Consider the following 57,316-nt stretch of genomic DNA (forward strand, 5'->3'; position numbering starts at 1 on the left):
GGGGTGCTGTCCCGTGCCGGGCGGGGGATGGTGGTGGCGCCGCGGCGGTCGCCGAGGCGGCGCTGTACGCCGCGCAGCAGCCGCGCCGCGGTGAAGGCCGCCCCGTACACGAAGCGCATCGACGGGCCGAACGACGGCGCGGACAGCAGCCCCGCGAAGAACAGTCCGGGCCAGGACGATTCGAAGCCGGCGCTCAGTTCGGGCGCCCGGCTGCCGCCCACCGTCCGCAGGGTGGTGCGCACCCGGGGGTGGAGCAGCCGCAGCCGCCCGAGGTCCGGGGTGAAGCCGGTGGCCGCCACCACGTGGTCGGTGTCGACGGTCTCGGAACCGCCGTCCGTATGGGTCAGATGGAGCCGCACCCCGTCCTCATGGGGCGTCGCCGCCCGGAGCCGGTGGCCCAACAGGACCGGCACCACCGGCTCGAAGCGCTCCCGCAGCCACCACGCGCCCGCCGGGCCCGGTACGTGCGCGGCGAGATGCACCCGGGTCGCCGGGGGCAGCCTGTGCACCGCCCCGGGCAGCTCCGACCACAGCCAGCTCGGCCAGCCGGTGCCGAGCCCGGAGTGCGGTGCGCGCAGCGCCCGCAGCCGGCCGCGCTCCAGTGGCGGTGGCGGGGACTGCCAGTGCAGCTGGTCGGCGCGGGCCACGAGGCGGGGCCGGGCGCCCTGTTCGGCCAGCAGGGTCGCGGTCTCCAGCGCGGACTGCCCGGAGCCGATCACGGTGACGTCCTGGCCGCCGAAGCGGCGTAGATCGCGGTGGTCGCTGCTGTGCGAGGCGAGTTCCGGGGGCAGTTCGAGCAGTGGCCAGGGGCGGTTGGCGAACGGCAGCACACCGACGGCGAGCACCACGGTCCGGGCCGCGATCTGCTCGCCGGTGTCCGTCTCGACGTGGAAGCCGTCGCCGTCCGGGCGTACGGCGGTGACGGTGACCTCCTCGACCTGCGGCACCGCCCGTTCGCCGAACCAGCTGCCGTACGCGGCGAAGGTGCCGAGGGGCAGCGGGACGCCGTGCTCGGCGGTCAACTCGTGGGCGGCGCAGTAGTCGGCCAGGGTGTGGCCGCCGGCCGGGTCGGAGAGGTCGGTCGACCAGGGCGCGGACGTGAGGAGCATGCCGTCGGGCATGTGATCGCGCCACGAGGCCATCGGCCGGCCCAGGACCCGCAGCCGCAGTCCGGCCGCCGCCGCGTGCGCGGCGATCGAGAGTCCGTAGGGGCCGGCGCCCACCACGACGAGGTCGTACATGGAAGTTCCCTGCGCTTTCTCTTTGTGTGGTGAGGTGCTCCCCCCACCCCCGAACCCACCCCCCACCCCCGAACCCACCCCCCGCCCCCTCCCCCGAAGGGGGAGAGGGGGAGGGGGCGGGGGAGCGCCGGAACCGCGGCCTCCGGCCCCGGTCTTGGGCCCCGGTCTTGGGCCCGGGGCTTGGGCCTCGGGCCGCCTACCGATTCGACAGCGGCGACGGATCCGGCGAAGGATCCGGCGACCGTGCCGGATCCGGCAGTGACACGCTCACCGGGGGGAGCGCGGCCGCCCGCCCCTGGCGTGGCGGTACCGCCGTCGGGCTGCCGCGCCGGGCCGGGGTGTCGGCCAGGGCCTGCTCGTACACGGACATCAGGGCCTCGGCACTGCGGGTGATGTCGTAGCGCCGCACCACGGGCGGGACCGGCAGCCGGCCCGGGCCTTGGCGTCGCAGTTCCCTCAGTGCGGTGCCCAGTTCATGGACGTTGAGGCCGAAGTGGCGGGCGCCGGGGGCCTGGTCGGCGGGGAGTTCGTCGACGGCGGGGCAGCTGCCGTAGAGGACGTGCAGGCCGGACGCGAGCGCCTCCAGGACGGCCAGGCCGAACGCCTCGTCCGGGGAGGGTGAGACGAAGACGTCGATGGCCGAGAGCAGCCCGGGGATATCGGGCCCGGCGGCCCCTCGGCCGTCGGGCGTCCCACCGGCCGCCCCACCGGCCGCCCCACCGGCCGCCCCATCGACCGCCCCATCGCGCTCGCCCAGCAGATGGATCCGGTCGCCCGAGCCGAACTGCTGCGCCATCCGCCGCAGCATGTCCCGCTCCGGTCCCGCGCCCGCCAACAGCAGGTGTACACCGGGCAGTTGGGTCACCGCCCGGACCAGTACGTCGAACCGTTTGCCGGGCACCAGCCGCCCGGCGCCACCGACCACGAAGGCGTCCAGCGGCAGCCCCAGCCGGGTCCGTACCAGCGCCCGCGCCGACGGATCGAAGCCGAATCGGTGTGCCTCGATGCCGTTGGGCACCACATGGATCCGCTGCTCCGGTACGCCCCAGCGGCGCAGCCGGGCGGCGACGGTGTCCGAGACGGCGACGGTGGCCGTCCCCAGCCGTTCGGTGGCCCGGTAGAGCGTGCGGACGCCACGGGTCAGCCGGCGGCCCTCGATGACCGCGTCGCCCAGGGAGTGTTCGGTGGCCACCACGGCCCGTACGCCGGCCAGCCGGGCGGCGACCCGGCCGTAGACGCAGGCCCGGTAGAGGTGGGTGTGCACCAGGTCGTAGCCGCCGTCGCGGATCAGCCGGGTGAGACGGGGGAGCGCGGTCAGGTCCCGGTTGCCGGTCATCCCGAGGTGGGTGACGGGGGTGCCGTCGGCCTCGATGCCCTCGGCGACCGGGCCCGGACTGGTCAGGGTGAGGACCTCGCAGGGCACGGGGAGCCGGCGCAGCAGCAGCCGCAGCTGCTGTTCGGCGCCGCCCACGTCGAGGTCTGTGATCACATGCAGAACCTTCACCGGATGCCTCCAGAGGTAGCGGCCGGGGTCGTGGTCCGGTCGGGGGGCAGGGCACGGCGCCGCAGCGGATGCCGGGCGCGGTCACGGGGGCCCGGCCGGTCCCAGGCGTGGCCGCCCCCGGGTCTGCCGGGCAGGGTGGGCACCGCGGTGGTGCGGCCGGGGCGGGGCGGCGGCGCGCCCGCGCTCATCTGCCCTCCAGCCGCACCACCGAGGCCAGGGTGCGCAGCAGGATCAGCAGGTCCAGCCGCAGCGACCAGCTGTCGATGTAGAGGTTGTCGAAGCGGGCCCGGTCCTCGATGGAGGTGTCGCCGCGCAGTCTGTGCACCTGCGCCAGGCCGGTCATGCCCACCGGCATCCGGTGCCGGGCGCCGTAGTCCGGGCAGGTGCCAAGGAACTGCTCGACGAAGAAGGGGCGTTCCGGCCGCGGCCCGACCAGGCTCATCTCGCCGCGAAGTACGTTCCACAGCTGCGGCAGCTCGTCCAGCGAGGTGCGCCGCAGCAGCCGGCCGGTCCGGCTCATCCGGTGCTCGTCCGCCAGGCTCCAGCGGGTCGCCGCCTCGTGTGCGTCGCCCGGGTGCCAGGTACGGAACTTCAGCAGGGTGAAGGTGCGGCCCCCGCGGCCGATACGTTCCTGCCGGAAGAGCACGCCGGGCCCGTCGGCGAGCCGTACCGCGAGGGCGCAGCCCAGCAGCAGGGGCGCCGTGAGCACCAGCGCGGACGCGGCCAGCGTGAGGTCCAGCAGCCGCTTGCCCCCACTCCCGTGCCGGGGCGGGGCGGTCTCCAGACGCCGGCAGGGGAAGCCCCACAGATGGTCGGTGCCGGCCTGCGGGGTCCGGCCCTCGCGGGCGGCCGCGGCGCCGGCCAGCCAGACGGCCGAGCCCTGGTCGATGAAGCGGCGCAGCAGCGCGGCGGTGTGCGGATCTGCGTACGGCGGCAGGGTGAACACCACGTCCCGCACGGTGTGCTGGATGACGGCCCGGGTGATGTCGGGCGCGGAGCCGATCCGTGGCAGCGGCGGGCCGGCGGGGGACGGGAGCGCGTCCGCGGGCCCGCCGGGCGGCAGGGACGGCGGGGTGACCACCCCCACCGGGCGCAGCCCGGACTCGGGGCGGGCGTGCAGTACGGCGGCGAGCTGACCGGCCGCCGGGTCGGTGCCGACGATCAGCGTGGCGCGCGGCCGGCGGCGGGCGGCCCGGCGGCGGGCCCGGTGGACCGCGGCCCGGCCGCCGCAGACCAGCGCGGTGTGCCCGGCCACCGCACCGGCCAGCAGGACCGGCGACAGCGCCTGTCCGGGGCGTACGGCGGCGAGCACCGCGGCCGCCGCGCACCAGCAGACGGCGGACCGGCCCAGCAGCGTCGGCAGTTCGGCCAGCGCCCGCGGGGCGGGGCCGGGGCGGTAGAGGCCGGCGTGGGTGTGGAGCAGCAGCAGGCCCGCCAGCAGGAGGCCGAGGGCGGCGGGTGGCGTCGTGGCGCCGAGGACGAGCAGCGCGGTGGCGGCGGTGGCCAGCGTGTCGGCGGCCAGCAGCGGGGCGACGGTCCGCCGCCGTACGCCGCGGCCGGGCCGGGGCGGGGGCAGGGTTCCCCGCCCCGGCCCGCGGGGCGGACGGACCGCGGCCGCCGGGCGGGGGACCGCCGGCGGGGGCGGGACCCGGGCGGCGCGGTGCGCGTCCGCGCTCTCCGTCGTCATCGGCTGATCCGCTCTCTGCTCTCCGGGCACGGCGGGAATGTCCGGGGCTCAGCGCCGGGAATCGGTCTGGACGAAGAGCGCGCCGAGCAGATATCCGGGATCGCGGGTGGTGAAGCGGAAGGTGAGCCGATCGCCGCCGAACCGCAGCGCGGGGGTGATGTCGAATACGTCGGAATCAAATCCGAGGGTGTTCCGGTAAGCGGGCCACCGCACCGTCGGCCGGCCGAAATCGGTGACCGTCGAATTCATCACGTCGGTCGCCGGATTGGCGGCATCGCGCACCGTCTGCGCGGTGTGCCGGCCGGCCCGGACGGAGAGCGCGTCATTTCCGCGGCCGCGGTCGCCGTCGTATGCCACCACACCGGCCCGGCCCGGTGAATTCGCCGGGATACGCGGTCCGGGCAGCCGCAGCGAAAGCTCCCGGCGGTCCGCGCCCAGCGCCTGGAAACCGTCCCACAGCGCGATGCTGCGCAGCGGCTGCTTTTTGTTCTCGTATGCGGCCACCAAAGTCCAGCCGCCCCAGACGCCGGTGGGGGAATGGCTCGTCGCCATATTGATCTGCGCCACGGTATAGGCGCCGGCGCCGCTGCTCCGCACCAGTCGGGTGACATCCGCGGACGCCTGGAATCCCTCGGCCGCGGAATGCGGGCGGTGCCCGCTCAGGGTGTCGGCGACCACCTGCCGGTACCGGCCGCCGGGCTCGGCGATCAGCACCCGGCCGTTGTTCCCGGCGGTCTGCTGGGTGCCGCCCCGCCGGCTGCCGCCCCAGTACAGCCGGGCGTAGCTCACCCGGGAGCCGGCCGGGAGGTGCAGCGTGGCGCTGCTGGAGTTGGCGGTACGGGCGTCGGAGTCGACGTCGATGGCGGCCATCCGGTAGAGGCCGTTCCGGCCGGCGCCGCCCTGCTGGGCCACCGCACACGGGGTCGCGGTGCGGCCGGCCGCCGTTTTGCAGGTGACCGAGGAGTTGGCGGCGCGGGCGATACCGCCGTGCTGAGTGGCGTGATAGCGCTCGGTGAAAGGAATTCGTGCGGATTCCCCGGGGGCCGGTGCGGCCACTGCCGAAGACAGTGCGGCCGACAATGCCAAGGACGCCAGCGCGCATACGACGCCGCGCCCGGTGCGGTCCATCGACTTCCGCATGTCTTCCTCTCCGACTTCAATCAGTCAAACAGGAGAGCACTCTGACAGAAATCATGTTGGAAACCGCGGCAGGCGCGCCGGACCCCGGCCGGCGGCGGCCATTCAGGGGAATGCCGGAGTACGCCTCGTCCGGCTGTTGCTGCCAGAAGGGCTAAGGATTTCCCGGAAGAGGGAACGCCCGCATCCCTGCCTCTTTTCGCTCGTTGTGACCGGTTGCCCCATTCGCGAACTGAAAGGAGAATGGGATGAAGCGGTTTGTTACGACCGCCGCGATGACTGCGGCCAGCTGTGCCATGGTTCTGGGTGGCGCAGGCATCGCATCCGCAAGCGGGGACCACGGCCGTCACCACCGTGGCGACCACTTCAACCGTCACGACCACCGCGGGCTGTACAACCACCGCAGTGGTGCCAACGCGGCGGGTTTTGCGGCGGGTTCCCCGGGCATTCTCAGCGGCAACAATGTCCAGGTCCCGATCAACATCCCGATCAACATCTGCGGCAACAGCCTGAATGCTGCCGCGCTGCTGAACCCGGCATTCGGAAACGTCTGCCTCAATAGGTGACCCGCCCGCCGGTCCGGATGGACATCGGACCGGCACGGGTCGTGATGTGCAGTTGGCGGATCGCCCCTGACCTCGGTCGTGGGTGGTCCGCCACTCTGCTCCCTGCCCCCGGGCCCCGGGCCTCCCGAGCACCGCTATCGCGCTGACCAGCGGATACGGCATTCCGGGCACCGGCCATACTGGAGGGCATGGCGAAGAGCAGACGCGGGCGCGGCGGCCCGGAACCCGTCACCGGAACGGTGGACGGCGGCCTTGCCGAGCTACGGCCCGACCGTGACCGGCCACGCGGCTGGACGCTGCTGATCGACGGTGCTCCGCAGTCCCATGTGGACCTCGACGACCCGGCCTATCTGGACTTCCCCTATCAGCGGCGGCTCGGGCATGTCGCCGATCTGGCCGGACCGGCCGGCAAACCGCTGCGCGTCGTGCATCTCGGCGGCGGCGCCCTGACCCTGGCCCGCTACGTCGCCGCGACCCGCCCGCGGTCCACCCAGCAGGTCGTGGAGATCGACACCGCCCTGGTCCAGCTCGTCCGCCGGCAGCTGCCGCTGGATGGCGGCTGGCGGATACGGGTGCGCGGCGGCGACGCCCGCGCCGGTCTCGCGAAGGTCCCGGACGGCTGGGCGGATCTGATCATCGCCGATGTCTTCGCCGGCGCCCGTACGCCCGCGCATCTGACCAGCACCGAATTCGTGACGGAGGTCCACCGGGCGCTGCGGCCCGGCGGGTTCTACGCGGCGAATCTCGCCGACGGGCCGCCGCTGCGGTTTCTGCGCGGCCAGCTCGCCACCGTCCGTACGGTCTTCCCCGAGCTGTGTCTGACCGCCGACCCGGCCGTCCTGCGCGGCAAGCGCTTCGGCAACGCCGTGCTGCTGGCCGCCGAAGCGGAGCTGCCCATCGCCGAACTGACCCGGCGGGCGGCGACCGATCCCCAGTCCGGCCGGGTCGAACACGGCCGCGCGCTGCTGGACTTCACCGCCGGCGCGGCCCCGGTCACCGACGCCACCGCCACCGCCTCGCCCGCCCCGCCGGCCGACGTCTTCGACTGACGGCTGACGGCGGACGGCTGACGGGCGCGCCTTCGCGCCTAGGTTGCCTGGTTGCTGGTCGTCACGGTCGGCGGATGGTCGTTCCAGGTGCAGATCACGGACGTATGGCCGCCGTCGCCGCTGGTGAAGTCGACCCGCAGCCACCCCACTTGCTTCCACACCTGCATCTCCCAGCCGGGGTTCGGCGTCGCCGACACCAGCTGGGCGTACCGGCTGTCCATGTCGAGGACCACCCGACCGCCCGATGTGGCATAGCTCTTGACCTGGCCGTCGGCGGCCGGGGTGGCGCCGCCCGGCGGGTCGCTCGGAGGCCGCGGCCGGGTGGAGCCGGTGGGTGACGGCATGGCCGGGTGTGACGGCGTGGGGTCGTCGGGTGCCGTGCTGCGGGTGGGGGAGGGGGTCGGCTTGGGGCGGTGGGTGGAGGAGACCCGTGGGGTGGCGCCGTCCAACTGCTGTTCCGAAGAGCCCACTTGGCTGGTCAGCGGCAGGGCGCGCGGGGCGTCGTACGCCGTGCCGGACAGCACGGTGTGCACGCCGAACCACGACAGGGCGACCGCCGCCCCGGTCGCCAGCGTCCAGGCCGCCACGTGAACCAGTCCTCGTTGCATTGGGCTCATACTGCACCACCGGCCCGCCGGGTGGCAGCCCGGGCCGGGCGCAGCGGACCGCACCGCCCCGCTGTCAACTCCGGTCCGGAGGTGTCACTCGCATGGCGTACGGTGCCGCCCATGGCAAGTGTGCTCGTGGTCGAGGACGACCAGTTCGTACGCTCGGCCCTCATCCGGCATCTGACCGAGGCCGCCCATACGGTACGCAGTGTCGGTACCGCTCTGGAGGCGCTGCGCGAGGTGGCTCACGTCGGCTTCGACGTCGTCATTCTCGACCTCGGTCTGCCCGACCTGGACGGGGGCGAGGCGCTCAAGATGCTGCGCGGAATCACCGATGTCCCAGTGATCATCGCCACAGCCCGGGACAACGAAGCCGACATCGTGCGGCTGCTGAACGACGGCGCCGACGACTACCTCACCAAGCCGTTCTCCGTCGAGCATCTCTCGGCCCGGATGGCGGCCGTACTGCGCCGCTCCCGGGCCGCCGCGGCCGGTGCGGAACCGCCCTCACGAGTGATCCGGGTCGGCGGCCTGTCCATCGACCCGCTGCGCCGGCAGGCCGAACTGGACGGCTTCGCCCTCGACTTGACCCGCCGGGAATTCGATCTGCTGGCATTCCTCGCCGGCCGGCCGGGCGTCGTCGTCGCCCGCCGGGAACTCCTCGCCGAGGTCTGGCAGCAGTCCTACGGCGATGACCAGACCATCGACGTCCATCTGTCCTGGCTGCGCCGCAAGCTGGGCGAGACCGCGGCGAAGCCACGTTATTTGCACACCCTGAGGGGTGTCGGAGTGAAGCTGGAGCCGCCTCGGTGAGCGTCGGACGCGAGGCGGCCGGGCCGCGGACGGCGGAGCGCCGCACCTCTGCGCCTCGTAGGCGGAACAGTGAAGGATGAACATCAGTGAGATGGGCCCTGGTCAAGGTGGCGCTGGCGGTCACCGCGATGGTCGTGGTCGCCTTCGCCGTCCCCCTCGGACTGGTCGTCAAGGAGCTGGCCCGCGACCGCGCCTACTCCAATGCCGAGCGGCAGGCCGCCACCATCGGCCCGGTCCTCGCCATCACCACCGACCGCGGCCAGCTCGAACGCGCCGTCGCCAGCGCCGAGACCGGCTCCGGCGGCCGGATCGGCGTCCACGTCCCGGCCGGCGGCAAGAGCGACAGCCCCGCCGAGATCGGCACCCGGCGCGCTCCGCAGGCCGACGTGGCGGCCGCCGTCAAGCTGGGCCGGGCCTCCATCTCGCCGGTCGCCGGCGGCACCTCGCTCCTCCAGCCGACCGCGGTCGCGTCCGGTATCGCCGTCGTCGAGGTGTTCGTCCCCGATGAGGCGCTCACCCGGGGCGTCGCCACCTCCTGGCTGCTGCTGGCCGGCGTCGGTCTGGCGCTGATCATCGGCTCGGTCGCGGTCGCCGACCGGCTCGGCACCCGTATGGTGCGGCCCGCCGAGCGGCTGGCCGGTGCCGCCCACGACCTCGGCAAGGGCAAGCTCGGCGTCCGCGTCCAGGAGGACGGCCCCAAGGAACTGCGGTCCGCGGCCAGCGCGTTCAACGCGATGGCCGACCAGGTCGTGCAGCTGCTCGCCAACGAGCGGGAGCTGGCCGCCGACCTCTCGCACCGGCTGCGCACCCCGCTGACCGTGCTCCGCCTCAACACCGCCTCGCTCGGGGACAGCCCCGCCGCCGAGCAGACCCGGTCCGCCGTCGAGCAGCTGGAGCGCGAGGTCGACCAGATCATCCGCACCGCCCGGGAGCAGAAGGCCCAGACCCGGCAGGCGGCCGCCGCGGCGGGCTGTGACGCCGCCGAGGTGATCCGCGAGCGGATGGCGTTCTGGTCGGCGCTCGCCGAGGACGAGGGCCGCACGGTACGCGTCGCCGGCGCGGACCGCCCCGTACGCGTCCCCGTCGCCCGCCCCGACCTCGCTGCCGCCCTGGACGCGATGCTCGGCAACGTCTTCCGGCACACGTCCGAGGGCACCGCGTTCGCGGTCGATGTCCACAACGCCGAGGAGGCGGTGATCGTGCTGGTCTCGGACGCCGGGCCGGGCATCGACGACCCGGACGCCGCGCTGCGCCGGGGCCACAGCGGCGGCGGGGACGGCTCCACCGGCCTGGGGCTGGACATCGTGCGCCGGCTGGCCGAGTCCACCGGCGGTGACGTCCGCATCGGCCGCTCGGTGTACGGCGGGACCGAGGTGCGCGTCTGGCTGGCGCTGGACGGCGGGGGCGCCCCGCACGGCGGACGGCGCGGCCGCCGGCTGCGCCGCACGCTCTGTTCCCGGGGGCGGCGGGCGCTGCGCATCGGCACCTGAGCGGGCTGCCGGCCGGGCGGCACGGCGGGCAGGTGCCAGGGGCTCTTAACCACCCCCTTCCGCTGCCTTAAGGCCGCCATAATTCCGCCAACTGCCGCTCCATTCCCGGCATTTGTCCGTTTCGCTGTCGCTAGCGTGCGGGACGCACCACGGTGCACTCCCACCCCCCCATGCGACGACAGGCAGGCACGAGATGAGCCCCTCGGTACACCGCCGGCGCAGCAGCCGCACCACCAAGCTGATCGTGACCGGTGCGGCCGCCGCGGTCGCGGCCGGCGGAGCCTTCGCCGTCGCCGGCTCCGCCCTGGCCGCCAAGGCACCGCGGACCGCGAGCCCCACCGCGAAGGCGGCGGCCGGCTTCGCCCCGTACGTCGACACCTCGCTCAGCCCCGCCTACGACCTGGTCGGCACCGCCAAGAAGACCGGGGTGAAGACCTTCCACCTCGCCTTCGTCACCTCCGGCGGCGGCTGCGAGCCCAAGTGGGGCGGCTCCGGCGAGCTGGGCGACGACGCGGTGGCCAAGCAGATACCGGCGCTGCGCGCGGCCGGCGGCGACGTCCGGGTCTCCTTCGGCGGTGCCAACGGCTCCGAGCTCGGCGTGGCCTGCGGCTCCACGGGGGAACTGGCCGCCGCCTACGGCAAGGTCATCGACCGGTTCAAGCTCACCAAGGCCGACTTCGACATCGAGGGCGGCGCACTGCCGAACACCGCCGCCAACACCCGCCGTGCCCAGGCCATCAACCGGCTCCAGAAGAAGCACCCCGGCCTCGACGTCTCCTTCACCCTGCCGGTCATGCCCGCGGGCCTGACCCAGGACGGGGTGAACCTGCTCGCCGACGCCAGGAAGAACGGCGTGAAGATCTCCGCCGTCAACATCATGGCGATGGACTACGGCCCCGCCTACAGCGGCGACATGGGCACCTACGCCACCCAGGCCGCCACCGCCACCCAGGGCCAGCTCAAGAAGGCCCTCGGCCTCAGCGACGCGGCCGCCTGGAAGACCGTGGCCGTGACCCCGATGATCGGCGTCAACGACGTCCAGAACGAGGTCTTCCGCCGCGCTGACGCCACCGAGCTGGTGAAGTTCGCCCGGACCAAGCACCTGGCCTGGCTGTCGATGTGGTCCTCGACCCGCGACCGGGCCTGCCCCGGCGGCGCCGGCAACTCCGCGCAGCCGACCTGTAGTTCCATCGAGCAGCAGCCGCTGGACTTCACCAGGGCCTTCGGCGCCTACAAGGGCTGACTCCCCACCGGCGGTCCGCCCCCACGGACCGCCCGTCCCCCAGACCGGGGCGCAGCGGGCTCCCCCCACCCGCTGCGCCCCGCCGTCGTCTCCCCACGGCACGCCCTCACGGCGCCTCGCAGTCACCTGCCCTCTTCACGGTCACTCTTTGTGCGGATAGCGGCACCCTCGGCAGCGTCGGTTGGGCCACCAACCGGACGCCCACAAACGCCAAGGCCCCCGACCTGAGGTCGGGGGCCTTGAAGTGGGGTGAGTAACGGGACTTGAACCCGCGACATCCTGGACCACAACCAGGTGCTCTACCAGCTGAGCTATACCCACCATGACCGGTGCTGTGTGGTTCTTTTTCCCCACCGGCTGAGAAAAAGTGTACAGGGTCCGGAGGGGTGCTCGCGCCCAGGTTTTGTGTCCCGGGCCCGAGGGCGTGTCGTGCGGGTCACGGTGGCCCCGTGGACACCCGCACGACACGCGCCCTGTGGCTTGCTACGGCGTGGACTGCGGCTCAGCGGGAAGGACGTGCTTGGCGGCGATGGCCTTCGCGGTGTCCGAGTCGGGGCCGGGCTGCGGCACGAAGACCGCCTCCCGGTAGTAGCGCAGTTCCGCGATGGATTCACGGATGTCCGCCAGCGCCCGGTGGTTGCCGTTTTTGTCCGGACTGTTGAAGTAGGCCCGCGGGAACCAGCGCCGGGCCAGTTCCTTCACGGAGGAGACATCGACGATCCGGTAGTGGAGGTAGCTCTCCAGCGTCGGCATGTCGCGCAGCAGGAAGCCGCGGTCGGTGCCGACGGAATTGCCGCACAGCGGCGCCTTCCCCGGCTCCGGCACATGCTGCTTGATGTACGCAAGCACCTGTGCCTCCGCCGCCTCCAGCGTCGTACCGCCGTCGAGCTCCTCCAGCAGCCCGGAGGCGGTGTGCATCTGGCGCACCACCTCCGGCATGGTGCCGAGCGCCTCGGCCGGAGGGCGGATCACCACATCCACCCCGTCGCCCAGCACATTCAGCTCCGAGTCGGTGACCAGGGCGGCCACCTCGATGAGCGCGTCATTCGCCAGCGAGAGTCCGGTCATCTCGCAGTCGATCCACACCATGCGATCGTTCATACATCTCACCCTACGGGGCGCTCCCGCTGTCCGGGCAGCACGGGGCGGCCCGGACCCCGGCCGACCGGGGATTCCGGCAGCCGGGAGGCGTAGGCGTCCGACTGCGGTTTGCCCGCTTCGGCCGCTTCCGCGGTCGCCAGCCCGTGGCCGGCCAGCGCGGCGGCGGCGTACCGCTCCCCGCTGCCCGCGCCGAGCATCGCCCGCTCGCGCTCCGGCCGCTCGGCACGCTCCGGTCTGAGCGCGGGCTCGGGTCCCCCGTTCTGCGGCCGGCGCGCGCGGTACGCCGCACGGTAGGCCGCGGGCGAGGCGCCCAGCTGTCGCCGGAAGTGGCCGCGCAGGGCGACCGGCGAGCGGAAGCCGCAGCGCCCGGCGACCTCGTCCACCGAATAGTCGGAGGTCTCCAGCAGCCGCTGGGCCTGGAGCACCCGCTGGGTGATCAGCCACTGGAGCGGGGCGCTGCCGGTCAGCGAGCGGAAGCGCCGGTCGAAGGTGCGCCGGCTCATATACGCACGCGCGGCCAGCGTCTCCACGTCGAACTGCTCGTGGAGATGTTCCAGCGCCCAGGCGACGACCTCGGCGAGCGGGTCGGCGCCGATCTCTTCAGGTAATGACCTGTCCAGGTAGCGCTGGTGTCCCATGTCGGACGCGGTCCGGCGGGGCGGCACGACGAGCCGGCGGGCCAGCGCGTTCGCGGCGTCCGCGCCGTGGTCGGTGCGCACGATGTGCAGACACAGGTCGATACCGGCCGCTGTTCCCGCGGACGTGAGCACATCGCCGTCGTCGACGAAGAGCTCGCGGGGGTCCACATGGACGGACGGGTAACGCTTGGCGAGCGTCGGTGCGTACATCCAGTGGGTGGTGGCCGGGCGGCCGTCGAGCAGTCCGGCCGCGGCGAGGACGAACGCCCCCGTGCACAGCCCGACGATTCTGGCGCCTTCTTCATGCGCGCGGCGCAGCGCGTCGAGCGCCGCAGGCGGCGGCGCCTGGGTGATGGATCGCCAGGCCGGCACGACGACCGTCCCGGCACGGGAGATCGCCTCCAGCCCGTAGGGGGCGGAAAGTTCCAGCCCCCCGGTCGTGCGCAAAGGCGCATCTTCGCCCGCGCACACAAGCAGCCGATACCGCGGAACGCCTGCGTCCTGTCGGTCGATGCCGAAGACCGAGAGCGGAATGGAGCTCTCGAAAATGGGGCCGCCGCTGAAGAGGAGCACCGCGACTATTTCGCGGCGTCGTCGGGCGGCGAGCTTGCGTGCGGCATCTGGTACGGCAGCGGAGTCCTGGCTCATGGCACTTAAGCCCCCCTCGGTCGTCTCGCCCTCTCGGTCCTGCACAGTTCCCCCGCCATTGCTACCAAGATCGAATCTACTGTGTTCCGTGAGGATGGAGTGCCAAGTTCACCACCCGCTGGTATGTCGATATGGCAACTTGGCGCGAAGCATTCGATCACGAAGCGTTCCACTCGTCGGGCCTACATGGGAAGTACGCGTCTCGGCTCTGCCCGTTCGCAGTAGGGCACAACCATGCCCAGCGGTCCTTTCCTCCCTGCTCACACCAGGGTTGAGGGGTGCCACGGGCAAGGTGTGGACCTCGGCCGGAAGTTGGCTGAAAACGGTCGCGCGCAGACTTGCAGGCGCCTCAATCGACCGGCGTACGCCTTTCGATGTGCCGGCCGCCCCCGTGCGCTGTCGTCCCTGAACGTCCGCTTCTGTCCCGGTGTCGTCCGACCTCACGCACGCGGACCCGTGCGGCGGTCCGTTCGGAATGCCGCAACAGCGCGCGACAGGCGCCGGTCACCGCGGCCAGACCGGCGGCGGCGCCGGCCGCACCGGCCCAGGAGCCGCCGCTGAAGATCAGTACGAGGGGCACCAGGGCACAGCTGAACGCGCCCCAGCGCACCACATCGCTCACTGGGTCGGGTGATCTGTCGGACGGCAACGGCACCGCGCACTCCCCTCGGACGGGCTGCTACTACAACGCGGCCGACGATCATGGGTCACCGCGAGGGGTACGTACGGGGGCAGGCCGGGGCATTGCTATCCGCGCCACGCTCCGGCATGCTCCCGGGGAACGTTCGAGGCCCCACCCACCTCGCACGGGCGCTCCGCGTCCGTGGCGGGCTCTGGGCAGCGGGGGAGTGGCGCCGTACTCTTGGGGTATCGGGTTGGGAAGATGATTCCCAGTCGTATCGTTCCTCTTTGAACTATGGCTCCCGCACTTCGGACGAGTCAGCTCAGTCAACTGCCGGATCAAGTCAATCGCCGTTCCCCGTTCGCCCCTCCGCAAGAGGACGTCCTCGCCGAGACACCAATGGCCGGTCATGAAATCCCCGAACCCGCGGACCGCAAGCAGGTCGCCGATCCCATGGCGGACCTCGAAGCGGCGGAAAAGACGCGCCACTCCTGCGACCCCGCCTTCCGGCACGGCGTCGTGGTCGGCTTCGACGGCTCCATGTCGAGCGAGCGCGCATTGGCGTATGCAATCGGTATGGCCCGGCGCCTGGGCTCCGGTTTGATCATCGTCCATGTGGCCAACCGGCTGCCGACGACCGTCTGGGCGGGCTGTGAGCCCCCCGTCTTCGTGGACGTACCGGATCACCGCACCGAAGTGCTCGGCCTGGAGCTGGCCTGTGCGGATCATCTCACCGAGGTGCCCTGGATCCTCGTCGAGCGCGGCGGGGACATCTGCCATGAGCTGGAGGAGGTCGGCCGGGAGTACGAGGCCGACGCGATCGTGGTCGGCTCCACGCACGGCATCGTCGGCCGGATCTTCGGCTCGGTGGCCGGCCGGCTGGCCCGCCGGGCGCAGCGCCCGGTGATAGTGATTCCCTGACGGGCCCTCGGGGCGGCCCGCGCCCTTCGGCGTCCGCTCAACTCCCCGTGCCGCACCGCCTCTTCAGGCGATCTTTCTCCCCGTCATCAACACAGGTGCGGGGGCGTCATGAGGATTGTGCGCAGCCGCATTTCCGCCGACGCGGCAAGGTGCATCGGGCGTCCGCGAGGGGTAGAAAACCGTCACGTGGGGCGCGCCGCGTCACGGGCCCGGCGGCCGCGCGCACGGCAACTTCGTGCTGCCGGCCGGGAGGTGACGGCTCCCGGGGCGGCGGCATCCCGCCGGCGTATGGGCGACGCCGGTACAGGGGAGGCGGCGGCTCCGCGCGCGTATGGTGGCACGCCCGCGGAGCCGCGGCCCCTTCTCGGGGTTACTCCACCGTGACGGACTTGGCCAGGTTGCGGGGCTTGTCGATGTCGCGGCCGAGGGCCAGGGCCGTGTGGTAGGCGAGGAGTTGCAGCGGGATGCCCATGAGGATCGGGTCCAGCTCGGGCTCGTTCTTCGGGACGACGATGGTGTGGTCGGCCTTCTCCTGCTCCTGGTGGGCGACGGCCAGGATGCGGCCGCTGCGGGCCTTGATCTCCTCCAGCGCGGCGCGGTTCTTCTCCAGCAGGTCGTCGTCGGGGACGATCGCGACGGTCGGCATGGCGGGCTCGATGAGGGCCAGCGGGCCGTGCTTGAGCTCCGACGCCGGGTAGGCCTCGGCGTGGATGTAGGAGACCTCCTTGAGCTTCAGAGAGGCCTCACGGGCCACCGGGTAGCCGCGCACCCGGCCGATGAACATCATCGACTTGGCGTCCGCGTAGGCGGCCGACAGCTTCTTGATGTCCTCCTCGCCCTTGAGGATCTCGTCGATCTGCGCGGGCAGCTTGCGCAGGCCGTCGATGATCCGCTTGCCGTCCGCGACCGACAGGTCACGGATCCGGCCCAGGTGCAGGGCGAGCAGCGCGAAGGACACCACCATGTTGGTGAAGCACTTGGTGGAGACCACGCAGACCTCGGGTCCGGCGTGCACGTAGATGCCGCCGTCGGTCTCCCGGGCGATCGCCGAGCCGACCACGTTCACCAGGCCCAGGACCCGGGCGCCCTTGCGCTTGAGCTCCTGGACGGCCGCCAGGACGTCGTAGGTCTCGCCGGACTGGGAGACCGCGACGTAGAGGGTGTCGGGGTCGACGACCGGGTTGCGGTAGCGGAACTCGGAGGCCGGCTCGGCGTCCGAGGGGATACGGGCCAGCTCCTCGATCATCTGCGCGCCGATCTGGCCCGCGTGGTACGAGGTGCCGCAGCCCAGGATCTTCACCCGGCGCACCCCGCGCGCCTCGCGGGCGTCGAGGTTCAGGCCGCCGAGGTGCACGGTGGAGAAGCGGTCGTCGATCCGGCCGCGCAGCGCGCGGTCCACCGCGTCCGCCTGCTCGGAGATCTCCTTGTGCATGTAGGTGTCGTGGCCGCCCAGGTCGTACGACTCGGCCGCGTACTCGACGGTCTCCGGAGCGGACGTGGTCCGCGAGCCCTCGGTGGTGTACGTGCGGTAGTCGTCGGCCTTGAGCGTGGCCATCTCGCCGTCGTCGAGGGTGACGACCTGGCGGGTGTGCGAGACCAGCGCGGCGACGTCGGAGGAGACGAACATCTCGTGCTCGCCGATGCCGAGGACGACCGGGGAGCCGTTGCGGGCCACCACGATGCGGTCGGGGAAGTCGGCGTGCAGGACGGCGATGCCGTAGGTGCCCTCGATGTGCCGCAGCGCCTCGCGGACCTTCTCCTCCAGCTTCTCGGCGGTGGAGCGGCCGATGAGGTGGGCCAGCACCTCGGTGTCGGTCTCGGAGGCGAAGACGACGCCCTCGGCGGTCAGGCGGGCGCGCAGGTCGGAGGCGTTGTCGATGATGCCGTTGTGGACGACCGCGACCTTGCCCTCGGTGTCCCGGTGCGGGTGGGCGTTCTCGTCGGTCGGCGCGCCGTGGGTGGCCCAGCGGGTGTGCGCGATGCCGGTGGAGCCCGCGAAGCGCTTGGGCAGCCGGGACTCCAGCTCGCGGACCCGGCCCTTGGCCTTGGCGGTCTTCAGGCCGCCGGTGGCCTTGCCGGTGCCCTTGGCGTGGATGGCGATGCCCGCGGAGTCGTAACCCCGGTACTCCAGGCGCTGAAGGCCCTCGAGGAGCAGCGGGGCGACATCACGTTTGCCGATGTATCCAACGATCCCGCACATACAGTGACCCTCCCAGTAAAGCGTTGTGGCAATGGTGCGTGCTGCCCGGCGTCCCGGGCGTGGCCGTCAGCCGTAGACGATGCGGCGCAGCTGGCGGGGCGAGAGACCGGGCGGGGCCACGGCGCGGTGCGGCATCTCGTGGCCGATCCGTTCGAAGATCGCCTCGTTGCGCAGTCCCTGGGACTGGAGCTCCCGATGGCGGCGGCGGACGAATTCCTCCGTGGTCTCGTCGAAGTACGCGAGCACGTCCAGCACCACCCGGGCGGCCTCACCGCGCTGAAGCGGTGTGCTGCGCACCAGGTGGTCCACCAGGTCTTCGTGCGGCGCTTCAGCGCTGCGGTGACGGCGTTCGAGCACCCGTAGATACTGCGGGGCGGCGCGAGGAATCGCAAGAAATCTGCCCGCTATCGGGCACGTCCCCGATTTGGCGGCCGGAAACTGGTCTGAACCTTGACCGGAATCGAGGCTCACGGTACGCATGGTCACCGTTCGGTCGCTCCATGCCATGCACCATGCCATGCACGAGGTTCGCCGAAGGGACCGTCGATGAGACGACGCAGACTGCTGTTCTCGCTGCTGCTGGTCGCGGCGGCGGGGCTGGGGACCGCCGCCGTACCACCGCAGGGCGCCGCCGGGGCCGCTCCCCGGGCCGCCACCCCACTGGACCGGGTGATCCCCGCGCCCGCGTCCGTACGCGGCGGCGGGGAGGCCTACACCCTCGGTGACCGCACCCGCATCCGGGTCCCCGGCGGCTCCGGGGAGGCCAAGCGGATCGCCGGCTATCTGGCGGCGCTGCTGCGGCCCGCCACCGGCCTCGCCCTCCCCGTCACCACCAAGGACGGCCGGGACGGCATCGTCCTGCGGCTCGGCGGCAGCGGCACCGGCGGGCTGGGCGCCGAGGGCTACCGGCTGACCTCCGACGGCCGTGCGGTCACCCTCAGCGCCGCCCGCCCCGCCGGCCTCTTCCACGGCGTCCAGACGCTGCGCCAGCTGCTGCCCGCCGATGTGGAACAGCGGCGAGCCGCGCGCGGGCCCTGGCGGATCGCCGGCGGCACCATCGAGGACTCCCCGCGCTACGGCTACCGGGGCGCGATGCTCGATGTCTCCCGGCACTTCTTCACCGTGGCGCAGGTCAAGCGGTACATCGACCAGCTCGCCATGTACAAGATCAACAAGCTGCATCTGCATCTCTCGGACGACCAGGGCTGGCGGATCGCCATCAAGTCCTGGCCGCGGCTGGCGACTTACGGCGGCTCCACACAGGTCGGCGGCGGCCGCGGCGGCTACTACACCAAGGACGACTACCGCGAGATCGTCCGCTACGCCGCGTCCCGCTATCTGACCGTCGTCCCCGAGATTGACATGCCGGGCCACACCAACGCCGCGCTGGCCTCCTACGCCCCGCTCAACTGCAACGGCCAGGCACCGCCGCTCTACACCGGCACCGAGGTCGGCTTCAGCTCCCTGTGCGTGCCCAAGCAGGAGACCTACGACTTCGTGGACGACGTCATCCGTGAGCTCGCGGCGCTGACACCCGGCCGCTACCTCCACATCGGCGGCGACGAGGCACACTCCACCAGCCATGCGGACTATGTGGCCTTCATGGACAAGGTGCAGCCGGTGGTCGCCAAATACGGCAAGACCGTGGTCGGCTGGCACCAGCTGACCGGCGCGCACCCGGCGAAGGGCGCCGTCGCGCAGTACTGGGGCTACGACAAGACGGGCGCGGCGGAGCGGCAGCAGGTCGCCGACGCCGCCCGGAGCGGCACCCGGCTGATCCTCTCGCCCGCCGACCGCGCCTACCTCGACATGAAGTACGACAAGAACACGCCGCTGGGCCTGGCCTGGGCCGGCTATGTCGACGCCCGGCGCTCCTACGACTGGGACCCGGGCCGCTACCTCCAGGGCGCGCCCGCGGACTCCGTGTTGGGCGTGGAGGCGCCCCTGTGGTCCGAGACGCTCTCCACCTCCGCGCACATCGAGTACATGGCGTTCCCGCGGCTGCCCGGCATCGCGGAGCTGGGCTGGTCCCCGGCGAGCACCCATGACTGGGACGGCTACAAGGTCCGGCTGGCCGCCCAGGGGCCGCGCTGGGACGCGCTGGGCATCAACTACTACCGCTCGCCGGAGGTGCCCTGGCCGGCGCGGTGAGACGGCTGTGCCGGGCGTCGTCGGACGCCCGGCACGGCACGCGGAGTCCTCAGACCCGGTCGGCGGCGATCATCAGGTACTGGAAGCTGCCGTTGCGGTACGCGGTCAGGAAGGTCTCCTCGATCCCCGTGACCAGGTGGTCGGCCTCCCGGCGCAGTTCCCAGTACGGGAGCGCGGCCGCCGTCAGGTCCTCGACGTGCACCGGGACCAGCCGGTTGCGGGCCATGGCGCGGAAGTACGCCGACCGCGGGTGGATGTCGCAGATGTAGTGGGCGTTGATGAGGGACACCTCACGGGAGGCGCGCCCGTAGGCGTCGTTGTAGCAGCCGGTGATCACCACATAGCGGCCACCGCGCCGCAGCAGCCGCGCGTGCTCGGCGAACAGCAGGTCCAGCTCGACGTACATGCTCGACTCGTTGTTCCAGGACGCCGCGTACGCGCCGGAGGTGAAGCCGGTGTCGAGCATGTTGCGGTGGTGGTAGCGCACCTTGTCGTCGATTCCGCGCTTGCGGGCCTGCGCGTTGGCGAAGTCGGCCTGCTTGGCGGAGATGGTGGCGCCGTCGGTGTGACAGCCGTGGCGCAGATGCGCGACCACGCTGCCGCCGCCGCGCCCGCACCCGGCGTCGAAGACGCGGTCGGTGGGGGAGAGATCGCCCAGGTGGGAGGCGAGGAGCTCGGCCTGGGCGTGTTCCAGGCGGTGCAGTTCACCGGTGACCCGTTCCCGGCGCCGGGCGGGGTCCGGCTCGTTCAGCACCGAGCGGTCGGCGTCCCCGATGCCGTAGTGATGGTGGTACAGGTCGTCGATCTTGCCGAGTTCGAGGTTGACCGGGTTTTCCTCGGCGTTCCAGTAGTCCGCGACCCGTGACTGGTACGTGGACTGGGTCGGCACCGGCGTGCGGGCGGTGTCGGCGTGAGCGATGGTCAACGGTGACTCCTTGCTGTGGTGCGCGGAACGGTCTACCAGTAGTGGGGCAGCTGGTAGCGGTCGGTGTTGGTGGCGTGCCACTCGTGGTTGCCGGCCACCCAGTCGGCCAGGCTCCGGACGTAGCGTTCGAGGAGGGGTGAGGTGGCCGACAGCGGGGCCGACTCCGTCTCGAACGCGGCCATGACCTGGTTGTGGATCTCGACGCTCTTCAAGTAGGCGTCCTTCAGGCCGCGTCGGTCGTTGGCGGCCACCACTTGGGGCAGGTTCAGATGGTCCGGGTCACTCGCCAGCTCCCTGGTGAAGGAGTACAGGTCGTTGACGATGGTCGTGGCGTTGCACGCCAGCGCGGTGACCCGCTGGACCTCGGGGCGGGCGTAGAGCGCCTCGGGCAGTTCGTAGCCGTCCACGGCGTCGACGATGGACAGACAGGGACGGAAGTTGTTGAACTGCCGCATGACGAGGTACTCCCAGACCCGCGGCGTGTGCCGGGTCTCCGCCCAGGCGGCCTCGGCGAGATAGCCCAGGTGCAGCCGGGCGATGTCATGGACGAACCGGTCGGTCTGGCTGGGGGTGGCGAGCGCCGCGTAGTCCTTCAGCGCCCAGTGGTACGAGCGCAGCGGCCCGTCCGCCTGCACGCCGTGCCGCCACTCCTCCTCCAGCTCGGGAGTGCCGTGCAGCGGGTCCAGGGCCGACTGGGCCATGATCAGCCGGCCGCCCAGGCCACGGTGGGCGCCGCCCTTGCCCTCGTCCTCCTCGCAGTAGCAGTTGTCGACGATGTTCTCGGCCAGCAGCAGCTTGCCCGCGACGGTGAGGCGTTCGAGGTCGGCCGCGCCGGGATGCTGGAGGACGACCGCCCGGCCGAACTGGAACTCGGTGAAGTCGCCGCTCCACTGCGCGGGGAACAGGTCCAGCTCGCTGGCCCAGGTCTCCAGTCTGCGGTCGATCTCCGCGGCCTTCTCCGGGTCGGCGGGGGCGACGGGCCGGTACCTGAGCCCGGGGACGGCGCCGCCGGGGCGGCGGGTCCGCAGGGTGCGGGCGAGGTTCGGCGGGCCGGGCAGCGACCACGCGGGGGCGGTGTTCGGGGGGGTGCTCATGGTGAGGGGCTCCACCTGGTCAGTCGGCGCTCCGGCCGATCTGGACGTTCTCCAGGACTCCGACGGCGTCGGGCACGAGGATGGCCAGCGAGTAGTAGGCGGTGACGAGGTAGCTGATGACGGCGGACGGGTCGATGCCCATGAACCGGACGTTCAGGCCGGGCTGGTACTCCTCGGGGATGCCGGTCTGGTGCAGGCCGACGACTCCCTGGTCCGCCTCGCCGGTACGCAGCGCGAGGATGCTGCTGGTGTGCGAGTCGCTGATCGGGATCTTGCCGCACGGGTAGATCGGGACCCCGCGCCAGGCGGGGACCTCGTGCCCGTCGACGTGCGCCGTGCCGGGCACCAGGCCGCGTTTGTTGCACTGCCGGAAGAAGGCGGCGATCGCCTTCGGGTGGGCCAGGAACAGCCGGGTCTTGCGGCGCATGGACAGCAGCTCGTCCATGTCGTCGGGGGTGGGCGGGCCGGTGTAGGTGCTGATCCGCTGGCCGTAGTCGGCGTTGTGCAGCAGGCCGAACTCCCGGTTGTTGACCAGCTCCCACTCCTGGCGCTCGCGGATCTCCTCCACGGTGAGCCGGAGTTGCTGCTGTGTCTGGTCCATGGGGTCGTTGTAGAGGTCGGCGACCCGGCTGTGGACCCGCAGCACGGTCTGGGTCAGTGAGAGCTCGTACTCGCGCGGGGCGAGGTCGTAGTCGACGAAGCCGGACGACAGCGTCGGCTCGCCGACGTGCCCCGCCCGCACCGGCACCTCCGCCTCGCCCTTGCGGTTCATGGGGCGCTGCTGCCGGTCCGCGTACGCCGTCAGGTGGGCGGCCAGGGACGGCACCCGGTCGGTGAACTCCCGGACCACGTCCCAGGGCAGCACCATCAGCACGCCCGCCGTCTCGGCCCGGACCGAGCTCAGCCACCGCGGGTCGTCCCGGCCGATCGCCTCGTCCCCCATCTGGTCGCCGTCCGTGACGACGCCGATGACCTCCTCCTCGCCGTATTTGCCGGCCGTGTAGCGGGCGAAACGGCCGTGCACGACGAGGTACGCCTCGGTGGCGGGCTGCCCGGCCTCGAAGAGGACCTGGCCGGCCCGGACCTCCCGGACCCGGAAGCGGCCGGCCAGCTCCTTGAGGACCTCGGTGTCGGGGTAGCCGCGCAGGACGGGCAGTTCGGTGAGCGTCTGCGGGATCACTCTGATGTCGTCCGCGCCGTTCTGCTCGAACTGGACCCGGCCCCGGCCGACGCGAAGCGTCAGGCGCCGGTTGACCCGGTAGGCGCCGCCCTTGACGTCCACCCAGGGCAGCGACTTCAGCAGCCAGCGCGAGGTGATGGCCTGCATCTGGGGTTCGGACTTGGTGGTGGTCGCCAGTTGGCGCGCGGCCTGGGTGCTGAGGCTGGTGAGCGCGCTGTCTGCGGGTGGTGCGAGAGCGGGCTCTGCGGTGGTGGAACCGGTGACACCGTCCGGTACGGACACTTTCCCTCCCGGGACATGAACAGATATGAGCAAAACGGCCGGTGGTGAGCAAAGCGGCCGTGTGCAGGAGCAAGCCAAACAGGAGGGACGGCAGTGCCGGTACGGCGTGAAAGGGGGCGACCTCGCATCCAGGAGTCATAAACCTCCGGGCGTTGCAGACGGATCATGGTGGTGCGCCCGCACGCCCTCCCGCCGCCGCATGCTCCGCACGCACGGGGGTACAGGCGCGGCCGCGCACAGCGGCGGCCGGGCGCCGGGCGGACGAGCGGGCGGACGGGAGCAGCGCCGGCGGGCGCGGGCGCGGCCGGGGGCATGGGCGAGGGCGGGGCCGGACGGGCGCAGCAAGCGCAAAGAGGCGGCGGCCCGGTCGCCTGACGCGACCGGACCGCCACCCCTCACTTCACCGGGCCCTGCCCGGGACGCGCCCTAGACGACGCCCAACTCCCGCGCGATCAGCATCCGCTGGACCTCGCTGGTGCCCTCGCCGATCTCCAGGATCTTGGCGTCCCGCCACATCCGGGCGACCGGGTACTCGTTCATGAAGCCGTAGCCGCCGTGGATCTGGGTGGCCTCGCGGGCGTTGTCCACCGCGATCTCGGACGAGTAGAGCTTGGCGAGCGCGGCCTCCTTCTTGAAGGGCTCGCCGTGCACCAGCCGGGACGCGGCATCGCGCCAGGCCAGCCGGGAGGTGTGGGCGCGCATCTCCATGTCGGCGAGCTTGAACTGGATCGCCTGGTTGCTGCCGATGGCGCGGCCGAAGGCGTGCCGCTCCTTGGCGTAGCGCACCGACTCGTCCACACAGCCCTGCGCCAGGCCGGTGGCCAGCGCCGCGATGGCGATCCGGCCCTCGTCGAGGATCCGCAGGAACTGGGCGTAGCCGCGGCCCTCCTCGCCCAGCAGGTTGGCGGCCGGGACCCGCACATCGGAGAACGACAGTTCGCGGGTGTCCGAGGCGCTCCAGCCGACCTTGGAGTACGGGGCGCCGACCGTGAAGCCCGGGGTGCCGGAGGGCACGATGATCGAGGAGATCAGCGGGGAGCCGTCGTCCTTGCGGCCGGTGACGGCGGTGACCGTGACCAGACCGGTGATGTCCGTACCGGAGTTGGTGATGAAGCACTTGCTGCCGTTGATCACCCAGTCCCCGCCGTCGCGCACCGCGGTCGTCCGCGTCGCGCCGGCGTCCGAGCCGCCGTCCGGTTCGGTGAGGCCGAAGGCGCCGAGCATCTCACCGCTGCACAGCTTGGGCAGCCACTCGCGCTTCTGCTCCTCCGTGCCGAAGTGGTAGACCGGCATGGCGCCCAGGGAGACGCCCGCCTCCAGGGTGATGGCCACCGAGGAGTCGACCCGGGCCAGCTCCTCCAGGGCGATGCCGAGCGCCAGGTAGTCGCCGCCCATCCCGCCGTACTCCTCGGGGAAGGGCAGCCCGAACAGGCCCATCCGGCCCATTTCCTGCACGATCTCGTACGGGAACGCATGCTGCTCGTAGTACTCGCCGATCTTCGGGGCGACGACGTCGTGTGCGAACGCCTCGACCGTGCGCCGGAGTTCTTCCAGCTCTTCGGGGAGACGGTGATCCAGGGACATGAGGGTCACTCCTTGTGGGAGAGGGCACGGAGGGTACGGGAGGGGCTCGGCCGGCCCAGGGCCTCGGCCATCCACACGCTGGTGGCGGTCAGGCGGTCCAGGTCGACCCCGGTCTCGATGCCGAGGCCGTGCAGCATCCACACGAGGTCTTCGGTGGCGAGGTTTCCGGTGGCGCTCTTGGCATACGGGCAGCCGCCGAGGCCGCCCGCCGAGGCGTCGAGGGTGGTGATGCCGTGCTGGAGCGCGGCGAAGGTGTTGGCGAGGGCCTGCCCGTAGGTGTCGTGGAAGTGCACGCCGATACGGGAGGTGGGCACCCCGGCCTCGTTGAGGGCGGCCAGCAGGGTCTGCACATGACCGGGGGTGGCCACCCCGATGGTGTCGCCCAGGCTCAGCTCGTCGCAGCCCAGGTCGAGCAGCGCCCGGCAGACCCGGACGGTCTGCGCGACCGGCACCGGGCCCTCCCAGGGGTCGCCGAAGCACATCGAGAGATAGCCGCGGACGTGCACCCCGGCGCCCTTGGCCCGCGCGATCACCGGGGCGAACATCGCCAGCGCCTCGTCGACCGTGCGGTTGAGGTTGGCCTTGGCGAACGACTCGGTGGCGCTGCCGAACACCGCGATCCGGCGGGCGCCCAGGGCGAGCGCCCGGTCCAGCCCGCGCTCGTTGGGGACGAGGACCGGGAGCCGGTCCGGGCCGAGGTCGCCCAGCAGCGGGAACAGCTGCTCGGCGTCGGCGAGTTGGGGCACCCACTTGGGGTGCACGAAGCTGGTGGCCTCGACGGTCGGCAGGCCCGCGGCGGCGAGCCGGTGGATGAACTCCGCCTTGATCTCCGTGGGCACCACGGTCTTCTCGTTCTGCAAGCCGTCGCGCGCGCCGACCTCATGGATCCGTACGCGGCTGGGCAGCCCCTGCGCGCACATTTCCATCGGCAGTCCGGGTGCGGTCATCGGGCGCTCTCCTGCCCGCCCTCGGGGGCGCCCGCGGACGCGGTGGCCTCCTCGGGGCTCTCGTGCGGGGCGACCACGGCCAGGATCTGGTCCATGGCGACGGTCGAGCCCGCGGTGACGTCGAGTTCGGTGACGGTCCCGGCGTGCGGTGCGGAGATGACGTGCTCCATCTTCATCGCCTCGACCACCAGCAGGCCCTGGCCCGCGGCCACTTCGTCGCCGACGGCGACCTTGACGACGGTGACGGTGCCGGGCATCGGGGCGGCCAGGGTGTCCGCGCCGTGCGCCCCGGCGGCCCCGCGCAGCGCCGCGGCCACCGGGTCGTAGCTCGTCACCTGCCAGGAGTCGCCGTCCCGGCCGAGCCAGTCGCCGCTGTGGTGGAAGGTGTGCAGCACACCGTTGACGGTGACCCGTACGCGGCCGGGCTCCGGCTGCCCGGCTGGGGCGCCGGGGCGTACGTCGTGCGGCACCGGGTCGTGTCCCGGGACCCGCAGCCAGTGGCGGACCGGTGCGGGCTCGCCGCCGAGCCGGAAGCCGTTCGGCGCGGCGAACGGGTCGCGCCAGCCGCCGTCGGCCACCGCCGGCTCCAGGGCGGCCTGCCGCACCGCCGCGGCCGCCGCGTACACCTCGTCCGGTACCGTGCCGTCGACCAGACCGGCCGCCTCCCGCTCCACCAGGCCGGTGTCCAGTTGGCCGGAGACCACGTCCGGGTGGGCCAGCAGCCGCCGCAGGAAACCGGCGTTGGTGGTGACGCCGAGGGTGACGGTCTCGGCCAGCGCGGCCCGCAGCCGGCGCAGCGCGCTCGCCCGGTCGGGGCCGTGGGCGATCACCTTGGACAGCATCGGGTCGTAGCGGCTGCCGACCTCCCCGCCCTCGGAGAGCCCGGAGTCGGTGCGCACCCCGTCGCCCTGCGGCTCGTGGAGCGCGAGCACCGTGCCGCCGGTCGGCAGGAAGTCGCGGGCCGGGTCCTCGGCGCAGATCCGGGCCTCGATGGCGTGCCCGGTGAGGGTGATGTCCTCCTGGGCGAACGGGAGCGGCTCACCGGCCGCGACCCGCAGCTGCCACTCCACCAGGTCGAGTCCCGTGATCAGCTCGGTGACCGGGTGCTCCACCTGGAGGCGGGTGTTCATCTCCATGAAGTAGTAGGAGGCCGGGTCCTTGCCCGGGACGATGAACTCGACGGTGCCGGCGCCGCGGTAGCCGCAGGAGCGGGCCGCCTGCACGGCCGCCTCGCCCATCGCGGCGCGGGTGGCCTCGTCCAGGAGGACCGAGGGGGCCTCCTCGATGACCTTCTGGTGGCGGCGCTGGAGGGAGCACTCGCGCTCGCCGAGGTGGATCACGTTGCCGTGGCCGTCCGCCAGCACCTGGATCTCGATGTGCCGGGGCCGGTCGATCCAGCGCTCGACGAGCAGGGTGTCATCGCCGAAGGAAGAGCGGGCCTCCCGGCGCGCGGAGGCGATCTCGTCGGCCAGCAGCGCCTCCTCGCGGACCAGCCGCATGCCCTTGCCACCGCCGCCCGCGGACGGCTTGAGCAGCACCGGCATGCCGATCTCGCGGGCCGCGGCGGCCAGTTGACCGTCGTCCAGCCCGCTGCCCGAGGAGCCGGGGACGACCGGGACCCCGGCCTCCCGCACCGTCTCCTTGGCGCGGATCTTGTCGCCCATCAGCTCGATGGCGTCGGCGGACGGGCCGATGAAGACCAGCCCGGCGTCCGTGACGGCGCGGGCGAAGCCGGCGTTCTCGGCGAGGAAGCCGTAGCCCGGGTGGACCGCCTGGGCGCCCGTACGGGCCGCCGCCTCCAGCAGCCGCTCCACGGACAGATAGCTCTCGGCGGCCGGGGCCGGACCGATCCGGACCGCGGTGTCGGCCTCGCGGACATGGCGGGCATCGGCGTCCGCGTCGCTGTACACGGCGACCGAGCGGATGCCGAGGGCGCGCAGCGTACGGATGACACGGACCGCGATCTCGCCGCGGTTGGCGATGAGCACGGTGTCGAAGTTGGTGGCCATACCTGTGGACATCCCTCTCACATCCGGAAGACGCCGTAGCCGGGCGCGGTGCTGTCCTTCTCGGGCAGCGGCGCGTTGGCACAGGCGGTGAGCGCCAGCCCCAGCACCTGCCGGGTCTCCAGCGGGTCGATCACACCGTCGTCCCACAGCCGCGCGGTCGCGTAGTAGGCGTTGCCCTGGGTCTCGTACTGCTCGCGGACCGGCGCCTTGAACGCGGCCTCGTCCTCGGCGCTCCACTCCTCGCCGTGCGCCTCCAGCTGGTCGCGCTTGACGGTCGCGAGGACGGAGGCGGCCTGCTCGCCGCCCATCACCGAGATCTTGGCGTTCGGCCACATCCACAGGAAGCGCGGCGAATAGGCGCGTCCGCACATGGAGTAGTTGCCCGCCCCGTAGGAGCCGCCGATGACGACCGTCAGCTTGGGCACGCGGGTGCAGGCCACCGCCGTCACCATCTTCGCGCCGTGCTTGGCGATCCCGCCGGCCTCGTACGAACGCCCCACCATGAAGCCGGAGATGTTCTGGAGGAACAGCAGCGGGATACCGCGCTGGTCGCACAGCTCGATGAAGTGGGCGCCCTTCTGGGCGGATTCGGAGAACAGGATGCCGTTGTTGGCGACGATGCCGACCGGGTGGCCGTGGATATGGGCGAAGCCGGTGACCAGCGTCGTCCCGTACTCCGCCTTGAACTCCGCGAAGCGCGAGCCGTCCACCAGCCGGGCGATCACCTCCCGGACGTCATAGGGCGTACGGGAGTCCGCGGGCACCGCCCCGTACAGACCGGCCGGGTCGGCCTTGGGCTCCTCGACGGTCCGCACGGTCCACGGGAGCGGCGCGCGCTCTCCGAGGGTGCCGACGATGGTGCGCACCAGGCGCAGCGCATGGGCGTCGTCCTCGGCGAGATGGTCGGTGACCCCGGAGGTCTTGGCGTGCACCTCGCCGCCGCCCAGCTCCTCGGCGGTGACCACCTCACCCGTGGCGGCCTTCACCAGCGGCGGCCCGCCCAGGAAGATCGTGCCCTGGTTGCGGACGATCACGGCCTCGTCGCTCATGGCGGGGACGTAGGCGCCACCGGCCGTGCACGAGCCCAGCACCGCGGCGATCTGCGGAATCCCCGCTCCCGACATCCGCGCCTGGTTGTAGAAGATCCGCCCGAAGTGCTCCCGGTCGGGGAAGACCTCGTCCTGCATCGGCAGGAAGGCGCCGCCGGAGTCGACGAGGTAAAGACAGGGGAGACGGTTCTCCAGGGCGATCTCCTGCGCCCGCAGATGCTTCTTGACCGTCATCGGGTAGTACGTGCCGCCCTTGACCGTGGCGTCATTGGCGACGATCACCGTCTCCCGGCCGGAGACCCGGCCGATCCCGGCGATCACGCCCGCGGCCGGTGCGGCCCCGCCGTACATCCCGTCCGCGGCCAGCGGCGCCAGCTCCAGGAACGGCGAGCCGGGGTCCAGCAGGGCGTCCACCCGGTCGCGGGGCAGCAGTTTGCCGCGGGCGGTGTGCCGCGCCCTGGCCTTCTCGCCGCCGCCCAGCCGGGCCGCCGCGAGCTTCTCGCGCAGCTCGGCGGCCAGCTCGCGGTGCGCGGCCTCATTGGCCCGCCAGGAGTCGGACGCCGGATCGGCGGTACTCCCCAGCACCGGTGCCTGCTCCATCAGTTTGAGCCCCCTTGCTCGATCGCCTGCCCCGGTGCCGCGGTCCGCGGCGGCCGGGCCATCCGGGTTAATGGGCGTTAACCTCACTGCCTTCAGGTTAACGAGCACTAACCCGGCTGTCTACAATCGACGGCATGAGCAATGCGCAGTCCGCCGCCCCGACCAGCCGCCGCGAGCAGATCCTCAAGGAGGCCGCCCGGCTCTTCGCGGAGCGCGGCTTCCACGGCGTCGGTGTCGACGAGATAGGGGCGGCCGTGGGCATCTCCGGCCCCGGCCTCTACCGGCACTTCGCCGGCAAGGACGCGATGCTCGCCGAGCTGCTGGTCGGGATCAGCGAGCGGCTGCTCGCGGGCGGCCGGATGCGGGTCACGGAGGGCGGCGGCAGTCCCGAGGCGGTGCTGGACGCGCTGATCGACGGCCATATCGACTTCGCGCTGGACGACCGGCCGCTGATCACCCTGCACGACCGCGAGCTGGACCGGCTACGGGAGGCCGACCGCAAGCGGGTCCGCCAGCTCCAGCGGCAGTATGTGGAGCTGTGGGTGGAGGTTGTCCGCCGGGTCCACCCGGGCCCCTCCGAGGACCGGGCCCGCGCCGCGGTGCACGCCGTCTTCGGCCTGCTCAACTCCACCCCGCACCTCGGCCGGCCGGGCGCCCTCCCGGGCCGCACGGAGATGGCCGAGCTGCTGCACCGGCTCGCGCTGGGCGCGTTCGGCGCGGTGGCCGGCGAGCAGGCGGCGGGGGAGTCGATGGCGGCGGTGGTGCCGGGCGCGTAGGCCGTACTCGGGCAAGAGGTTCGTCCTCCGCCCACTACGGTCTCCGGGTGACCGAATCTCAGACCTTGCGTGCCACCCGTGAGTCCTACGACGCCCTCGCACCCACCTACGCGCAGATGTTCCACGACTCCCTGCGTGACCGCCCACTGGAGCGCGCCCTCCTGGGCGCCTTCGCGGAACTGGTGCGGGCGCACGGTGACGGCGAGGTCGCGGACCTCGGCTGTGGGCCGGGGTACGTCACGGCGCACTTGCACAGGCTGGGCCTGAACGCCTTCGGCGTCGACGCCTCCCCCGTGATGGTCGGGCTCGCCCGCGAGGCGTACCCCGGACTTCGCTTCGAGGTCGGCTCGATGGCCGCGCTGGACCTCCCGGACGGCGCGCTGGGCGGGGTGCTCTCGCGGTGGTCCGTCATCCACACCCCGCCGCAGGACCTGCCCGCCGTCCTGGCCGAGATCGCCCGGGTCCTGGCCCCCGGCGGGCACTTGTTGATCGACTTCCCCGCCACCGACGGCCCCCACCACGAGACGCAGGCCTACGACCATGCGGTGGCAACGGCCTACCGCTGGTCCCCCGACCGTCTAGCCGCGCTCCTGCGCGGCCACGGGCTGGCCGAGGCGGCCCGCACGGTGATCGAGCCGAAGCCCACCGACCGGCGGCAGTTCCAAGAGGTCCAGCTCCTCGCCTGCAAGGCGTAGACCTCGACGGCGGCACGGGCGGCCTCGCGGGCCATGCGGTCGCCCGGACGGCTCCCGGGTGTGGCCGGCGCCTCGCACGGATTTTCGTTGACCTCTGGACAGCTTAGGTAACTGGCCGGTAGCTTTCGCTGAGCAAGCGCTTAGCCATGCGCTTGGACCGGCGACCTGGAGGAGGCGACGTAGCAATGCGCCGTACGGTGTTCAACGAGGATCACGAGGCGTTCCGCGAGACCATACGGGCCTTCATCGAGGCCGAGGTCGTCCCGGTCCACGACGAGTGGTTCGCCGCCGGTCAGGCCCCGCGCGACTTCTACTACAAGCTCGCCGAGCTGGGCGTCTTCGGTATCCGCGTCCCCGAGGAGTACGGCGGCGCCGGCATCGACTCGCACAAGTTCGAGGCCGTGATCTACGAGGAGACCTCCCGCGCGGGCGTCACCTTCGGCGGCTCCGGCGTGCATGTGCTGCTCGGCCTCCCGTACATCCAGATGCTCGCCACCGACGAGCAGAAGAAGCGCTTCCTGCCGAAGTTCGTCAGCGGCGAGGAGATGTGGGCGCTCGCGATGACCGAGCCGGGCACCGGCTCCGACCTCGCCGGCATGAAGTCCACCGCGAAGCTGTCCGAGGACGGCACGCACTACGTCCTCAACGGCGCCAAGACCTTCATCACCGGCGGCGTGCACGCCGACCGCGTCATCGTCTGCGCCCGCACCGCGGCCCCCCGCGAGGACGACCGCCGCTTCGGCATCTCGCTCTTCGCCGTGGACGCCAAGTCCGCCGGCTACTCCGTCGGCCGCAAGCTGGACAAGCTCGGCCTGAAGATCTCCGACACCGCCGAGCTGGCCTTCGTCGACGTCAAGGTCCCGGTCGAGGACCTGCTGGGCGAGGAGAACAAGGGCTTCGCCTACCTGGGCCTGAACCTCGCCTCCGAGCGCTGGGGCATCGCCTTCGGCGCGTACGCCCAGGCCAAGGCCGCCGTCCGGTTCGCCAAGGAGTACGTGCAGGACCGCACCATCTTCGGCAAGACGGTCGCCTCCTTCCAGAACACCAAGTTCGAACTGGCCGCCTGCCAGGCCGAGGTGGACGCCGCCGAGGCCGTCGCCGACCGCGCGCTGGAAGCCCTGGACGCCGGCGAGCTGACCCCGGCCGAGGCCGCCTCCGCCAAGCTCTTCTGCACCGAGGTCGCGCACCGCGTCATCGACCGCTGCCTCCAGCTGCACGGCGGCTACGGCTTCATGAACGAGTACCCCATCGCCCGCCTCTACGCCGACAACCGCGTCAACCGCATCTACGGCGGCACCAGCGAGGTCATGAAGTCCATCATCGCCAAGTCCATGGGCCTCTAGGCCGTAAGGGCACCGCGCACGTGAACGACGCACTCCGGTCCCTGCTCGGTCAGCTCTCCCTGGAGCGGATCGAGCAGGACATCTTCCGGGGCGAGAGCCGCGCCTCGGTCGTGCCCCGGGTCTTCGGCGGCCAGGTCGCCGCCCAGGCCCTGGTCGCGGCCGGGCGCACGGTCCCCGCCGACCGGCCGCCGCACTCCCTGCACGCGTACTTCCTGCGCCCCGGGGACCCCGGCGCCCCCATCGTCTACACCGTCGACCGCATCCGCGACGGCCGCTCCTTCACCACCCGCCGGGTCGTCGCCGTCCAGCACGGCCAGCCGATCTTCCACCTCTCCGCCTCCTTCCAGACGGCCGAGGAGGGCCTGGAGCACCAGGAGCCGATGCCGCCGGCACCGGACCCGCTGGAACTCCCCACCGCCGCCGAGGCGCTGCCCCGGCACGCCGCCGAACGGTTCCTCGCCCCGGACGTCGCCGAACGGCTCCTGGAGGCCCGTGCCGCGATCGACCTGCGCTACGTCGACGAGCCGCCCTACGTCACCGTCGGCGAGCCCCGCGAGCCCCGCTCCCAGGTCTGGTTCCGCACCCAGGGCAAGCTCGACGACGACGGCGACATCCCCCGCCCCCTCCTGGACATCTGCCTGGTCACCTACGTCTCCGACATGACCCTGCTGGACTCCATCCTGCTCGCCCACGGCCGCGGCGGCTGGGCGGTAGGCGACGTCGTCGGCGCCAGCCTGGACCACGCGATGTGGTTCCACCGCCCCCTGCGCGCCGACGAATGGCTCCTCTACGACCAGGAGTCCCCCACCGCCCAAAGCGGCCGCGGCCTCGGCAAGGGCCGCATCTTCACGGCGGAGGGACAGCTGGCGGTGTCGGTGATTCAGGAGGGGGTTATCCGGGTGCCGCGGGATTAGGGCACGCCGACGCACCCCAAGATCGGCCGGTGGGCCGGGCTCCCCGAGTTCCGTGGCTCGGGGGGACCGGCCCATCGGCGTTCGTCGCGCTCCGCGCGGGCGGTCGCCGCGGTGGTTCGCCGGGGCCGACAGGTGCCTTGAAGGAAGCGGGCCGCATGTGCCTTGAGGCGCGTCGTCTTCGGTTCTCGGCACAGTCATCCGATCTTGATCTCGTAGCGCAGCCGCTGAAGGTGTCCGGGCATCGCCATCCTGTCGACCTGGATCGGCCGGCCGTGTGCGTCCAGCGTGACCCGTGTCAGCTGGAGCACCGCTTCGTCGGCGCCGGTCCGCAGCTCATCGCGTTCCTCGTGGCTGGGCATCCGGGCGATGACGTCCTCCTGGACGCTGGCGCCGACGTGCCCGAGATCGGCGAGGAGCGAGATCGCGCCGCCGGGGATCTTGGCGGTCCCGGCCAGGCGGGTCCCCCGGGCGATATGGACGGGGTAGTAGGTGTCGGTCAGTTCGCAGGGCGCGTCGTCGACATACATCACGCGACGGCGTACGACGACGCTCTCGCCCTCCCCGATTCCCAGGAGTTCCGCGATCTCGGCCGGTGCCGCGATCTCCCCTGCGTGGACGATGCGTTGGCTGCCGCGGCGGCCACGGGCGGCGGTTTCCGCGCCCCAGGCATCGGACTGCCCCTTCTCACGAGGTGTCAGATACGGCATCGAGGTGCTGACCCACTCGCTGGTACCCACGCGTCCTCCTGGCGTTTGGTGATCTCAACCCATTGCCTACACGGTAAGCAGCAGGCTGAGGCCCCCACAGTCGTCGCGCCCGTTTCCCTCGACCGTGACGGCGTGACGTCGTTACGGCGTCACGCGGACGACCCGCGCCGCTTCGGTCAGCGCCAGTTGCCACGGATAGCCCTCTGGACGCCCCTTGCCCGGCTCGTTGGGTTCGAAGCCGCCGGGCCCGTACAGCACCGCCACGCCCGCGTCGCGCAGTGTTGCCACTGACCGGTCGAACTGGGGGTGTTGCACATACGCGGTGTTCACACAGGGCATGGCAACCGTGGGAATGCCCTTGCCGATGCCCTCGGCAACCACCCCGATCACGAAGTGGTGGGTGAGTCCGAGCGCCCAGGCGTTGAGGGAATTGAAGGTGACCGGTGCGAACACGATGACGTCGGCCGGCGGCCACACATCAGGGGCGGTCGGCTGCTTGTACTCGAACCGGACCGGGTAACCCGTCAGCTCTTCCAGCAGTGGCACCTCTTCGCTGAGCCACCGGGCCGCTGTGGGCGTCAGGCCGATGCATACATCGAATCCGGCCGTGTGGGCGCTGCGTGCCACATCGGCGAATTGCTGGACGGGCGGGGCGGCGGAACCGAACAGGTAGAGCACGGGACGACTCATCACGCCATCCCACCACAGCCTTGTGCCGTGAGGCCGATGGATCGGAAGCGGAGAGCACTCCTCCGTTCGCCGGCGCGGGTACCGTTCCGCATGGCTGCGAGGACTGGAGAGCGGTATGCCTTCACTGCACGACAACCACACGGGCGCACGCATCGCACACACGCGCAAGGTCCGGCGCCTGACCCAACGCGAGCTGGCCGACCTCGCACACGTCTCGTACAGCACGTTGACCAAAGTGGAGCAAGGAGTCCTGCCCGCGAGCCCTTCGGTGCTCGGTGCGTTGGCCCGTGCCCTTTCATTGCCGGTGACGGAACTGACCGGACAGCCCTACCTCGAAGAACTCCGCCAGGATCAGCTGGACGGCCTGATCCACCCGATTCGCGAGGCACTCAACATCTATGACCTCGACCCCGACCCGGACGTATCCCCGCGCACGGCAGAGGAGTTGGCAGCCCATGCTGACCGGCTGTGCGCCATGGTGCGGGCCACGAACATCAAGCAGGTTGCCGCCGAACTTCCCGGCTTGATCCACGAGGCCACGACGAGGGCGCACCTGCATCCCACGGATGGGAACTGGCGGCTGCTGGCGAGCACGTACCGCACCGCGTATGACGTGACGGCGAAACTGGGGTTCTCCGACCTGGGCATGGTGGCGCTCGACCGGATGGGCTGGTCGGCCGAGCGTGCCTCGGATGCGGTGCTCAGTGGTGTCCGTCAGTACATGCGCGGTGTGGCGTACCTGCGGGCAGGCGACTACCGCACCGGGCAGCGACTGGTCCGGCTTGGTCTGACCGACCTGGATCAGGCTGCTCCCGGGCGGGTGCTTGACGCGGTCACGGGACAGCTGCATCTGGGAGCCGCCGTTCTGGCGGGCCGCGACAAGGACAGGAACGCCGCAGAGGGGCACCTCGATGAGGCTCGGCGCATCGCGGAGCGGACCGGTCCTGCGGAGAAGGTCCACTGGCTGTCCTTCGGGCCGACCAACGTCGGAGTTCACCGGGTCAGCGTGCTCGCAGAGCTGGACCTCTATCCGGAGGCCGTGCAGTGCGCGCATGAGATCACGATTCCGGACGGGTGGCCGCCGTCCCGGCTGGCGCACCACCATGCCGAGGTAGCGCGGGCACTGATGTGGACGGGACGCACGGACACGGCATTCAAGAGCCTGCTGAAGGCCCGCAAGGTCGCCCCGCAGCAGACGCGATACCACCCGACCGTGCGGGAGACGTACGCCGGTCTGGACGCGGCCAGGCGCAGGATGCCCGACACCTTCAGCAACTACGGCTCGTGGCTCCGTATGTGACGTTCTGAGAGCCCATGGCCGGAGCTATCAGCGATGACTGATAGTTCCGGCCTTCCGCTGTCGGCACGCTGAGAGGGTCGGAAGACCCCCGCGACCGTGTTGGGACGGCCCGGGGGCATGGCCAACCTGAGGAAAGCAGGTCGACATGTCGCACGCTATCGCCCGGATCTTCGAGTTGCTGCTGCGGCTGTTAGCCGGCCTGGAAGTCGGGACAGAGGTGACCGCGCGATGAGTGAGTCACCGACCACGCGCCTGCTGCCGTGGGTGAGTCCCGATGGCAAGACCTGCATCCTGCTGAGCGACGGCGGGGGTGAGGGCGGCTTGTCCCGGGTCGCGGACCGGATGGAAGACGTACAGCTGGAGATGGCGGACGGGCTGCTCGATCACGCCGCCGACATGCTCGGGGACGACACGGCGACGAATCCGCAACTGCGTTACCTCGGAGAGCAGTTGAGCGCGGCGCTGCGGGATGTGCGCCGTGTCGCGGAGTGCAGGAGGGTGCGGCTGAGCACCGGCGGGTAGCAAGTGCAGGGCACCACGCACTGAATGAAGGAGAGTAAACGGGATGCGCATGCAGATCATTACCGCTGCGGATGGCGGGCAGCAAGGAGGAGAAGACGGCGGGGACGGGCACCCTGGCCAGCCTTGGACGCCGCCCCCGCCGCCGCCCCCGGACGGCGACATGCCGCCCGGTGACGGGACGCACCGCAAGTGAGGCTCAACCCTGAGCCGGAGCGCCGCGTCGGTGACGAGCTGGCGCGGTCCCTCCTCGAGGCGGGAGCGCTGACGCCCGATTGGGTGGAGACATTCAGAGCCGTTCCCCGGTCGCTGTTCCTGCCGGACCTCGTCTGGGCGCACGACATGGCGACCGGCCGAAGTGTGCCCGTCTCCCGGAGCGACGACCCCGCGGGGTGGGAGCGGGCCGCGTACGCGAACGTCCCGCTCGTCACCCAGTGGGACGACGGAGCGCACATGGGCAGCGAGCCCGGGACCGTCCCGACCAGTTCGGCGAGCATGCCGTCGGTCGTGGCGGCGATGCTGCGCGACCTGGACGTGAGCGAGGGAATGCGGGTGCTCGAAGTAGGCACCGGCACGGGGTGGAACGCCGGGCTCCTCGCTCACCGGCTGGGCAGCGGGAACGTGGTCAGCGTCGAGATCGACGCGGCGGTCGCCGAGCAGGCCCGAGGAGCGTTGCTGCGCGCCGGGCTCCACCCCGAGACAGTTCACGGGGACGGTGGGGACGGGTGGCCGGACGGGGCGCCGTATGACCGGGTGATCGTCACGGCAGGGGTGCGAGCCGTTCCGCCGCGCTGGTTGGAGCAGACGCGGCCGGGCGCGGTCATCCTCGCCCCCTGGGGCACCCATTACAGCGACCAGGACGCACTTGTCCGGTTGACCGTGCGCGAAGACGGCTCCGCGTCGGGCCCGTTCGTGCGCATGGTCGAGTTCATGAAGCTGCGGGATCAGCGCCTGGACTGGAACCGGTTCAGGGAGCACGTTCCGGATTTCCCCGGCGACGCCGACGTTTCCGGTACGACGGTCGCTCTGGCGGACCTGGGGGATCGCTATGAGCCCGCACGGTTCGTCCTGGGGCTGCGTGTGCCGCACTGCGCCCATGTCATCAACAAGCCGGATAGGGGCGGGGGGACCGCGAACGCGTGGTTCTTCGATCTGAGGAGCCGGTCATGGGCCGCCGCCGTGTTCCGCAGCGGCGAACCGGACGCCACGGTCTACCAGTCGGGCCCGCGTCGCCTGTGGGACGAAGTGGAGGCGGCTCACCGATGGTGGGTCGGCCGGGGCGCGCCGGACCACACGCGGTTCGGTCTCACCGTCACCGCGGAGGGGCAGCGGGCATGGCTGGATGACCCGGCCGACTCCTGGGCCGTGTGAGGAACGGAACCGGCCCCGTCCCGGCGCACCCACCGGGCTCCGCCGTCATCCGCCGGCGTCGCCGGCCGCGCCCGGCCGTTCGGCCTCGGCCAACTTGGCGCGCAGATGGGCCCGTTCGGGATCGGTGCCGGCCAGGTCGAGTGCTTCGCGGTAAGCCGTTGCCGCCTCGGGCCGTCGGCCGAGGCGGTGCAGCAGGTCTCCGCGGGCGGCCGGGTAGGGGTGGTGGCCGCGCAGCCGCTGTTCGTCGGCGAGTCCGTCGAGCAGTGCCAGGCCCGCCTCCGGGCCGTCGCGCATGGCCACCGCCACCGCGCGGTTCAGCTCGACAACGGGGGACGGGGTGAGGGCGAGCAGTACGTCGTAGAGGGCTACGATCTGCGGCCAGTCGGTGGTCGCGAGGTCGGCGGCCTCGTCGTGCAGGGCGGCGATGGCCGCCTGTACCCCGTACGGGCCGGGCGGCCCTGCTGTGAGCGCGGTGACCACCAGGGCACGACCCTCCTCGATCATGGTGCGGTCCCAGCGGCCGCGGTCCTGGTCGTCGAGCAGCACGAGTTCGCCGTGCGGCCCGGTCCGGGCGTCGCGTCGTGCATGGGTCAGCAGCATCAGGGCGAGCAGGCCGCAGACCTCCCGCTCGGCGGGCAGCAGCCGGCGCAGGATCTGCGCCAGCCGGATGGCTTCCTCGGCGAGGTCGGGCCGCTGGAGCCGTGGGCCCGAGCTGGCCGCGTAACCCTCGGTGAAGATCGAGTAGATGACCTGGAGCACGCCGGGCAGGCGCTCGGGCAGCTCGTCGGCGCCGGGGACGCGGAACGGGATACGGGCCTCACGGATCTTCTTCTTGGCCCGTACGATCCGCTGGGCCATCGTCGCGGTGGGGACCAGGAAGGCCCGCGCGACCTCGGGCGTCGTGAGACCGGCCAGGCAGCGCAGGGTCAGCGCCGTACGGTCCGCCGGTGCGAGCGCCGGGTGGGCACAGGTGAAGAACAGCTGTAGCCGGTCGTCGACGAGACCGCCGTCGGCGTCCGCGGGCGGGGCGGGGTCGGCGCGGTCCGCCTCCACCCGCAGGATGGCGAGGCGCGCGGCGCGTGCCTGGTCCCGCCGCAGGTGGTCGACGGCCTTCCGCCGCGCCGTGGTCAGCAGCCAGGCGCCGGGCCTGGCCGGGACGCCCTCGACCGGCCAGTGCACCAGCGCCGCCTCGACGGCCTCGGAGGTGACCTCCTCGGCCAGGTCGAGGTCGCCGAAGCGGCGGACGAGGGAGGCCAGCAGCCGGCCGCGCTCCTCGCGGAACACCGACTCCACCGTCGGCCGGTCCGGCGGTTGGTGGGGTGGCCGGTCGGGCGTGCCGGGTCCTCCGCCGCCCCCGCCTCCCTCGCCTCGCATGTCAGGCCCCGAAATCGGCGACCGGACGGACCACGACCGAACCGCTGCCCCGCGCGCCGGGGCAGCGGGCGGCCCAGTCGAGGGCGGCATCCAGGTCCGGTACGTCGATCACGTAGAAACCGCCGAGGACCTCGCGGGATTCGGCGAACGGCCCGTCGGTCACCTCACGCCTGCCGTCCTGACCGACCCGTACCTTCGTGGCGGTGATCAGGTCCGCCAGCGACTCCCCGGAAACCAGGATCCCGGCGTCCTTGACCTCCTTGTCGTAGGCCATCCAGTCCTCGACGCTGCACTCGGCGGCTCCGCCGTTCTCGTCGACCGCACCGGCGTGGATCAGCAGCATGTACTTCATGGTCCGACTCCTGTCAGCTTCGCTCGCGCCCCGCGCAGCGGGCCGCCGTACATCAGGACGACGAATGGGAAGCGGTCAGATCGACAGTGCCCCAGAAGTTTTTTCCGGGCCAGGGTCAGCACCCGTGCCGATCCCCATCCGGGGTGCCGTGGCGCCGGTCGGCCAGAGCGGTGATTCCTGCTGTGGCGGCGGTGGCGAGGTCGGTGACCATCGCGTCGTCGACGGGCAGGGTGAGGAGGTACGGCAGCGCCCTGGCCGCTCTTCGTGCTCGGGTGTGCCCTGCTGCTGATCGGAATCCGCCGCGCCCGTCGCGCCCGTCGCGCCCGCCGCGACAACCCCGCGCCCAAGGGCCGGGCTGCCACCGGCGTGAACAGTTAGCGTGCACGGTCCCTGAGACCGCAAGATGCCGAGCCGGGAGCCGAGCCACGGGGGTGTTCGGCTCAGGGCGGCCTCAGAGTTCAGGGCTTTTCTCGGAGCTCAGGGCGGCCTCAGATCAGACCCGCCGCCTCCAGCAGGTACGTGGTCAGCGGGTCGTAGTGGCGCGGGCTGAGGACATGGTCGTCCAGGGGGATCGTCACCTGGAGGGTGCCCTCGGACTCGGCGAGGAAGAGGGCCGGGTCGTTGCAGTCGGCGAAGCCCACGGCGTCGATGCCGCGCTGGCCCGCGCAGCCGGCCCAGCCGTGATCGGCCATCACCAGGTCGGGGAGTGGGCGTCCCGCGCGCTCCAGGCCATCCAGGACGGCGGCCATCGGCTCGGGGGAGTGGGTGTGCCAGAGCGTCGCACCGCGCTCCAGCATCGCCACGTCGCCGAACTGGAAGACCATGCCGTCGTCCGCCCGCAGGCCGTCCGGGATGACGACGATCTCGCAGCCCGCCGCGCGCAGGGCCTCGGCGGTCGCCCGGTGGACGTCGAGCAGACCGCCCGGGTGGCCGGTCGCGAACAGCACCCGGTGCTGCCCGGCGGCCGCCTTGCGCAGCACCGCGGCGGTGCGGTCCAGCGCGTCGACCGTCAGCTCCGGGTCGATGGTGTCCTGCCCCTGCCGGTGGTGCGGATCGTCGATGACGCCGCACCGCTCCGCCATCACGGCCAGCACGTCCTGCTCGTCCGTCCACCGGTCGCCGAACTCCAGGCCGAACCAGTAGTGGCGGTCGCCGTTGGCGAGCCTGCGGTAGTGGGCGAGGTTGTTCTCGCGGGGGGTGGCGACCTCACCGGCGATCCGGGTCCGGACGAGATGATCGACGAGTTCGGCGCGCGAGGGGGCAGCGGCTGCGGAGGCTATCGGCATAGCGCCCATTGTGCCCGTACACCTGTTCCGGGGCGGGGGAGTTCCGCAGCGCGGACACCCGGGTGCGGATGCCGGAGCGGCGGCACCGCCCTGCGGACACCGGTCGTGGCTGGTCACCGCCGTGGCGGGCCGCTGGACAAAATGTCGAACGACCCCTGCCCCGGGTACGCACATGTCCATGGGCCCGGCGGCCGGCGCTCCCTAACCTCACGGTCATGACCACCGCAGCCAGCGCCTCCAACGGGCCCGTGGGCCCCGTCGACTCCTCCCGCGTCCCGCGCTACGCCGGGCCCGCGACGTTCGCCCGCCTGCCCCGCCTCGACGAGGTCGGCGGCCGGGCCGATGTGGCGGTCGTCGGTGTCCCCTTCGACACCGGCGTCTCCTACCGCCCCGGCGCCCGCTTCGGCGGCAACGCCATCCGTGAGGCGTCCCGGCTGCTGCGCCCGTACAACCCGGCCCAGGACGCGTCGCCCTTCGCGCTCGCGCAGGTCGCCGACGCCGGGGACATCGCCGCCAACCCCTTCAACATCAACGAGGCCGTGGAGACGGTCGAGGCCGCGGCCGACGACCTGCTGGCCTCCGGCGCCCGCATGATGACCCTCGGCGGCGACCACACCATCGCGCTGCCCCTCCTCCGCTCCGTCGCCAAGAAGCACGGCCCGGTCGCGCTGCTGCACTTCGACGCGCACCTGGACACCTGGGACACGTACTTCGGCGCCGAATACACCCACGGCACCCCGTTCCGCCGCGCCGTCGAGGAAGGCATCCTCGACACCTCCGCGCTCTCCCACGTCGGCACCCGCGGCCCGCTCTACGGCAAGAAGGACCTCGACGACGACGAGAAGATGGGCTTCGGCATCGTCACCTCGGCGGATGTCATGCGCCGCGGCGTCGACGAGGTCGCCGACCAGCTGCGCCAGCGCATCGGTGACCGCCCGCTGTACATCTCCATCGACATCGACGTACTGGACCCGGCCCACGCCCCGGGCACCGGCACGCCGGAGGCGGGCGGCATGACCTCCCGCGAGCTCCTGGAGATCCTGCGCGGCCTGTCGTCCTGCAACCTGGTCTCGGCGGACGTCGTCGAGGTCGCGCCCGCATACGACCACGCGGAGATCACCGCCGTCGCCGCCTCGCACACCGCGTACGAGCTGACGACGATCATGTCCCGGCAGATCGCGGCGGGGCGGTAGGGGGAGTAGCCACCCCTCCGGGCCGGAGGGGTGGCCAGGTGCGTGGCCGGGTCCGCGCGCTAGACGCGGTCGGAGAAGTCGGCGTCGCCGAAGACGCGCTGCCAGCAGTCCGAGGCGAACGCCTCGGCGTCGACGGTGGACAGCCACTCCTGGAGGGTCGGCTCCAGGTCGTCCACCGACCAGTCCGAGGCGAACCACCAGTAGTAGAGACGCACCATGAGGACGAAGTTGCGCAGGCTGGTGGCGGCCAGTGCGTCGGTGAGACCCGAGGCGCCGTCTTGCAGGACCCTCCCGCTGCCGCCCTCCAGGAGCAGCCGCGCCCCTTGCCATTCACCGAGGCGGTAGTAAGGGCCACGGGCCACGTCAGCTGTTCGGTGTGGTGACGCGGGCGAATTCAGGTCCGCCCAGTCGGCTTCTTCCAGGGGTTCCGTGGACAGGTCCAGGAGGGACAGTTCGAGGAACTCGCCCCGCAGGAACGGCAGTCCCGTCTCCGTCAGGAATGTCCGTGTCTCCGTGTGAGTGATGCCGTGGGGGACGGCGGTGGCGGGTACGCGCCGGAATGTGCCGGCCGGCCACACCGAGGCGTACCAGGCCGGGGTCGGCCGCACCGCTTCCGGCGGGAAGGGGGCGGAGCCGGGCTTCGTCGTCGTACGGATCATGTTCTTGAGCACGCCCGGTGCCTGCTGCGCGGATTCCTCCGGATCGATGTCAATGACGAAGACACTGTCCTCGGACACCATCACGGCGCGGTTTCCGCGACGCGCCGCGCGGCGTACGAAGCGTGGCATCCGAGGGAGGTCTACCGCGCCTTCCGCCTCGCCGGCGGGTCGCCAGCCCGACAACCCCTGGTCCGCCAGGGTCTGTTCCGCCGCGCTGCGGTCCGTCTCCAGGGGTGCCGGCAGTCGTTCGCCGCGCTCCATGCTCCAGGTCTGGGGGTTGCCCTGCGGGTCCCAGGCGGTGGCGATCTCTCCGGCGGGCGTCCCGGCCACCTGAAGCCGGCGCACATGGGGGCGACGTACGAGGTGCCAGGTGGTCAGGGTGCCGGGCGCGGTCCCGTTTGCCCAGAGCGTGCGCCAGGGGGCCCGTATGTGGGGGGCTGCTGCCCAGAGCTGTGATGCGGCAGGGGGGCCGGCCTGATGTCCGCGGCCGCCACCGCCTTCGTCTTCGGCCGGTGCGGCGCTTACTTCGCCCTCTTCGTTCCCTTCATTTCCTTTGTTTCCTTCACTTCTTTCGCTTCCTTCGTTCTGTTCGGCCCTTTCCACCATCAGGGAGTGGTGAAGGAGGGCCAGCCATTCGCCCGGGGAGGAGGACACCACGCCTCGCTCGGTCAGGTAACGCAGCCGGAAGGAGCGGCTGTTCAGTGGAACGGGGCGCTGAAAATACATCGACTCGAATGCTTCGAAGAGCGTTCGGTGGTCCAGCTGTGCCAGCAGGCGCAGATCGCCGAGCAGGTCATCGAAGAGGCCGGCGGCGGCCGCGTGACCGGGCAGGGCGGTGCGCGTGTAATTCCGCACGCTGTCGTGGTCTTCGGTTGCGGCGCTGAGCGCGTCATAAATGCGGTGGTGCATCTCGCGGGCTTCGTCTGCCGGCAGGGAGCGGCGGTATTCCGTGGCCATTGGCTCGTGCCGAAGGGAGACGACAGAGGTGCCGAAATCGTCCTGATGGGACTCGTACCGGGGAGAGTTGGTGGTGGCGTCGGCTGCGATCAGCTCCTGTAGCTGCTGCTCCGTATGCGGATCTCCGGTCGCCGAGCACAGCAGGGACCACACGGGCAGCGGAACGTCCCGTGCCTCGGCCAGAGCGAGGGCGCGGGCTGCTCCGGAGGCCGGGCGCTCCGGGGCGGGGCCGGCCTCCGCCGTACGGGCGAGGGTGAGGTGACGCCCGGCGTACGAGGCGACCGCCGCCGGTGCATCCTCGACCTCGACCAGCAGCCGGAGCGCCACGCCCGGCTTCGGATAGCGCCGTAGCAGATCGACCAACTGCCCCACGACACGTTGCGGTTCGACCGTCGTGCGCAGCCGTCCCGCCCATTGGGTATTCGCCAGCAGCACCACGAAATTCCGCGAGATATGACGGACCGCGTCCGCGAATCCGGTGTCGTAGCGGTGTGGCTGAGTAGCGCCGCAGCGCTCCGCCAGCTCTTGTGCGATTTCTTCCACGGGACGTCCGGCGCAGTCCACGAACACACTGTCCGCCGCGCGCCCGGCCACCGTGCGCAGCAGCTCGGATTTCCCCGTGCCGGGCTCCCCGCCGATCCACAGCCAAGCCGTGCGCTCACGCGGTTTGTCGATCCACAACAGGCTTCTCCGCAAGGCGACATCCGGGGAGACCGCTTGCGGCTCGGGTGCTGGGTTGGTCATGGTCGGATGCCCGCATGGTTCGCGCTTGATGTAGATGTGGGCGATGTCATAGGAGCACGGATTCGCCGGAACCAGCATCTTCAGTCACGAGACGACACCCTTTCCGCGGAGATCACGAGTCGTTCTCGAAGATGTACATCCAGGCGTCGGACTGCGAGCCGGTGTCGTCGATCATCCAGAGTTCTCCGCTGACGTGCTGGCGCAGCGCGTACTGCTCGTCGCTGTTGTCGACCGTTGCGGAGATGCGCAGGCCGATCAGCCACTGGGCGGTCATGGCGAGGAAGTTCTCGAGGGAGGACGCCACCAGCATGCCGTCGACCGGGTCGTCCTCGTCGCCGGGGACCCGGTAGACCTCGCCGGCGGTGCCGTCCAGGACCACGTCACCGCCCATCCACCGGCCGAGGTGGAAGAACGGCCCCTCGCTGTCGGGGTCTTCGGGCGCGTCGTCCGGCCAGGGGAATTCGGTCAGGAACGCGTCGTCGCCGGGGTTGAGGCGCAGGCCGCTCTCGTCGAACGCGGGGATGCCGAGGCCGGCCAGGACCTGGCGGGCGCCGTCCTCCTCCAGGCCGGGTGGCAGTTGGTCCTCCTTGACGGGGTGGAACGCGGCCTCGCTCACGACTGCGCGCAGGTCCGCCGCGGCGGGGGGTGCGGCGTGCCGCGGGGTGGTCGGGCCCGCCGCCGCGTACGGCCCGGAGAGCGGGGCGCGGCCGGGGGTGCCGGCTGTCTCCTCCCAGCCCTTGGCGGGGGCCAGGGCGAAGAGCCCACCGGGGCCGCCCAGGATCGCCAGGTCGCCCACGGTCAGTACCGGAGCGAAGAGCAGGCTCGGATGTCCCATGTCGGTGGCGGGGACGGCGTCTTCGAGTTCGGCGAGCGTGGTGATCGCGCCCGCAGCGTCACCGGCGCCCGACGCGTCCGGCCGGGTGAGGGCGGTGTGGGCGTCCTCCGGGACGACGGAGTCCTCCGGCCAGGGACCGGCCAGCGGTTCGCCGGTCTGCGCGTCCCAGATGCTGACGTCCACCTCGGGTGTGCCGAGCGCGGCCACGGCGGGCCGGCCGTGCCAGCGGACCTCGGCCGTTTCGCCGACCACGCCCGGTGCCAGGAACGACGCGTGGAAACCGCCCGGCGGACGCCAGCGGGTCCACACCGCCTTCCACGGGAGGCGGATCCCCGAGGCGAGGAGCCCGGCCACGAAGTCGTCGTCGCCCCGGGCGGTCGCCATCAGGTGCAGCCAGGCGGCCCAGGCGGGCTGCGTGGCCGGGACCACCCCGTAGTCCCACAGGTACGCGGCGTCCGCCGCGGCGGAGTTGCTGCCGATGCCGCCGTAGTGTGCGCAGCGCGCGGCATCGAGCAGGGCCGTCTGCGGCAGATGGGCCACCAGATCGCCCCGGGCGACCAGTTCGTCGAGGGTCCGCGTGGTCCACTTCTGCTCGTGGTCGGCCTGCGCCGCGTGCATGGCCAGCCCCGCGGCCGCGTACGTGCCGAGCGCGCCGCTCGCCGCCCAGCCGTCGGGGTGGGCCAGTTCCGGAGCGAGCGTCCGCAGCCAGGCCGTCATATGGCGGTTCACCCGGGTGACGGTTTCCGGGGCGGTCTCGCGCCGCAGTGACCCGGCCACCGCCTCGTCGACGAAGCCGACACCGTCGTCACGTCGCACCAGCCACCGGTCGTGCTCGGCCAGCACGGCCTGGAGCGCGTCCTCGGTGGCCTGGAGCGCCTCCTCGGTGACCGGGCGGTCGTCGTCCGCGCGCAGTCCCGCCACGAGTGCCGCCCAGGCGCGCGGCGGCACCGTACGCGGCTCGGCGAGCGCCAGGGCGCGCACCTCGTCCGGCCAGGCCGGCGGGGCGGGCGCCGGGTCCGCTCCGGCCGGCTCCAGCCGGAGGCCGGCGTCGCCGGAGCGCAGCAGACCGGGCGCGTCCACCTGGGCGATCACCTGAAGCCCGGTGCGCGCGCACAGCGCCTTCAGCGTTCCGGTCAGCAGCCGCTCCGCCTCACAGGAACGACGGGTACGGCCCATCCGGTGCACCTGCGTGAGCAGCACCAACCGCCGTTCCGGCAGGACGCGCACCTCGGAGATCCACCTGAGGCCGCCGTACCGCCGGGACTCCAGCCCCAGCGCCGCCAGCACCTCCGCCAGCACCTCCTCCGCGGTGCGCTCCGCGGCATCGACCAGAACGCTCGACGCGACCTGCGCCCCCACCTCCCGCAGCACCCGCCCACCGTCGGCCGCGCCCGCACCGACCAGGCTCAGCCAGCCCCCCGGCGCCAGCGGGTCGGCGGTGTCCTGCCACCACCGCACCAGCCGGCCGGCCGCCGCCTGTACGGAAACGGTCTCCAGCACCGGGGTGTTACTGCTCATCGCTGCGCTCCTCGATTACGGCTTCGGCAGCATAGGCACCGCGTGCGAGCTGACGATGAGCATGTGGCGGCGGATTGCGGCAGATCGCGGCGGGGTGGCAGGGGAGGCCGGCGCCAGGTCCGTCACGCGCAACGAGCGGCCCGGGTACGGAGCACGCGCAACGACCGGCCCGGGTACAGGTCAGGCGGGCTTCAGTCCGGGCAACTCCCAGCCGCCGGCGATCAGATCGGATTCCAGGCTGCCGGAGAGGATCGCCTTCCAGGTGGCGCTGTCTTCGACGATCGGGTCGACGTGGGCAGCCCATTTCCGGGCGCTGCTCTGCGCGTCACGTTCCTCGTCGGCGGTGGGGAAGGCGCTGAGCCGGGCGGCCCGGCAGAGCCACAGCAGGGAGACGTACTGGCGGAGGCTGCCGGCGATGACCGGTTCAGTGGATCCGCCGGAGAGGCCGTCCTGGATGACCTGGCCGGTGGCGCCGTCCAGGTAGGCGTCGGAGCCGAGCCAGGTCCCGATGGGGAAGAAGGGGCCATCGCCGTTCGGGACGATCGCGGCCCCGGCCGGCCAGTCGGCGGGGGACAGGCCCGTTTCGTCGATCGCCGCCAGTGTCGCGAAGTAGAGCCGGCCGTACAGGGCGGGCAGACCGATGTCGGTGAGATAGCGGCGTGCGGTGTCGTCGAGGCCGGCCGGCAGGGCGTCGGCGGTGAGGGTGCGGCAGGCGTTCGGGCCGAAGGCCGCGGCCAGGGCGGCGGGGGAGGGGCCGTGGGGGGAGGCGAGTTCCGCCGGGATGTTCCAGAGGGCGGATGTCGTGTGCGGGGCGACCAAGGGGGGCCTCCAGCGCGCCGGGCCGGTGTCCTCGTCCGGTGTCGAGGCCGGTCGCAGGTCGTCAATGGCGAACAGGCCGCCGCGTCCGCCCAGTGCCCATCGGCCGGCATCCACGCGGCGGTGGCAGAGCACGCTGCGGGGCAGGCGGAGGGGCGCGCGGTCGGCGGCGTCCGCCGGGTCCTCCGCGCGGACCCGGAACGCGCCGCGGCCCTCGGCGCTTTCGACCTCGCCCTCGTCGTCGAAGAAAAGGTCGATCACGGCCGGCGTGCCGAGTTCCGTACCGTCGGTCACACTCCAGACGCGTTCGAGGACTCGTTCATCGCCATCCGGGATGGCGTATTCGCCGTCGTGGAATGCCGGGAGCACACGCTGGCCGGCCACGGCCGTTGTGCTGCCGAGCGTGCCGGATTCCAGGTAGTCGACGTTGCCGGCCTCACCCGGGAGCGGGCCGAACGCGGCGTACGGGCGCCGGCGCGACCAGGCCGTTCGCCAGGGCAGGGCAATTCCGGCGGTGGCCAGCCGTTCCGCCGCTGCCGTGTCGCCGCGGTTGAGCGCGGCCCAGTGCAGCCAGGAGACCCATTCGCCCTGTGCCGAGGGCGCGATTCCCTCGGCTTCGAGGTAATGGATGTCCGAGGCGACTCCGCCCTGGGGGACGCCGTGCTTCCACTGGCGGGCCAGCGCTTGCAGGAGTGCGTAGCGGGTGGAATGGGCGAGGGCCGGTGCGTTGGCGAGCAGGCCGGGCAATTCGGTGCCGGACAGGGCGGCATGCAGGGCCGCGGTCTGCGTGGCATAGGAATGCACCGGGTCGGGTGAAGCGCGGTCGGTGAGGTGGCCGACCAATTCCTCGGTGAGGGCGCGTTGCCGGTCCGCGGTCAGGGGGTGCGCGGCACGGATGAGGTGTTTGATTCCGTCGCTGCGAAAGCCCACCACGGTCTCTTGGGATTCGTCATCCGTAATGTGGCGTTCGAGCAGTTCGCCGGGGAGAGCATCGGCAAGTGCCGACAGTTCGCGAACGGTTGCGGAGATGCCCAGCGCTTGGGCGAGCAACGCCCAGACCTGGAGCGGGACGTGACGGGTCTCCGCGGCGGCAAGGGCCCACAGGGCCGGATGCGCGGCGAGCAGCCGATCGACCGGTTCCCCGGGCGTCGCATCCGATTCCAGGAGGACGTCATTGCCGCGGGTGACGGCTACCCTTTCGTGGTCCGCGTCGGCTTCGACCACCACGCGTACGCAGCTGCCGCTCTGCACGCCGAGCTTTCCGGCCAGTACGACGCCCACGCGGAAAGGCTCGTCGGAACTGAACAGCGGGCCGGCCCATTGGGCATTCGCCAGCAGGACGATCGACTCCCCGCGGTGCCGGGCGAGGGCGTCGATGAGTGGATCGCGGCTTCGTGCGGCAGTCGCATCCAGCCCGAGACCGTCGAGCGCGGCGGTGGCCACTTCGTCGGCGGTCCGGCCGAGGCAATCGACGGTGACGGCCGCCGGAAAGCGCTGCTGCACGTCGGCCACCAGTCGCGTTTTCCCGGCTCCGGGCTGCCCCGCCACTTGCAGTACGAGACCCTTCCGGCGTGGCTCCGCAAGCCATCCGGCAACCGTCTGAAGTGCCTCGGCATACTGCACGTGCTGAACTCTCCGATCCCTGGGCAACATATGAACCCGTCAGTATGAGGCTACCTTCATCCACACTCGGAGCATTTCGCCACGGGCACGGTGCATGTCCTCGTCCCGCTTGTCCCTCGCCTCTTGCCTGGCTGCATCGATTGCCTCATTGAGTGCCGCTTCGGTGTGTCCGTCACCGAGCTGCTCGCGGATTTGCTCTATCCGCTCCGGTGAAAGGCCCCCCAAGCGGTATCCGGCCGCGTAGTAGATATCCGTCGAGTTATTTCGGTCCGGCAGACTGGGGCGTTGCTCTTCCGGGATGTCGTGGTAGTTCGTGCGCTCCTGGTTTTTGGGGCGTTCGAACTCGTGCGACAGATAGTAGGAGCAGTTCGCTGATGCCGGGTGGGTCTGGTCCCCACAGGGCTCGAACTCCGTGTACATGGCGGTGGCTTGGTATGTATTCGGGTGCTCGGCATCCAGCTTTCGGAACGCCTCGCCGAGAACTGGCTCGGAGTGGTCGGGGGAGTGGCCGAAATCGTTGGCCGGTACCGAGGAGTCGATGATGTAGTGCGTCTCGGTGGTGCCGTCCGCGTTCTTCTTCTGGACTTCCAGAACCGCGTAGTTCTTTCCGGAGAAGTCGGGGCGTAGCCTGTTTGCGGTGGCCTGGACCGCCGGATCTTTGCTCTGAGCAGGAGCGTCCACCTTCTTGTTCCAGAGGGAGGTGAACTTCCGCTTTTCCTTACGCATTTCCGCGGATGCGTCAGGATCGCCGCCCCTGGAAATGATTTCCTGGGCCGCTGCGTACGTGCGGGCCAGCGGCGCGGGATCAGTCAGCTGGCCACGCTTGGGATTGTGCCGGGAATGGATGTGGGAACCGCCGGACTCGTCCACGGCATGTGCGTTGTGGAACTGGTGGCTCATGCGAGCGATGGCGGCCACCGTGGCGAGTTGGTCGTGCTTCTTCATCTCACCGAAACCGGGGAGCAGGTCCTTCAGCCGGGACTGCGTGAGGGGACCGTGTGCGGATTCGTCGATGACCTTCAGCAACGGGGGGCGTGGATCGGGATCGGCACCCGGCGCGGCCCAGTCGTTGAGTTTCTCGATGACCGGGTCCAGGCTGTGCTGTCGTACGTCGTTGCTCCGGCGCACTCTTGACTGCGAATCATCCGTCCGCATGTCGTAGTGCTCATGAGTGCCGTCACCGGGTTGCCGACTTCCGTACGGCGTGCTCCCCTCGGCCCGGGCACTGTCGTAACGATCGCGCGTGACTTCGTCGCTGCGCGCGCGCATGGCCTGTCGCTTCGCGGCCCTCTCGGCCGGTGATTCCGTGGCAGGTTTCTTACCGTTTTTGTTCTTGCCGCTCTTGCTGTCCTTGTCGTCGTTGTTGTTCTTGTCGTTCGAGTTGCTTCCCGACGGGTCGGGTGGGGGAAGCGTGCCGGGATTGCGGGGCGGGGGGACTTCGGCAGAGCGCCCAGGGGCGGGCTGAGTCGGCGCCTGCACCGGCCTCGTCGGGTCGCCGTGGTGAGGTGCGGTCCCTTGCGCGGGTTCCTGGTGAGGGCGGGTGGTGCGTCCGTCCCCGTCGGAATCGCTGGAAGGCGGCGCCGTGTCTGAATGCGTTGCGGGAGCGTGGTGGGTGGAGCCGCGCGGTGACTCGTGCGACGGGGTGGCGTCCGGCGAGTCCTGGTGCGGACGCTCGGTGTGCGGAGAGTCGGAGTGCGGGGGCGACGTGGCCTGATTGCCCCGGGAGTCGTGTGTGTCCTGGGAGCCCTGGGTGTCCTGACTGTGGTGGGCGTTGTGGGTGTCGTTTCCCTCGGCGTGGCGGGGTGTGTCCGCCGCGTGCCGGCTGCCCTCGTGCTGCTGGTGTTCCGCCGTCTGCTCGTGGTGCGGCTGTTGTTGCCGGTCCTGGTCGGGTTGCTGACCGGGGGTTTGGTTCTGGTGCTGTCCCTGCTGTCCCTGCTGTCCCTGCTGGGGATTCTGTGGGTTTGGGTTCTGTTGCGGGTGGGTTTGTGGCTGCTGCTGGTTCTGCTGAGGGTTCTGGCCCTGGTTGTTGTGCTGCGGGCTCTGATGCTGGCCCTGGTGTTGTCCCTGGCCCTGGCCTTGCCCCTGCTGCTGGGCGGTGGCGGGGTCGAAGGGCTTGCGGTCGGCGTCCAGGGTGAGGTGCCAGACGCCGTCGGCGTTGGTGTGGATGGGCTGTTGGCTGATCTGGCCGGTCTGGCTGTCGACCCAGACGACCCGGCCGTTGTGGTTGACGGCGTTGAAGACGTGGGCGCCGCCGCCGGAGCCGTCGGGGTTCTTGGGCCAGGTGACGAGGACGGCGGCCGCCGAGCCGTGGCCGGACTGACGGAGTTCGTCGGCGATGCGCTGATAGCTGTCCTGGGAGTTCTGGCCGGAGTGGCGGAAGTTGGTGCCGGCCCAGTTCTGGATGTTGTTGGTGCCGTCGCGCTCACCGCTGACCCGGTCGAGGCCGCCGTGGCCGTCGTTGTCGTAGGTACGGGGTGCCGAGACCTGCGGGTTGCCGTACCAGGACTCCATGAACGAGCGGGTGCAGTCGGCGCAGTTGTTGGAGCGGCCGGGGACGTTCGGGCCGCCGTCGTTCTGGAGCTGGGACCAGGGCTGGAAGGGGTCCGCGTGACGCTGCGGGCTGCCGTCCGGATTGCGCGGGAACTGGTTCTCCAGCGCCTGCTGGTCGTCCGGGAACGGCGAATACAGGCCGCTGGGCTGGTGGTTGAGGCTCGCCCGGACGTCGTTGAGGCTCGGCCGCGGGGGGTGGTTGGGCGGCGCGGGCTGCTGCTGTTGGTGCGGCGGCTGCTGGTTCTGGGGCTGTTGGTTCTGGTAGTGGTGCTGGATCGGGGGCTGGGGTTGGGGTTGGGGCTGCGGCTGCTGGTGCGGCTGTTGCTGTTGCTGTTGGTTTTGGGGCTGCGGTTGTTGGTTCGGCTGTTGCTGTTGCTGTGGGTGCTGCTGAGTCGGCGGCTGCGACTGGGGCTGGTGGCTCTGGAGCGTCGGCTGCTGACGGGGGTCCGGGCGGTCCGGCTGCGGCTGGCGCGGGTCCGGACGAGGCGACTGCTGCTGCGGCTGCTGTTGCTGCGGACGCTGCTGGGTGGGGTCGTGCGGTTGCTGCTGCGGAGGACGCTGGGTGTTGTCGGGGCGCGGGGTTTCCGGACGGGGGGCGTCGGGGCGGGGGGTGTCCGGACGCGGCGGAGCCTGGTCGGGGCGCTGCTGACGGGGGTCCGGGCGGCCGTTCTGGGGGTTGCGAGGGTCGTCCGGGCGCGACGCGTCGGGGCGGGGAGTGTCCGGGCGAGTGGCATCGGGGCGCGATGCGTCGGGACGTGGCGTGTCCGGGCGGGTGGCGTCGGGCCGGGTGGTGTCCGGGTGCTGGTTTTGCGGGTGCTGCTGGTCCGGCCGTACGGGCTGCGTTTGGTCCGGATGCGGTTGCGTCTGGTCGGGGCGTACGGGCTGGGTCTGGTCCGGATGCGGCTGGTTCTGTTCCGGGCGCGGGCCCTGCTGGTTGTGCTGGGGTGCCTGGCCGGACTGGGGGTCGTGGGGAGGCTGTTGGTTTTGGTTCGGGCGGGGGCCGTCGAGGCGGGGGTTGTAGGGGGGTGGTTCGGGGCGGCGTTGTTGGGTGGCGTCGTGGATGCTCTGGGAGCCGTCGGGGCGGCGGTTCGGGCCCGGTGCGGTGGTGTTGGGGCGGGGGCCGTCGAGGCGCGGGTTGTACGGGGGCGGTTCGGGGCGGCGCTGCTGGGTGGCGTCGCGGATCGCCTGGGAGCCGTCGGGGCGGCGGTTGGTGGGTCCGGGGGTGTTCCCGCTGGACGGTGTGCCGCCGTGTGGGGCTCCGGACTGGGGGGTGGCCGGGCCGCCCTGGGAGGGCACGGCGGTCGGCATGCCCATCACCGGGCCGGCGGTCTGCGGGGTGTTCTGGGGGGACTGCTGGGGCGTGGACGGCGTGCCGGTGTCCGCCGCGTGCGTGGTGGGCGCGGGAGCGGTCAGCGTGTCCGCGGACTGTGTGGTGACCGTGGTGTCGTCGTCATCGCGGACGTGCGGCATCGGGTCGCCGGGGGCGGGGTCCCGCTGTCCGATGGGCGGGCCGGACGAGCCGGAGTGCTGTACGGGGGCGCCCTGGGAGGGCACGCCCACGTGGGGTGTGGAGGGCCGTCCGCCGCCGTTGCCGCTCTGGGAGTTGTCGCCGTTGGAGGAGCTGTTGCCGCTGTTGTCGCCGTGGGGTGTGGTGGCGCCGTCGCTGGGCGGATTCCCGGACACCGGGTCGGGGGTGGGCGACGGCTGCTGGGGCGACTGTGCCGCGTCCGGGTGGGAAGGGCCGTCCGGGGTGGGTGAGTTGGACTGGGGCGACGACGCGTGGTCCGGGGCGGGGCCGGAGTCCGGGGACGGGCCGGGGGTCGGGGTGGTCCCCGAGTCGGGGGTCGGTCCGGCGTCCGGGTGGACGGACGGGCCGGGTGCCGGCTGGGTGCTGACCGAGTCCGGGCGCGAGTTGTCCGGTGTGTTGTCCGGGGTGGGGTGGGTGCTCGCTGAGTCCGTGTCCGGGCGGGAGGTGTCCGGGGTGGGGCCGCCCGCGTCGGGGGTGGCGCCGGAGTCCGGGCGGGGGCCGGCGGAGTCGGGGGTGGGGCCCGTGTCCGGGGTGTGCCCGGAGTCGGGGGTGGGGGAGTTCCCGTACGGGTTGTGGTTGTTGCCGCCCGCGTAGCCCTCGTCGAAGGCGGTGCGCTGGTCCGGGGGCGGCAGCGGCTGGGCCTCGGGTGTGGCGCGGTTGCCGTCCGGGCCCGGGGCGCCGCCGTCGGAGGTGGTGGCGGGACCGCTGCCGGAACCGCTGTCCGTGGAGGTGTCGCCCGGGCGGGGGGAGTGCGAAGGGCCGCCGGAGTTGGAGTCGGACCCGGAGCCGTTGCCCGAGCCGCTCCCGTTCGCCCCGGACCCCGATCCCGAACCGGATCCTGACCCCGATCCGGACCCGGACGCACTGTCCGTGCCGGTCCCGCCGCCGTCGGACCCGGACCCACTGCCGGCATCGGAGTCACTGCCGGCCCCGGACCCGGCCCCGGACCCGGCCCCGTCCGACCCGCTCCCGGCCCCCGACCCGCTGCCCGATCCCCCGCCGTCACCACTCCCGTTGCCGCTCCCGGCCCCCGTGGACCCGCTCCCGGACCCACTCCCGGCCCCCGTGGACCCGCTGCCGCCCCCGTCGTTCCCGCCGCTGTCCTCGCTGCCGCCCTCGCTTCCGCCCCGGCCGGCGGCGTTCTCCAGACCGTTGCGGGCATGGTGGCCCGCTCGGCTGCCCGCCCCGTCGCGGAGGGACTCGGCGAAGGTCTGGCCGGAGTTCTTGAGTGCCTCCACGCCCGCCTCGGCGCCGGTTTTGGCGCTTCGGCCGACGTCGAAGCCCTGCTGGGCGCCGAAGTGCATGTTCATGCCCTGCGCGATGGCGTCGGAGACCATCGCCTCCAGCGCCGAGACGGCCGGCTCCTTGACCGTTTCGACGATCGCCTCGACCAGCGCCTCACGCGCTTCCTTCAGGATGCGGCGCACGATCAGCCGGGTGGCCTGGGTGGCCGCGGCCGCGCCGATTTCGGAGAGGCCGAAGGTGAAGGGCGCGGCCGCTTGAGCCGCGATGATCTCTGCCGCGAGGATCGCCAACTGGGCGATCACCGCGGCTTTCATCCCGATGATGACCCCGGAGCCGGCGTCCAGCGCGAACGCGATGAGTTCGGCGGCGCTACGGGCGTCGTCGAGGTAACCGGAGCCGTTGCCGGAGTACTTCTCCCAGGTCTTGCTGAAGCCGTCGATGCTGTCGCCGGAGTTGGCCGACAGTACGTTGCCCGCCGCGGTCACGCCCTCGGACTGCAACTGCTCGACGGCGCTGGCGAACTCCCGCCACTGGGTGGCGGAGTCGATCATCTTGTCCTCGTCGCCCGTCGGCCAGTCGTAGCCGAGCATCTCGAGTACCCACTCGAGCCAGTCAGGAAGCATGAGCGACATGGCGGTAATCCCCCGGGAAACGGTAAAGCTTGGTCACGATCGGGACGACGCGGGCGCGGGTGAGTCGAGTGAGTCGGGTGAGCCGGGTGGGTCGAGTGAGTTGATGGCGCGTCAGACCTGAGGCGACTTGAGGGCGATGATCTGCTGGCTCTCCGCCTCGGCGTTGGCGATGTGCTGCTTCATCAGGGAGTCGTTGAAGTCCTCGTCGGCCTGGTGGTTGTCGGCCATGGTGTTCAGGGCGCCGCCGATCTCCTGGAGCTTGGCGGCCAGATGCCCCATGGATTCGTACATGCCGTCGCGCAGGCCCTCGTAGACCACGCCGAACTTCTCGCCGATCTCGTCATCGCCCCAGGGCGGAGTGTCCTTGCCCTCCAGGCCGGTCAGCGCGGTCTTCAGCTTGGTCACCGCGCTCTGATAGCGCTTTCCGACGCTGGTGAAGTCCTTGCCGCCGGACTTCAGTGACGGAATGTCGGCCTGGAGCCCATCCCCTGCCATGGCGTCCCCCGTTCGCTGGAAGTGTCGTCACGACTGCACAACGTTCAACGAGTCTAGTGGGGCAGGCCCGTGCCGCCTCAAGGAGTGCGCTGTCACAAGGGTGTCACCGATGGCGGGGCCGCGCTCCACCCGGGGCCCCGGGGCGGGCGGTACGTCAGGAGGTGCGGCATGCGCCCCGTTTGGCCGCGCGGGCCGCCGGGCCGAACCGGCCGCGCGGCCCGCCGGGCGGATCCGGTCGTACGGTCCGCCGGCCCGAAAAGGCCGCGCCCGGCGTCAGCCCCGCGAGGCGTCCCGGTCGAGGGAGCGGAGGGCGAACCACAGCTCCATACGGACGTCGGGGTCGTCCAGGTCGGTGTCGAGGAGGCCGGAGATACGGGTGATGCGCTGGCGGACGGTGTTGCGGTGGATGCCGAGGGCGGTGGCGGTGCGGTCCCAACTCCCGTGCAAGGAGAGCCAGTTGTGGAGTGTGGCGAGGAGGGGTGGGGAGTCGGCCAGCGGGGCGAGCAGAGCCTGGGCGTGCTGCCGGGCATCCGTGGGGGCGACGAGGGAGGTGCCGAGGGCCGCGGCCTGGTCCGCCTCCGACCCGCGGGGTACCAACGCGCTGCATTCGGCGCAGGGCGCCGGCGGGCTGGGGTACGGCTACCCGGCGGCGCTGGGCGTGGCCGTCGCCGATCCGGCGCGGCCGGTGCTGGCGGTCTCCGGGGACGGCGGCGCGATGTACTCGATCGCCGAACTGGCCACCGCCCGGCAGTACGACCTGCCGGTGACCTGGCTCATCGTGGACGACGGCGGCTACGGCATCCTGCGCGAGTACATGACCGACGCGTTCGGCGAGGCCACCGGCACCGAACTCACCCGGCCGGACTTCGTGGCCCTGGCCGGGTCGTTCGGCATCCCCGCGGTCCGGACGAGCCCGGAGCGGCTGGGTACGGACCTGGCGGCGGCGCTGGCGGCCCCCGGCCCGTCGGTCGTCGTCCTCCCGGCCCGGCTGCGGATGTTCGCGCCCACCCATCTGGAGTCCTGAGGGCAGGCCGCCGGACTACGCCTCCGACGGGCCGCCGCCCGCCCCCACCCGCCCCTGGAGCAGCCGGGACAGCGCCGCGTGGACGTCCTCGACCGAGCGGTCCGGCTGGAAGGACTGCCAGTCCAGGGCGGCCACCAGGACCATGCCGAGGAGGGCGGAGGCGGTGAGGGGGATGTCGAGCTCGTCGGAGAGTTCCCCGTCCCGTACGGCGTCCCGGAGGACGGACTCGACGACGGCCTGGGCCCGGCCGCGTACGGAGGTGAGGGTGTCGCGCCAGGTGCGGTTGGTGCGCCAGAGTTCGGCGACGTAGAGCTGGATGAGGGCGGGGGAGCAGGCGATGAAGTCCAGGCCGGCCCGGATCATCGCGTCCAGGGCGTCGACCCGGGTGCCGCCGCGGGCCGCCGTGGCGTCGGCGGCCCGGCGCAGGGAGTCGGCGAGCAGATCGATGCCGTCCCGCAGCAGCTCCTCGTAGAGGACGTTCTTGCTCGCGAAGTTGTAGTAGACGGTGCCCTTGGCGACGCCGGCGCGGTCGGCGATCTCATCGACGGTGGTGGCGGAGAAGCCCTGTTCCGCGATGAGGGTGACGGCGGCGTCGAAGAGCCGGCGGCGCGTCGAGCTGCGCCGGGGGCCGGGGGCGGCCCCCGGGGCGGTGCCGTCGCCGGCACCGCCCCGGGAGACGGGGAGCCCGTTCACAGGCTGAGCTCCGGATGCAGGTCCTTCATCCGGACGACCTGCCGGCTGCGCGCCGCGAGAGCGGTGAGCGCCAGCGCGCCGAGGGTGAAGACCACCAGGACCACACAGCCCTGCTGGACGATGGCGAGGTCACCACCGGTGATCAGCCGGCGCAGGCCGTCGACCACGTAACTCATCGGCAGGAAGGG

General features: G+C 71.7%; 46 protein-coding genes, 1 tRNA gene and 1 pseudogene (2 of these 48 only partly in view). 16 read left to right on the plus strand and 32 right to left on the minus strand.

Features of this window, described 5'->3' with window-relative positions; all coding sequences use genetic code 11:
• The 5 genes from AC3EUV_RS15285 to AC3EUV_RS15305 form a co-directional block, all read right to left on the minus strand.
• Window positions 1–1,241 carry the 5' portion of an NAD(P)-binding domain-containing protein gene (locus AC3EUV_RS15285; protein WP_432140802.1) on the minus strand. Its footprint begins 13 nt before the window's first position, so only the first 1,241 of its 1,254 coding nucleotides appear in the window; the start codon lies at window positions 1,239–1,241; its stop codon lies off the left edge, out of view.
• Window positions 1,242–1,437: 196 nt separating this feature from the next.
• Complete coding sequence (locus tag AC3EUV_RS15290) at window positions 1,438–2,745, minus strand: glycosyltransferase (protein WP_435603129.1); 1,308 nt, start codon at window positions 2,743–2,745, stop codon at window positions 1,438–1,440.
• A complete protein-coding gene (locus AC3EUV_RS15295) occupies window positions 2,742–2,933 on the minus strand; it encodes a hypothetical protein (protein ID WP_432140800.1) in 192 nt (63 codons plus the stop codon). The genes AC3EUV_RS15290 and AC3EUV_RS15295 overlap by 4 nt, the downstream gene beginning before the upstream one ends.
• On the minus strand, window positions 2,930–4,432 hold the full coding sequence (locus AC3EUV_RS15300; RefSeq protein ID WP_435603130.1) for an exopolysaccharide biosynthesis polyprenyl glycosylphosphotransferase: 1,503 nt from the start codon (window positions 4,430–4,432) through the stop codon (window positions 2,930–2,932). The genes AC3EUV_RS15295 and AC3EUV_RS15300 overlap by 4 nt, the downstream gene beginning before the upstream one ends.
• Before the next feature lie 48 nt (window positions 4,433–4,480).
• Window positions 4,481–5,572, minus strand: coding sequence for a hypothetical protein (locus tag AC3EUV_RS15305; protein ID WP_435603131.1), 1,092 nt, complete (start codon window positions 5,570–5,572; stop codon window positions 4,481–4,483).
• Between the two features lie 245 nt (window positions 5,573–5,817).
• On the opposite strand from AC3EUV_RS15305, the gene AC3EUV_RS15310 reads away from it, so the two are divergent.
• On the plus strand, window positions 5,818–6,135 hold the full coding sequence (locus tag AC3EUV_RS15310) for a chaplin (protein WP_432140797.1): 318 nt from the start codon (window positions 5,818–5,820) through the stop codon (window positions 6,133–6,135).
• Between the two features lie 188 nt (window positions 6,136–6,323).
• Window positions 6,324–7,184, plus strand: coding sequence for a spermidine synthase (locus tag AC3EUV_RS15315; protein ID WP_435603132.1), 861 nt, complete (start codon window positions 6,324–6,326; stop codon window positions 7,182–7,184).
• Window positions 7,185–7,222: 38 nt separating this feature from the next.
• Here the strand turns inward: AC3EUV_RS15315 and AC3EUV_RS15320 are convergent, their stop codons facing one another.
• Window positions 7,223–7,792 carry a superantigen-like protein SSL4 gene (locus AC3EUV_RS15320; protein ID WP_435603133.1) on the minus strand — a complete coding sequence of 190 codons (570 nt, stop codon included), beginning with the start codon at window positions 7,790–7,792 and terminating at the stop codon, window positions 7,223–7,225.
• Between the two features lie 120 nt (window positions 7,793–7,912).
• On the opposite strand from AC3EUV_RS15320, the gene AC3EUV_RS15325 reads away from it, so the two are divergent.
• From AC3EUV_RS15325 to AC3EUV_RS15335, 3 genes are all read left to right on the plus strand, one after another.
• Complete coding sequence (locus AC3EUV_RS15325) at window positions 7,913–8,605, plus strand: response regulator transcription factor (RefSeq protein WP_435603134.1); 693 nt, start codon at window positions 7,913–7,915, stop codon at window positions 8,603–8,605.
• A gap of 86 nt (window positions 8,606–8,691) precedes the next feature.
• Window positions 8,692–10,095: a HAMP domain-containing sensor histidine kinase gene (locus tag AC3EUV_RS15330; protein WP_432140793.1), complete on the plus strand. Its 1,404-nt coding sequence runs from the start codon at window positions 8,692–8,694 to the stop codon at window positions 10,093–10,095.
• 193 nt (window positions 10,096–10,288) lie between these two features.
• Window positions 10,289–11,338: a chitinase gene (locus tag AC3EUV_RS15335; RefSeq protein WP_435603135.1), complete on the plus strand. Its 1,050-nt coding sequence runs from the start codon at window positions 10,289–10,291 to the stop codon at window positions 11,336–11,338.
• 245 nt (window positions 11,339–11,583) lie between these two features.
• Here the strand turns inward: AC3EUV_RS15335 and AC3EUV_RS15340 are convergent.
• From AC3EUV_RS15340 to AC3EUV_RS15355, 4 genes are all read right to left on the minus strand, one after another.
• A tRNA-His gene (locus AC3EUV_RS15340) sits at window positions 11,584–11,659 on the minus strand.
• Window positions 11,660–11,821: 162 nt separating this feature from the next.
• On the minus strand, window positions 11,822–12,439 hold the full coding sequence (gene orn, locus AC3EUV_RS15345) for an oligoribonuclease (protein WP_042155020.1): 618 nt from the start codon (window positions 12,437–12,439) through the stop codon (window positions 11,822–11,824).
• Window positions 12,440–12,444: 5 nt separating this feature from the next.
• Window positions 12,445–13,725, minus strand: a complete 1,281-nt coding sequence (locus tag AC3EUV_RS15350) for a GlxA family transcriptional regulator (protein ID WP_042155019.1) — start codon at window positions 13,723–13,725, stop codon at window positions 12,445–12,447.
• A 349-nt stretch (window positions 13,726–14,074) separates the two neighbouring features.
• The gene (locus AC3EUV_RS15355) at window positions 14,075–14,380 is read right to left on the minus strand and encodes a hypothetical protein (RefSeq protein ID WP_432140791.1); all 306 of its coding nucleotides are present in this window, start codon (window positions 14,378–14,380) and stop codon (window positions 14,075–14,077) included.
• 366 nt (window positions 14,381–14,746) lie between these two features.
• Here AC3EUV_RS15355 and AC3EUV_RS15360 point away from each other — a divergent pair, with 366 nt between their 5' ends.
• On the plus strand, window positions 14,747–15,268 hold the full coding sequence (locus AC3EUV_RS15360; protein WP_018093093.1) for a universal stress protein: 522 nt from the start codon (window positions 14,747–14,749) through the stop codon (window positions 15,266–15,268).
• 370 nt (window positions 15,269–15,638) lie between these two features.
• Here the strand turns inward: AC3EUV_RS15360 and glmS are convergent, their stop codons facing one another.
• Together glmS and AC3EUV_RS15370 are read right to left on the minus strand one after the other, a co-directional pair.
• On the minus strand, window positions 15,639–17,468 hold the full coding sequence (gene glmS, locus AC3EUV_RS15365; RefSeq protein ID WP_432140790.1) for a glutamine--fructose-6-phosphate transaminase (isomerizing): 1,830 nt from the start codon (window positions 17,466–17,468) through the stop codon (window positions 15,639–15,641).
• Window positions 17,469–17,534: 66 nt separating this feature from the next.
• Complete coding sequence (locus AC3EUV_RS15370; protein ID WP_085928477.1) at window positions 17,535–17,825, minus strand: hypothetical protein; 291 nt, start codon at window positions 17,823–17,825, stop codon at window positions 17,535–17,537.
• Between the two features lie 189 nt (window positions 17,826–18,014).
• Here AC3EUV_RS15370 and AC3EUV_RS15375 point away from each other — a divergent pair, with 189 nt between their 5' ends.
• On the plus strand, window positions 18,015–19,619 hold the full coding sequence (locus AC3EUV_RS15375; RefSeq protein WP_432140789.1) for a beta-N-acetylhexosaminidase: 1,605 nt from the start codon (window positions 18,015–18,017) through the stop codon (window positions 19,617–19,619).
• 49 nt (window positions 19,620–19,668) lie between these two features.
• On the opposite strand, the gene AC3EUV_RS15380 is transcribed toward AC3EUV_RS15375, so the two are convergent.
• From AC3EUV_RS15380 to AC3EUV_RS15410, 7 genes are all read right to left on the minus strand, one after another.
• Complete coding sequence (locus tag AC3EUV_RS15380) at window positions 19,669–20,544, minus strand: geranyl diphosphate 2-C-methyltransferase (protein WP_387236127.1); 876 nt, start codon at window positions 20,542–20,544, stop codon at window positions 19,669–19,671.
• A 32-nt stretch (window positions 20,545–20,576) separates the two neighbouring features.
• Window positions 20,577–21,638, minus strand: coding sequence for a family 2 encapsulin nanocompartment cargo protein terpene cyclase (locus AC3EUV_RS15385; protein WP_435603136.1), 1,062 nt, complete (start codon window positions 21,636–21,638; stop codon window positions 20,577–20,579).
• Window positions 21,639–21,657: 19 nt separating this feature from the next.
• On the minus strand, window positions 21,658–23,100 hold the full coding sequence (locus AC3EUV_RS15390) for a family 2B encapsulin nanocompartment shell protein (RefSeq protein ID WP_435603137.1): 1,443 nt from the start codon (window positions 23,098–23,100) through the stop codon (window positions 21,658–21,660).
• 426 nt (window positions 23,101–23,526) lie between these two features.
• Window positions 23,527–24,684: an acyl-CoA dehydrogenase family protein gene (locus tag AC3EUV_RS15395; protein ID WP_435603138.1), complete on the minus strand. Its 1,158-nt coding sequence runs from the start codon at window positions 24,682–24,684 to the stop codon at window positions 23,527–23,529.
• Window positions 24,685–24,689: 5 nt separating this feature from the next.
• Window positions 24,690–25,631, minus strand: a complete 942-nt coding sequence (locus AC3EUV_RS15400) for a hydroxymethylglutaryl-CoA lyase (RefSeq protein ID WP_435603139.1) — start codon at window positions 25,629–25,631, stop codon at window positions 24,690–24,692.
• A complete protein-coding gene (locus tag AC3EUV_RS15405; RefSeq protein ID WP_435603165.1) occupies window positions 25,628–27,640 on the minus strand; it encodes an acetyl/propionyl/methylcrotonyl-CoA carboxylase subunit alpha in 2,013 nt (670 codons plus the stop codon). The genes AC3EUV_RS15400 and AC3EUV_RS15405 overlap by 4 nt, the downstream gene beginning before the upstream one ends.
• A 17-nt stretch (window positions 27,641–27,657) precedes the next feature.
• Window positions 27,658–29,289 carry a carboxyl transferase domain-containing protein gene (locus tag AC3EUV_RS15410; RefSeq protein ID WP_432140784.1) on the minus strand — a complete coding sequence of 544 codons (1,632 nt, stop codon included), beginning with the start codon at window positions 29,287–29,289 and terminating at the stop codon, window positions 27,658–27,660.
• Window positions 29,290–29,423: 134 nt separating this feature from the next.
• Between AC3EUV_RS15410 and AC3EUV_RS15415 the strand changes: the two genes are divergently transcribed.
• From AC3EUV_RS15415 to AC3EUV_RS15430, 4 genes are all read left to right on the plus strand, one after another.
• The gene (locus AC3EUV_RS15415; protein ID WP_432140783.1) at window positions 29,424–30,065 is read left to right on the plus strand and encodes an SACE_7040 family transcriptional regulator; all 642 of its coding nucleotides are present in this window, start codon (window positions 29,424–29,426) and stop codon (window positions 30,063–30,065) included.
• A gap of 47 nt (window positions 30,066–30,112) precedes the next feature.
• Window positions 30,113–30,760, plus strand: coding sequence for a class I SAM-dependent DNA methyltransferase (locus tag AC3EUV_RS15420; RefSeq protein WP_432140782.1), 648 nt, complete (start codon window positions 30,113–30,115; stop codon window positions 30,758–30,760).
• A gap of 185 nt (window positions 30,761–30,945) precedes the next feature.
• On the plus strand, window positions 30,946–32,103 hold the full coding sequence (locus tag AC3EUV_RS15425) for an acyl-CoA dehydrogenase family protein (RefSeq protein WP_432140781.1): 1,158 nt from the start codon (window positions 30,946–30,948) through the stop codon (window positions 32,101–32,103).
• Window positions 32,104–32,123: 20 nt separating this feature from the next.
• Window positions 32,124–33,017 carry an acyl-CoA thioesterase gene (locus AC3EUV_RS15430; RefSeq protein WP_432140780.1) on the plus strand — a complete coding sequence of 298 codons (894 nt, stop codon included), beginning with the start codon at window positions 32,124–32,126 and terminating at the stop codon, window positions 33,015–33,017.
• 194 nt (window positions 33,018–33,211) lie between these two features.
• Here AC3EUV_RS15430 and AC3EUV_RS15435 read toward each other — a convergent pair whose 3' ends face one another.
• Entirely contained in the window at window positions 33,212–33,754 is a 543-nt protein-coding gene (locus tag AC3EUV_RS15435; RefSeq protein WP_432140779.1) for a UTRA domain-containing protein, read from the minus strand.
• Between the two features lie 111 nt (window positions 33,755–33,865).
• Window positions 33,866–34,414, minus strand: coding sequence for a flavoprotein (locus AC3EUV_RS15440; protein WP_432140778.1), 549 nt, complete (start codon window positions 34,412–34,414; stop codon window positions 33,866–33,868).
• A 115-nt stretch (window positions 34,415–34,529) separates the two neighbouring features.
• Between AC3EUV_RS15440 and AC3EUV_RS15445 the strand changes: the two genes are divergently transcribed.
• The 3 genes from AC3EUV_RS15445 to AC3EUV_RS15455 all read left to right on the plus strand — a co-directional run bounded on the left by AC3EUV_RS15445 (window position 34,530) and on the right by AC3EUV_RS15455 (window position 37,604).
• Entirely contained in the window at window positions 34,530–35,714 is a 1,185-nt protein-coding gene (locus AC3EUV_RS15445) for a helix-turn-helix domain-containing protein (RefSeq protein WP_435603140.1), read from the plus strand.
• Between the two features lie 228 nt (window positions 35,715–35,942).
• Complete coding sequence (locus AC3EUV_RS15450) at window positions 35,943–36,236, plus strand: hypothetical protein (RefSeq protein ID WP_432140776.1); 294 nt, start codon at window positions 35,943–35,945, stop codon at window positions 36,234–36,236.
• A gap of 189 nt (window positions 36,237–36,425) precedes the next feature.
• Entirely contained in the window at window positions 36,426–37,604 is a 1,179-nt protein-coding gene (locus AC3EUV_RS15455; protein WP_435603141.1) for a methyltransferase domain-containing protein, read from the plus strand.
• 45 nt (window positions 37,605–37,649) lie between these two features.
• Here AC3EUV_RS15455 and AC3EUV_RS15460 read toward each other — a convergent pair whose 3' ends face one another.
• The 3 genes from AC3EUV_RS15460 to AC3EUV_RS15470 all read right to left on the minus strand — a co-directional run bounded on the left by AC3EUV_RS15460 (window position 37,650) and on the right by AC3EUV_RS15470 (window position 40,616).
• Window positions 37,650–38,897: an RNA polymerase sigma factor gene (locus tag AC3EUV_RS15460; RefSeq protein ID WP_488187970.1), complete on the minus strand. Its 1,248-nt coding sequence runs from the start codon at window positions 38,895–38,897 to the stop codon at window positions 37,650–37,652.
• An 82-nt stretch (window positions 38,898–38,979) separates the two neighbouring features.
• Complete coding sequence (locus tag AC3EUV_RS15465) at window positions 38,980–39,330, minus strand: YciI family protein (RefSeq protein WP_435603143.1); 351 nt, start codon at window positions 39,328–39,330, stop codon at window positions 38,980–38,982.
• A gap of 488 nt (window positions 39,331–39,818) precedes the next feature.
• The gene (locus tag AC3EUV_RS15470) at window positions 39,819–40,616 is read right to left on the minus strand and encodes a phosphatase (RefSeq protein WP_432140772.1); all 798 of its coding nucleotides are present in this window, start codon (window positions 40,614–40,616) and stop codon (window positions 39,819–39,821) included.
• A 215-nt stretch (window positions 40,617–40,831) separates the two neighbouring features.
• Between AC3EUV_RS15470 and speB the strand changes: the two genes are divergently transcribed.
• Window positions 40,832–41,809 (plus strand): agmatinase, encoded by a 978-nt coding sequence (gene speB, locus AC3EUV_RS15475; RefSeq protein ID WP_432140771.1) that lies wholly within the window; start codon window positions 40,832–40,834, stop codon window positions 41,807–41,809.
• 59 nt (window positions 41,810–41,868) lie between these two features.
• Here speB and AC3EUV_RS15480 read toward each other — a convergent pair whose 3' ends face one another.
• The 6 genes from AC3EUV_RS15480 to AC3EUV_RS15505 form a co-directional block, all read right to left on the minus strand.
• On the minus strand, window positions 41,869–44,169 hold the full coding sequence (locus AC3EUV_RS15480; RefSeq protein WP_435603144.1) for an SUKH-4 family immunity protein: 2,301 nt from the start codon (window positions 44,167–44,169) through the stop codon (window positions 41,869–41,871).
• A gap of 112 nt (window positions 44,170–44,281) precedes the next feature.
• Window positions 44,282–46,522 carry a hypothetical protein gene (locus AC3EUV_RS15485; protein WP_435603145.1) on the minus strand — a complete coding sequence of 747 codons (2,241 nt, stop codon included), beginning with the start codon at window positions 46,520–46,522 and terminating at the stop codon, window positions 44,282–44,284.
• A gap of 180 nt (window positions 46,523–46,702) precedes the next feature.
• Window positions 46,703–48,850, minus strand: coding sequence for an SUKH-4 family immunity protein (locus AC3EUV_RS15490; protein ID WP_432140768.1), 2,148 nt, complete (start codon window positions 48,848–48,850; stop codon window positions 46,703–46,705).
• Window positions 48,851–49,000: 150 nt separating this feature from the next.
• Window positions 49,001–54,916, minus strand: a complete 5,916-nt coding sequence (locus AC3EUV_RS15495; protein WP_435603146.1) for a toxin glutamine deamidase domain-containing protein — start codon at window positions 54,914–54,916, stop codon at window positions 49,001–49,003.
• Window positions 54,917–55,027: 111 nt separating this feature from the next.
• Window positions 55,028–55,411: a hypothetical protein gene (locus AC3EUV_RS15500; RefSeq protein ID WP_432140766.1), complete on the minus strand. Its 384-nt coding sequence runs from the start codon at window positions 55,409–55,411 to the stop codon at window positions 55,028–55,030.
• 273 nt (window positions 55,412–55,684) lie between these two features.
• Window positions 55,685–56,008, minus strand: a complete 324-nt coding sequence (locus AC3EUV_RS15505; protein ID WP_435603147.1) for a helix-turn-helix domain-containing protein — start codon at window positions 56,006–56,008, stop codon at window positions 55,685–55,687.
• Between AC3EUV_RS15505 and AC3EUV_RS15510 the strand changes: the two are divergent.
• Window positions 55,977–56,435: pseudogene (locus AC3EUV_RS15510) on the plus strand (thiamine pyrophosphate-dependent enzyme); the annotation flags it as partial. The gene AC3EUV_RS15505 and the pseudogene AC3EUV_RS15510 overlap by 32 nt on opposite strands.
• A 15-nt stretch (window positions 56,436–56,450) precedes the next feature.
• Here the strand turns inward: AC3EUV_RS15510 and AC3EUV_RS15515 are convergent.
• Both AC3EUV_RS15515 and AC3EUV_RS15520 read right to left on the minus strand, forming a co-directional pair.
• Entirely contained in the window at window positions 56,451–57,128 is a 678-nt protein-coding gene (locus AC3EUV_RS15515) for a TetR/AcrR family transcriptional regulator (protein WP_432140765.1), read from the minus strand.
• Window positions 57,125–57,316, minus strand: the end of a protein-coding gene (locus AC3EUV_RS15520) for a YhgE/Pip family protein (protein ID WP_435603148.1). Its footprint extends 1,887 nt past the window's final position; only the last 192 of its 2,079 coding nucleotides appear in the window; the start codon falls outside the window, past its right edge; it ends in the stop codon at window positions 57,125–57,127. Before AC3EUV_RS15520 ends, AC3EUV_RS15515 begins: the two co-directional genes overlap by 4 nt.

The sequence above is a fragment of the Streptomyces sp. bgisy130 genome (assembly GCF_057708345.1).

Coding starts and splice junctions, on each gene's coding strand:
- AC3EUV_RS15300 (WP_435603130.1), bottom strand. CDS start 4,432: ATGACGACGGAGAGCGCGGACGCGCACCGCGCCGCCCGGGTCCCGCCC.
- AC3EUV_RS15395 (WP_435603138.1), bottom strand. CDS start 24,684: ATGTCCCTGGATCACCGTCTCCCCGAAGAGCTGGAAGAACTCCGGCGC.
- orn (WP_042155020.1), bottom strand. CDS start 12,439: ATGAACGATCGCATGGTGTGGATCGACTGCGAGATGACCGGACTCTCG.
- AC3EUV_RS15495 (WP_435603146.1), bottom strand. CDS start 54,916: ATGTCGCTCATGCTTCCTGACTGGCTCGAGTGGGTACTCGAGATGCTC.
- AC3EUV_RS15500 (WP_432140766.1), bottom strand. CDS start 55,411: ATGGCAGGGGATGGGCTCCAGGCCGACATTCCGTCACTGAAGTCCGGC.
- AC3EUV_RS15360 (WP_018093093.1), top strand. CDS start 14,747: ATGGCCGGTCATGAAATCCCCGAACCCGCGGACCGCAAGCAGGTCGCC.
- AC3EUV_RS15415 (WP_432140783.1), top strand. CDS start 29,424: ATGAGCAATGCGCAGTCCGCCGCCCCGACCAGCCGCCGCGAGCAGATC.
- AC3EUV_RS15375 (WP_432140789.1), top strand. CDS start 18,015: ATGAGACGACGCAGACTGCTGTTCTCGCTGCTGCTGGTCGCGGCGGCG.
- AC3EUV_RS15315 (WP_435603132.1), top strand. CDS start 6,324: ATGGCGAAGAGCAGACGCGGGCGCGGCGGCCCGGAACCCGTCACCGGA.
- AC3EUV_RS15335 (WP_435603135.1), top strand. CDS start 10,289: ATGAGCCCCTCGGTACACCGCCGGCGCAGCAGCCGCACCACCAAGCTG.
- AC3EUV_RS15405 (WP_435603165.1), bottom strand. CDS start 27,640: ATGGCCACCAACTTCGACACCGTGCTCATCGCCAACCGCGGCGAGATC.
- AC3EUV_RS15440 (WP_432140778.1), bottom strand. CDS start 34,414: ATGAGTCGTCCCGTGCTCTACCTGTTCGGTTCCGCCGCCCCGCCCGTC.
- AC3EUV_RS15295 (WP_432140800.1), bottom strand. CDS start 2,933: ATGAGCGCGGGCGCGCCGCCGCCCCGCCCCGGCCGCACCACCGCGGTG.
- AC3EUV_RS15465 (WP_435603143.1), bottom strand. CDS start 39,330: ATGAAGTACATGCTGCTGATCCACGCCGGTGCGGTCGACGAGAACGGC.
- AC3EUV_RS15320 (WP_435603133.1), bottom strand. CDS start 7,792: ATGCAACGAGGACTGGTTCACGTGGCGGCCTGGACGCTGGCGACCGGG.
- AC3EUV_RS15470 (WP_432140772.1), bottom strand. CDS start 40,616: ATGCCGATAGCCTCCGCAGCCGCTGCCCCCTCGCGCGCCGAACTCGTC.
- AC3EUV_RS15325 (WP_435603134.1), top strand. CDS start 7,913: ATGGCAAGTGTGCTCGTGGTCGAGGACGACCAGTTCGTACGCTCGGCC.
- AC3EUV_RS15350 (WP_042155019.1), bottom strand. CDS start 13,725: ATGAGCCAGGACTCCGCTGCCGTACCAGATGCCGCACGCAAGCTCGCC.
- AC3EUV_RS15400 (WP_435603139.1), bottom strand. CDS start 25,631: ATGACCGCACCCGGACTGCCGATGGAAATGTGCGCGCAGGGGCTGCCC.
- AC3EUV_RS15480 (WP_435603144.1), bottom strand. CDS start 44,169: ATGACCAACCCAGCACCCGAGCCGCAAGCGGTCTCCCCGGATGTCGCC.
- AC3EUV_RS15385 (WP_435603136.1), bottom strand. CDS start 21,638: ATGAGCACCCCCCCGAACACCGCCCCCGCGTGGTCGCTGCCCGGCCCG.
- AC3EUV_RS15305 (WP_435603131.1), bottom strand. CDS start 5,572: ATGCGGAAGTCGATGGACCGCACCGGGCGCGGCGTCGTATGCGCGCTG.
- AC3EUV_RS15445 (WP_435603140.1), top strand. CDS start 34,530: ATGCCTTCACTGCACGACAACCACACGGGCGCACGCATCGCACACACG.
- glmS (WP_432140790.1), bottom strand. CDS start 17,468: ATGTGCGGGATCGTTGGATACATCGGCAAACGTGATGTCGCCCCGCTG.
- speB (WP_432140771.1), top strand. CDS start 40,832: ATGACCACCGCAGCCAGCGCCTCCAACGGGCCCGTGGGCCCCGTCGAC.
- AC3EUV_RS15310 (WP_432140797.1), top strand. CDS start 5,818: ATGAAGCGGTTTGTTACGACCGCCGCGATGACTGCGGCCAGCTGTGCC.
- AC3EUV_RS15450 (WP_432140776.1), top strand. CDS start 35,943: ATGAGTGAGTCACCGACCACGCGCCTGCTGCCGTGGGTGAGTCCCGAT.
- AC3EUV_RS15425 (WP_432140781.1), top strand. CDS start 30,946: ATGCGCCGTACGGTGTTCAACGAGGATCACGAGGCGTTCCGCGAGACC.
- AC3EUV_RS15485 (WP_435603145.1), bottom strand. CDS start 46,522: ATGAGCAGTAACACCCCGGTGCTGGAGACCGTTTCCGTACAGGCGGCG.
- AC3EUV_RS15410 (WP_432140784.1), bottom strand. CDS start 29,289: ATGGAGCAGGCACCGGTGCTGGGGAGTACCGCCGATCCGGCGTCCGAC.